The sequence below is a fragment of the Aquabacterium sp. genome (assembly GCF_016195855.1).
Classification (GTDB): Bacteria; Pseudomonadota; Gammaproteobacteria; order Burkholderiales; family Burkholderiaceae_C; genus Aquabacterium.
In genome coordinates, this window is sequence record NZ_JACPYU010000026.1 from 1 (window position 1) to 55,542 (window position 55,542).

At 64.1% G+C, this 55,542-nt stretch carries 55 protein-coding genes and 1 pseudogene (1 of these 56 only partly in view); 37 read left to right on the plus strand and 19 right to left on the minus strand.

Annotation, left to right across the window (positions count from 1 at the left end; genetic code table 11):
• Together tuf and rpsJ are read left to right on the plus strand one after the other, a co-directional pair.
• A pseudogene (gene tuf, locus HY019_RS20370) lies at window positions 1-183 on the plus strand (elongation factor Tu); the annotation flags it as partial.
• A 78-nt stretch (window positions 184-261) separates the two neighbouring features.
• Window positions 262-573, plus strand: a complete 312-nt coding sequence (gene rpsJ / locus HY019_RS20375; RefSeq protein WP_035037922.1) for a 30S ribosomal protein S10 — start codon at window positions 262-264, stop codon at window positions 571-573.
• A 132-nt stretch (window positions 574-705) separates the two neighbouring features.
• On the opposite strand, the gene HY019_RS20380 is transcribed toward rpsJ, so the two are convergent.
• A complete protein-coding gene (locus HY019_RS20380) occupies window positions 706-2,544 on the minus strand; it encodes a hypothetical protein (protein ID WP_290695715.1) in 1,839 nt (612 codons plus the stop codon).
• 202 nt (window positions 2,545-2,746) lie between these two features.
• On the opposite strand from HY019_RS20380, the gene HY019_RS20385 reads away from it, so the two are divergent.
• Window positions 2,747-3,424, plus strand: coding sequence for a response regulator transcription factor (locus HY019_RS20385; protein ID WP_290695716.1), 678 nt, complete (start codon window positions 2,747-2,749; stop codon window positions 3,422-3,424).
• On the opposite strand, the gene HY019_RS20390 is transcribed toward HY019_RS20385, so the two are convergent.
• Window positions 3,425-5,815 (minus strand): hybrid sensor histidine kinase/response regulator, encoded by a 2,391-nt coding sequence (locus tag HY019_RS20390; protein WP_290695717.1) that lies wholly within the window; start codon window positions 5,813-5,815, stop codon window positions 3,425-3,427.
• A 280-nt stretch (window positions 5,816-6,095) separates the two neighbouring features.
• On the opposite strand from HY019_RS20390, the gene rplC reads away from it, so the two are divergent.
• From rplC to HY019_RS20445, 11 genes are all read left to right on the plus strand, one after another.
• Window positions 6,096-6,770: a 50S ribosomal protein L3 gene (gene rplC / locus HY019_RS20395; protein ID WP_290695718.1), complete on the plus strand. Its 675-nt coding sequence runs from the start codon at window positions 6,096-6,098 to the stop codon at window positions 6,768-6,770.
• Window positions 6,770-7,393, plus strand: a complete 624-nt coding sequence (gene rplD, locus HY019_RS20400) for a 50S ribosomal protein L4 (RefSeq protein ID WP_035037926.1) — start codon at window positions 6,770-6,772, stop codon at window positions 7,391-7,393. Before rplC ends, rplD begins: the two co-directional genes overlap by 1 nt.
• The gene (gene rplW, locus HY019_RS20405) at window positions 7,390-7,707 is read left to right on the plus strand and encodes a 50S ribosomal protein L23 (RefSeq protein WP_290695720.1); all 318 of its coding nucleotides are present in this window, start codon (window positions 7,390-7,392) and stop codon (window positions 7,705-7,707) included. Before rplD ends, rplW begins: the two co-directional genes overlap by 4 nt.
• Window positions 7,708-7,709: 2 nt before the next feature.
• The gene (rplB, locus tag HY019_RS20410; RefSeq protein ID WP_290695721.1) at window positions 7,710-8,534 is read left to right on the plus strand and encodes a 50S ribosomal protein L2; all 825 of its coding nucleotides are present in this window, start codon (window positions 7,710-7,712) and stop codon (window positions 8,532-8,534) included.
• Window positions 8,535-8,547: 13 nt separating this feature from the next.
• Window positions 8,548-8,823 (plus strand): 30S ribosomal protein S19, encoded by a 276-nt coding sequence (gene rpsS / locus HY019_RS20415; RefSeq protein ID WP_035037932.1) that lies wholly within the window; start codon window positions 8,548-8,550, stop codon window positions 8,821-8,823.
• A gap of 12 nt (window positions 8,824-8,835) precedes the next feature.
• Window positions 8,836-9,165: a 50S ribosomal protein L22 gene (gene rplV / locus HY019_RS20420; protein ID WP_035037934.1), complete on the plus strand. Its 330-nt coding sequence runs from the start codon at window positions 8,836-8,838 to the stop codon at window positions 9,163-9,165.
• 13 nt (window positions 9,166-9,178) lie between these two features.
• Window positions 9,179-10,051, plus strand: coding sequence for a 30S ribosomal protein S3 (rpsC, locus tag HY019_RS20425; RefSeq protein WP_290695722.1), 873 nt, complete (start codon window positions 9,179-9,181; stop codon window positions 10,049-10,051).
• 2 nt (window positions 10,052-10,053) lie between these two features.
• The gene (rplP, locus tag HY019_RS20430) at window positions 10,054-10,470 is read left to right on the plus strand and encodes a 50S ribosomal protein L16 (protein WP_035037937.1); all 417 of its coding nucleotides are present in this window, start codon (window positions 10,054-10,056) and stop codon (window positions 10,468-10,470) included.
• Between the two features lie 21 nt (window positions 10,471-10,491).
• Window positions 10,492-10,692: a 50S ribosomal protein L29 gene (gene rpmC / locus HY019_RS20435; RefSeq protein WP_290695723.1), complete on the plus strand. Its 201-nt coding sequence runs from the start codon at window positions 10,492-10,494 to the stop codon at window positions 10,690-10,692.
• Entirely contained in the window at window positions 10,689-10,958 is a 270-nt protein-coding gene (rpsQ, locus tag HY019_RS20440; RefSeq protein ID WP_290695724.1) for a 30S ribosomal protein S17, read from the plus strand. Before rpmC ends, rpsQ begins: the two co-directional genes overlap by 4 nt.
• A gap of 142 nt (window positions 10,959-11,100) precedes the next feature.
• Window positions 11,101-11,616 (plus strand): peroxiredoxin, encoded by a 516-nt coding sequence (locus HY019_RS20445; protein ID WP_290695725.1) that lies wholly within the window; start codon window positions 11,101-11,103, stop codon window positions 11,614-11,616.
• Between the two features lie 86 nt (window positions 11,617-11,702).
• Here HY019_RS20445 and HY019_RS20450 read toward each other — a convergent pair whose 3' ends face one another.
• Window positions 11,703-12,203, minus strand: a complete 501-nt coding sequence (locus HY019_RS20450; RefSeq protein WP_290695726.1) for an Mpo1-like protein — start codon at window positions 12,201-12,203, stop codon at window positions 11,703-11,705.
• Between the two features lie 343 nt (window positions 12,204-12,546).
• Here HY019_RS20450 and HY019_RS20455 point away from each other — a divergent pair, with 343 nt between their 5' ends.
• From HY019_RS20455 to HY019_RS20465, 3 genes are all read left to right on the plus strand, one after another.
• A complete protein-coding gene (locus HY019_RS20455; protein WP_290695727.1) occupies window positions 12,547-13,665 on the plus strand; it encodes a 3-deoxy-7-phosphoheptulonate synthase in 1,119 nt (372 codons plus the stop codon).
• 99 nt (window positions 13,666-13,764) lie between these two features.
• Entirely contained in the window at window positions 13,765-14,436 is a 672-nt protein-coding gene (locus tag HY019_RS20460) for a response regulator transcription factor (RefSeq protein WP_290695728.1), read from the plus strand.
• Between the two features lie 2 nt (window positions 14,437-14,438).
• Window positions 14,439-16,265 (plus strand): hybrid sensor histidine kinase/response regulator, encoded by a 1,827-nt coding sequence (locus tag HY019_RS20465; protein ID WP_290695729.1) that lies wholly within the window; start codon window positions 14,439-14,441, stop codon window positions 16,263-16,265.
• Here HY019_RS20465 and HY019_RS20470 read toward each other — a convergent pair.
• Together HY019_RS20470 and corA are read right to left on the minus strand one after the other, a co-directional pair.
• On the minus strand, window positions 16,204-17,385 hold the full coding sequence (locus HY019_RS20470) for an MFS transporter (protein WP_290695730.1): 1,182 nt from the start codon (window positions 17,383-17,385) through the stop codon (window positions 16,204-16,206). The two genes, HY019_RS20465 and HY019_RS20470, sit on opposite strands and share 62 nt — an antisense overlap.
• On the minus strand, window positions 17,373-18,335 hold the full coding sequence (gene corA / locus HY019_RS20475) for a magnesium/cobalt transporter CorA (protein WP_290695731.1): 963 nt from the start codon (window positions 18,333-18,335) through the stop codon (window positions 17,373-17,375). The genes HY019_RS20470 and corA overlap by 13 nt, the downstream gene beginning before the upstream one ends.
• Before the next feature lie 336 nt (window positions 18,336-18,671).
• Here corA and HY019_RS20480 point away from each other — a divergent pair, with 336 nt between their 5' ends.
• Window positions 18,672-19,610 (plus strand): LysR family transcriptional regulator, encoded by a 939-nt coding sequence (locus HY019_RS20480; protein WP_290695732.1) that lies wholly within the window; start codon window positions 18,672-18,674, stop codon window positions 19,608-19,610.
• Here the strand turns inward: HY019_RS20480 and HY019_RS20485 are convergent.
• Window positions 19,582-20,676 carry an acyltransferase gene (locus HY019_RS20485; RefSeq protein ID WP_290695733.1) on the minus strand — a complete coding sequence of 365 codons (1,095 nt, stop codon included), beginning with the start codon at window positions 20,674-20,676 and terminating at the stop codon, window positions 19,582-19,584. The genes HY019_RS20480 and HY019_RS20485 overlap by 29 nt on opposite strands.
• A gap of 280 nt (window positions 20,677-20,956) precedes the next feature.
• Between HY019_RS20485 and HY019_RS20490 the strand changes: the two genes are divergently transcribed.
• The 5 genes from HY019_RS20490 to HY019_RS20510 all read left to right on the plus strand — a co-directional run bounded on the left by HY019_RS20490 (window position 20,957) and on the right by HY019_RS20510 (window position 25,852).
• Window positions 20,957-22,189, plus strand: a complete 1,233-nt coding sequence (locus HY019_RS20490; protein ID WP_290695734.1) for an acyl-CoA dehydrogenase family protein — start codon at window positions 20,957-20,959, stop codon at window positions 22,187-22,189.
• A 12-nt stretch (window positions 22,190-22,201) separates the two neighbouring features.
• Window positions 22,202-23,296 (plus strand): phosphotransferase family protein, encoded by a 1,095-nt coding sequence (locus HY019_RS20495; protein ID WP_290695735.1) that lies wholly within the window; start codon window positions 22,202-22,204, stop codon window positions 23,294-23,296.
• Between the two features lie 48 nt (window positions 23,297-23,344).
• On the plus strand, window positions 23,345-24,037 hold the full coding sequence (locus tag HY019_RS20500) for a histidine phosphatase family protein (RefSeq protein ID WP_290695736.1): 693 nt from the start codon (window positions 23,345-23,347) through the stop codon (window positions 24,035-24,037).
• 63 nt (window positions 24,038-24,100) lie between these two features.
• Window positions 24,101-25,048 carry an alpha/beta hydrolase gene (locus HY019_RS20505; RefSeq protein ID WP_290695738.1) on the plus strand — a complete coding sequence of 316 codons (948 nt, stop codon included), beginning with the start codon at window positions 24,101-24,103 and terminating at the stop codon, window positions 25,046-25,048.
• Window positions 25,049-25,096: 48 nt separating this feature from the next.
• Window positions 25,097-25,852: an SDR family oxidoreductase gene (locus HY019_RS20510; RefSeq protein ID WP_290695740.1), complete on the plus strand. Its 756-nt coding sequence runs from the start codon at window positions 25,097-25,099 to the stop codon at window positions 25,850-25,852.
• A 13-nt stretch (window positions 25,853-25,865) separates the two neighbouring features.
• Here HY019_RS20510 and HY019_RS20515 read toward each other — a convergent pair whose 3' ends face one another.
• Window positions 25,866-26,231 (minus strand): response regulator, encoded by a 366-nt coding sequence (locus tag HY019_RS20515; protein WP_290695742.1) that lies wholly within the window; start codon window positions 26,229-26,231, stop codon window positions 25,866-25,868.
• A 188-nt stretch (window positions 26,232-26,419) separates the two neighbouring features.
• On the opposite strand from HY019_RS20515, the gene HY019_RS20520 reads away from it, so the two are divergent.
• Window positions 26,420-28,834 (plus strand): CHASE domain-containing protein, encoded by a 2,415-nt coding sequence (locus tag HY019_RS20520; RefSeq protein WP_290695744.1) that lies wholly within the window; start codon window positions 26,420-26,422, stop codon window positions 28,832-28,834.
• A gap of 13 nt (window positions 28,835-28,847) precedes the next feature.
• On the opposite strand, the gene HY019_RS20525 is transcribed toward HY019_RS20520, so the two are convergent.
• From HY019_RS20525 to HY019_RS20535, 3 genes are all read right to left on the minus strand, one after another.
• Window positions 28,848-30,926 (minus strand): NADPH-dependent 2,4-dienoyl-CoA reductase, encoded by a 2,079-nt coding sequence (locus tag HY019_RS20525; protein WP_290695745.1) that lies wholly within the window; start codon window positions 30,924-30,926, stop codon window positions 28,848-28,850.
• An 80-nt stretch (window positions 30,927-31,006) separates the two neighbouring features.
• A complete protein-coding gene (locus HY019_RS20530) occupies window positions 31,007-32,962 on the minus strand; it encodes a DUF4105 domain-containing protein (RefSeq protein WP_290695747.1) in 1,956 nt (651 codons plus the stop codon).
• 119 nt (window positions 32,963-33,081) lie between these two features.
• The gene (locus tag HY019_RS20535) at window positions 33,082-33,555 is read right to left on the minus strand and encodes a DUF3015 family protein (protein WP_290695749.1); all 474 of its coding nucleotides are present in this window, start codon (window positions 33,553-33,555) and stop codon (window positions 33,082-33,084) included.
• A gap of 296 nt (window positions 33,556-33,851) precedes the next feature.
• Between HY019_RS20535 and HY019_RS20540 the strand changes: the two genes are divergently transcribed.
• Window positions 33,852-34,400, plus strand: a complete 549-nt coding sequence (locus tag HY019_RS20540; RefSeq protein WP_290695751.1) for an outer membrane beta-barrel protein — start codon at window positions 33,852-33,854, stop codon at window positions 34,398-34,400.
• A gap of 31 nt (window positions 34,401-34,431) precedes the next feature.
• On the opposite strand, the gene HY019_RS20545 is transcribed toward HY019_RS20540, so the two are convergent.
• Window positions 34,432-36,237 carry a DUF4105 domain-containing protein gene (locus tag HY019_RS20545; protein ID WP_290695753.1) on the minus strand — a complete coding sequence of 602 codons (1,806 nt, stop codon included), beginning with the start codon at window positions 36,235-36,237 and terminating at the stop codon, window positions 34,432-34,434.
• Between the two features lie 77 nt (window positions 36,238-36,314).
• Complete coding sequence (locus tag HY019_RS20550; protein WP_290695755.1) at window positions 36,315-36,680, minus strand: hypothetical protein; 366 nt, start codon at window positions 36,678-36,680, stop codon at window positions 36,315-36,317.
• A gap of 418 nt (window positions 36,681-37,098) precedes the next feature.
• Here HY019_RS20550 and HY019_RS20555 point away from each other — a divergent pair, with 418 nt between their 5' ends.
• A complete protein-coding gene (locus tag HY019_RS20555) occupies window positions 37,099-37,644 on the plus strand; it encodes an outer membrane beta-barrel protein (protein WP_290695757.1) in 546 nt (181 codons plus the stop codon).
• Between the two features lie 45 nt (window positions 37,645-37,689).
• Here the strand turns inward: HY019_RS20555 and HY019_RS20560 are convergent, their stop codons facing one another.
• The 4 genes from HY019_RS20560 to HY019_RS20575 form a co-directional block, all read right to left on the minus strand.
• Window positions 37,690-38,364, minus strand: coding sequence for a DUF799 domain-containing protein (locus HY019_RS20560; protein WP_290695759.1), 675 nt, complete (start codon window positions 38,362-38,364; stop codon window positions 37,690-37,692).
• Between the two features lie 3 nt (window positions 38,365-38,367).
• Window positions 38,368-38,694, minus strand: coding sequence for a DUF4810 domain-containing protein (locus HY019_RS20565; protein WP_290695760.1), 327 nt, complete (start codon window positions 38,692-38,694; stop codon window positions 38,368-38,370).
• Between the two features lie 78 nt (window positions 38,695-38,772).
• The gene (locus HY019_RS20570) at window positions 38,773-39,399 is read right to left on the minus strand and encodes a CsgG/HfaB family protein (protein ID WP_290695781.1); all 627 of its coding nucleotides are present in this window, start codon (window positions 39,397-39,399) and stop codon (window positions 38,773-38,775) included.
• 200 nt (window positions 39,400-39,599) lie between these two features.
• Entirely contained in the window at window positions 39,600-41,786 is a 2,187-nt protein-coding gene (locus HY019_RS20575) for a malate synthase G (RefSeq protein WP_290695762.1), read from the minus strand.
• Between the two features lie 291 nt (window positions 41,787-42,077).
• Between HY019_RS20575 and HY019_RS20580 the strand changes: the two genes are divergently transcribed.
• The 3 genes from HY019_RS20580 to HY019_RS20590 all read left to right on the plus strand — a co-directional run bounded on the left by HY019_RS20580 (window position 42,078) and on the right by HY019_RS20590 (window position 44,366).
• A complete protein-coding gene (locus tag HY019_RS20580) occupies window positions 42,078-43,001 on the plus strand; it encodes a LysR family transcriptional regulator (protein ID WP_290695763.1) in 924 nt (307 codons plus the stop codon).
• Between the two features lie 95 nt (window positions 43,002-43,096).
• On the plus strand, window positions 43,097-43,783 hold the full coding sequence (locus HY019_RS20585; RefSeq protein WP_290695764.1) for a helix-hairpin-helix domain-containing protein: 687 nt from the start codon (window positions 43,097-43,099) through the stop codon (window positions 43,781-43,783).
• Between the two features lie 127 nt (window positions 43,784-43,910).
• Window positions 43,911-44,366, plus strand: a complete 456-nt coding sequence (locus tag HY019_RS20590; protein ID WP_290695765.1) for a DUF2214 family protein — start codon at window positions 43,911-43,913, stop codon at window positions 44,364-44,366.
• Window positions 44,367-44,443: 77 nt separating this feature from the next.
• Here the strand turns inward: HY019_RS20590 and HY019_RS20595 are convergent, their stop codons facing one another.
• The gene (locus HY019_RS20595) at window positions 44,444-44,710 is read right to left on the minus strand and encodes a hypothetical protein (protein WP_290695766.1); all 267 of its coding nucleotides are present in this window, start codon (window positions 44,708-44,710) and stop codon (window positions 44,444-44,446) included.
• Window positions 44,711-44,817: 107 nt separating this feature from the next.
• Window positions 44,818-46,155: a serine/threonine-protein kinase gene (locus tag HY019_RS20600; protein WP_290695768.1), complete on the minus strand. Its 1,338-nt coding sequence runs from the start codon at window positions 46,153-46,155 to the stop codon at window positions 44,818-44,820.
• Window positions 46,156-46,333: 178 nt separating this feature from the next.
• On the opposite strand from HY019_RS20600, the gene argS reads away from it, so the two are divergent.
• The 8 genes from argS (at window position 46,334) to HY019_RS20640 (ending at window position 54,918) form a co-directional block, all read left to right on the plus strand.
• On the plus strand, window positions 46,334-48,025 hold the full coding sequence (argS, locus tag HY019_RS20605; protein WP_290695770.1) for an arginine--tRNA ligase: 1,692 nt from the start codon (window positions 46,334-46,336) through the stop codon (window positions 48,023-48,025).
• Between the two features lie 46 nt (window positions 48,026-48,071).
• Window positions 48,072-48,764 (plus strand): SPOR domain-containing protein, encoded by a 693-nt coding sequence (locus tag HY019_RS20610; RefSeq protein ID WP_290695772.1) that lies wholly within the window; start codon window positions 48,072-48,074, stop codon window positions 48,762-48,764.
• A 30-nt stretch (window positions 48,765-48,794) separates the two neighbouring features.
• On the plus strand, window positions 48,795-49,457 hold the full coding sequence (locus tag HY019_RS20615; RefSeq protein ID WP_290695774.1) for a thiol:disulfide interchange protein DsbA/DsbL: 663 nt from the start codon (window positions 48,795-48,797) through the stop codon (window positions 49,455-49,457).
• Window positions 49,458-49,583: 126 nt separating this feature from the next.
• Complete coding sequence (gene lptA, locus HY019_RS20620; RefSeq protein WP_290695775.1) at window positions 49,584-50,228, plus strand: lipopolysaccharide transport periplasmic protein LptA; 645 nt, start codon at window positions 49,584-49,586, stop codon at window positions 50,226-50,228.
• Between the two features lie 3 nt (window positions 50,229-50,231).
• On the plus strand, window positions 50,232-51,005 hold the full coding sequence (lptB, locus tag HY019_RS20625; RefSeq protein WP_290695776.1) for an LPS export ABC transporter ATP-binding protein: 774 nt from the start codon (window positions 50,232-50,234) through the stop codon (window positions 51,003-51,005).
• A 26-nt stretch (window positions 51,006-51,031) separates the two neighbouring features.
• Window positions 51,032-52,567 (plus strand): RNA polymerase factor sigma-54, encoded by a 1,536-nt coding sequence (locus HY019_RS20630; protein WP_290695777.1) that lies wholly within the window; start codon window positions 51,032-51,034, stop codon window positions 52,565-52,567.
• An 84-nt stretch (window positions 52,568-52,651) separates the two neighbouring features.
• Window positions 52,652-53,362 carry a DUF599 domain-containing protein gene (locus HY019_RS20635; RefSeq protein WP_290695778.1) on the plus strand — a complete coding sequence of 237 codons (711 nt, stop codon included), beginning with the start codon at window positions 52,652-52,654 and terminating at the stop codon, window positions 53,360-53,362.
• 29 nt (window positions 53,363-53,391) lie between these two features.
• Entirely contained in the window at window positions 53,392-54,918 is a 1,527-nt protein-coding gene (locus tag HY019_RS20640) for a THUMP domain-containing protein (RefSeq protein WP_290695779.1), read from the plus strand.
• Between the two features lie 166 nt (window positions 54,919-55,084).
• Here HY019_RS20640 and HY019_RS20645 read toward each other — a convergent pair whose 3' ends face one another.
• Window positions 55,085-55,542, minus strand: partial view of a 16S rRNA (uracil(1498)-N(3))-methyltransferase gene (locus tag HY019_RS20645; protein WP_363302800.1) — the 3' portion only. It continues 337 nt past the right edge of the window; 458 of the gene's 795 nt are visible here — the last part of the coding sequence; the start codon falls outside the window, past its right edge — the gene reads right to left on this strand; the stop codon is at window positions 55,085-55,087.

Consider the following 55,542-nt stretch of genomic DNA (forward strand, 5'->3'; position numbering starts at 1 on the left):
ACAACTGACGTGACCGGTTCCATCGAGCTGCCCGCCGACAAGGAAATGGTCATGCCTGGTGACAACGTGTCGATCACCGTCAAGCTGATCGCCCCGATCGCCATGGAAGAAGGTCTGCGTTTCGCTATCCGCGAAGGTGGCCGTACTGTTGGCGCCGGTGTGGTTGCCAAGATCCTCGACTGATTCGCATGACACCTGCCCGTCTGCGGCCCTCGGGTCCTGACGGGCGTCTCATCGCTCTTTAATTAAAGGAAGTGTGTCATGGCACAACAGAAGATCCGCATTCGCCTGAAGGCGTTTGACTACAAGCTGATCGACCAATCGTCGGCTGAAATCGTTGAAACCGCCAAGCGTACCGGCGCCATCGTCAAGGGTCCCGTGCCCCTGCCGACCCGCCTGCAACGTTTCGACATCCTGCGCTCGCCTCACGTCAACAAGACGTCGCGTGACCAGTTCGAAATCCGCACCCACCAGCGTCTGATGGACATCGTGGACCCAACCGACAAGACGGTTGACGCCCTGATGAAGCTCGACCTGCCGGCTGGCGTGGACGTCGAAATCAAGCTGCAGTGATCCCTTGCTGCGCGGCGTGTGTCGCCTGACACCGCCCGCGGACGCCGGTTCTGCTGGCGTTGAGGAATCAAAAAAAGACCGCCCTGTGGCGGTCTTTTTCATGGGCGTGCCACTTGGCGTGGCAGGTCGCGATCAGGACGCGGGTTGGGTCACCGAGACCACGATCTTCGCTGGCTTGGTGCCGTCCTGATAAGGTTGCAACACGACGGTGACCCCGCTGCTGCCTGTCTTCAAGAAGTAACCCTTGCGAACGACGGTGGTGCCGCCACCGTTGACGGGCGCGCTCGCCACATAGTCCCGGAAGGTGAAGCCGTTGAAGTTGGCGGGCGTGTTGATGGACAAGGTTTCCGGGTGCGTCGCGGAGGTGCCTGTTGTGCCTGTCAGTCGCGTGAAGCTGCTGGTGTTCGGGTCGACGGCGGTGATCGTGTGGCTCACGGCGTCGATGGCGGCAGGCACCAGGCTGCTTGTCCAGTTGAAGGAGATATTCCAGTTTGACGACACGCTGCTCAGGGCGGGCAGGCTGAGCGTGCGGACCTTGGTGGCGTACCCCAGGCTGCCATCACCCGAGCCGCCCGGGGTGCCGATGTTCGCGCTGATGGCAAAGTAATCCCCCTTGCCTGTCTTGTAGACAAAGAAGCGGTCCTGCCAGGGGCCGCCATCCGTCGTGTCGTTGGCGGAATGGTTGGTGAAGGTGCCATCGCTGCTCAAGGTGATCGGGCGCTGGAGGGATCGGGCGACGTCGTCCAGGTTGGTGCAGGTTGGCGAGGTGGTGGTGTCGAACCAGCAACCCTGCGTGAACTGCTCGTACCCGGTCCCGGTGATCGTCATCGTGCCGTATCCGTAGATCCAGCCCGTGTCACCTGAGCCGGTGTCGGCCGTGTCGCCGGCGATGATGTTCCAGTTGCCAGTCAGCTCATCCAGGGTGTGCGATTGAACCGGCACCGCCACGAAGGCCTCGTTGGCCGAGGAGTGACCCGCCACGATGCCGGCAGGCGACACCACGATGTCGTCGCCCGAGCTGGACGTGAATCGGCAGGTGCCGTTGCTGGTCAAGGTGCGGCTCGTGTCGGCCAGCGTCGATGTGTCCGCACTCGTGAAGAAGGTGATGGCGGCGTTGCCCGCTTCGATGCTGACGCGGAACTTCTGCACGGCAGCGCCACCGGTGCGGTTGGAGAACACGGCCCAGTAGTCGGCCGCGCGCAGCGCGTCGCAACCCCCGGCAGCCGGCTTGAGCAGCAACTCAGGAGCCAGGGCGCTGACGCCGCTGTCGGCGCTGGACGAGGTCGTGTTGGTGGACGCCGCCGAGCTGCTGGCGACCGTGCTGGTGAGGGTGCTCAATTGGCTGCCGGCGCTGGTCAGCGTGCTGGCCAGTGCGTCAAGCGCCTGGTCATAAGCGTTGCCACCGCTGCCGTTCACAGCGGCTTGCAGGGTGCCGCCCACCAGGTCGCTTGGCAAGCCGCTGGTGTCAATGCCGGCATGGGTGAGGATGTTGACCACTTCCGTGCGGGCGGTGCTCAGCTTGGTGTCCGTGATGGTGCTGCTCAGCGTGCTGACGTCGACGCTGCTCATGTAGGTCGTCGGGTCGGCGCCTGTCAGCTGGGCCACCATCAATTCCGTCAATGGCGTGATGTTGGCGGTGGCGCTGCTGCCAGTGCCGGTGACCACGGAGTGCAGCGTGGTGCCGCCGCTGCTGGCTTCCAGCATGCAGGGCAGGCTACCGCCACTGACGGTGACCGTGTAGCTGCCGTCTGTGTTGCTGGTGGCCGAGCCCGTGCCGGCCGCGCATTTGACCGTGACGGTGGCGCCAGACAGGGCTGCGCCGGTCGCGGCAACCCCGGACACGGTCAGGTTGCTGCTGCCGCTGCTGCTTGTCGAGCTGGATCCGCCGCCGCCCCCACATGCGGAGATGGCCAATGTGACCATGAGTGCCGAAGTGATGGCGCTGTAGCGAAGCAAGGGGGCGTGTTTCATGTTGGGCTGCCTGGGTCTTGAAAAATGGTGATAACCCAGTTTCGGCAGGCGTTGGCGCCGCTGCATCGGCCAAATGGTGGAGCGGGCGGCAGGCGCAGCGTATCGGGCATGCGAATGTGTGCGGTTTTGTGCAAAAACCAGACAGGCTCACGCAGGCCTTGCGGCATCATCGACTTCTGCATCAGCAAGCTTTACCGAAACGATGCCCCATACCGCCTGTCTGCTTGTTGACGATCACGTGATGTTGCGCGATGGCCTGGCGCTGCTGATCGCTCAGCGCCACCCGCAACTCAGCTTGCAGGTTGCTGGCACCCTGAGAGAGGCCATCGACATCCTTCATGGCGCGCCGTCCCTGCAACTGGTCTTGCTGGACCTGAGCTTGCCGGACAGTGAGGGCGTGATCACCCTGGTTCGTTTGCGCGAGGCGGTGCCTGGTGCGCGCACCATCGTCTTGTCTGCCGATGAGCGCCGGGAAACCGTGATGGCGGCGCTGGATGCGGGGGCGGCCGGTTATATCCCCAAGACGGCCGAGTGGACGGTGATGCAACGTGCGCTGGACGCCGTGCTCGACGGTGCGGTGTTTGTGCCCGATGAGATCTTGCGCGGGTCGTATCCGGTCGACCGGGAGCGGGGCTCGCCTTCTGGTGACCAGGACCTGGGCTTGTCGCTGCGCCAGATGGAGGTCTTGCGTTTGCTGGTGGAAGGCAAGTCCAACAAGTTGATCGGCAAGGAGCTTGATCTGGCGCCCTCGACGGTCAAGACCCACTTGAACAGCATCTTCAATCGCCTGGCCGTCAACACACGGACGCAGGCCGTGGTGGAGGCCGCTCGGCTGGGTTTGCACTTGAGCGCGCGACGCCGCGCGGGCGACGCCACCTGATCAGTGCGTGCTGCCTTCGGGCTGGCGTGCAGGCAGCAACGCAGCCACGGCGCTTGACAGGGTCTCGCCGTCAAAGGGCTTGTGCAACACCGGGATGCCGGATCGGGCCAGCGTGCTGACGTCCTGCGGCGCGGTATCGCCGGTGATGATCAGGGCGGGCACACGGCGCGGCGCCCAGTGCCGACGCCAGGCGGCGACGATGTCGATGCCGCTGCCATCTCCCAGCCGCTGGTCGGTGATGAGCAGATCGGGTGGGTGAGCGGTGCGCGGCATTTTCAGGGCCTGAAGGGCGCTGTGCGCGTCGTCGTGGCGGGACACCTGGGCGCCCCACGTTGTCAGGCTGAGCGCCAGCGCATCGCCGACGTCCGGGTCATCCTCGACCAGCACCACCTTCAGGTCTTGCCAGATGGTCGTGGGGGTCGCCGGCGTGCGCTCGCCTTCCGTGACCGGGGTGGCGCTTTCCACCACAGTGGAGAAGCAACTGCCTTGCCCTTCGACGGAGCGCAGCGTGATGGGCGTGTGGAGCAGCGCGGCGGCATGGCGCACCAGTGCGAGCCCAAGGCCCATGCCCTGGGACGCCCGCCTGCCGGGGTTGTCCAGTTGCACAAAGTCTTCAAAGATCATGTCTTGTTGTGATGCCGGGACGCCCTGGCCCGTATCCCAGACGGCCAGCTTCAGGTGATGGGGGCCGTGGCGACGTGCGCCGATCAGCACGCCACCGTGGTGGGTGTAGCGCACGGCGTTGCTGATCAGGTTGCGCAGGATCTGCTCCAGCAAGACAGGGTCCGACCACACGGCCAGGCCGGGCGCCATGCGGCAGCGCAGTTGCAGGCCTTTGCTGGCCGCCGCCGCGCGCTCGTGCGCCAGCACGCGCTCCACCAGGCTGTTGAGCGGGACGACCTGCCAGTGGACCTGCACGGCCCCCGCTTCAAATCGGGACAGGTTCAGCAGGCCCTTGAGCAGGGCATCCAGGGCCTTGATGGCCTCCGTCAGCCGGTCCAGCAAAGGGAGGCTGCCGCTGTCCTTGAGTTGCTCGCGAAGCAGCCCTGCCAGCAGGCTGATCGTCACCACGGGTTGGCGCAGATCGTGGCTGGCCGAAGCCAGGAACCGGGTGTGTGCCGTGTTGGCCGCTTGCAGGGCCTGCGTGCGCTCGTCCACGCGCTGCTCCAGCTCGACGCTGTGCCGCTCGCCGGCCTCCAGCGTGCTGGCAAAGCGGTCCAGCAGGGCGTTGGCCACAATCAGCAGGGTCAGCGGCGAGGCATATGGCAGCCAGAAGGTGTCCTGCACCGAGGTCACGCCGCGTATCAGCAGGTAGTCATGGGCTGCCGCCAGGAACGCGATCAGCAAGCCGATCGGCAGGCCGATCTGCGCCATGTTGCTGCGATGCGCGCGCGTGAAGACCAGCCACAGTGCCGGCAAGGACATCGCCAGCAGCACGGGGTAGCTGAGATAACGCCATGGCATCAACGCCCCGTAGGCAGCGGCGCCGAGCCCGGTGCCCAGCAAAAACAAGCTGCCGCCACTCAGCAGCCGGTGGTACCAGCGCCAGTTGGTGGCGGACCAGGCCAGCGCGAACTGACCCAGCAAGGTGGCGCTGAGAACCTGAACGGCATAAAAAGCGAAGTCGCTGAACGCGCCGGGGCTGACCGTGCCCACCACGTAATAGCCCATATTGCGCAGTGACACGATGGTCCACAGTGCGCCGAACAGGCCCAAGGCCTTGTCGTGACGCCGGCGCCACCAGAGCATGACCATGAACAGGGACAAGCCGGCGGCGGCCATGTTCAAGGCCTGGGGTAGGCGGACATTGAGCAGCAACTTGGTCTCGAAGCTGGCACGCAGGTCATCGGCGGGGCCGCTCCAGACCGCCGACAGCCCGGCGCGAACGGCGTATTGCACCTCGATGTCGATCCGGTTGTGCCCTGGTTTGAGCAGGGCCGCCGGCAGGTTCACGAAGCTGGGCGTGGGAAAGGGCTTGTGCCCTGGCCCGCCGGCGTTCATGGTGTCTTCCACCGTGGCGCCGTTGACGGCGATCACATGGTGGGAAGACAGCCGGTCTATGCGCAGGGCCCAGGGTTGGGTGGCGGGGCCGTCCAGCATCAAGTCGAGGGCGTAGCGCCCTGCGCCGCTGCGCACTTGCAGGTCCTGCGCCCAGGTGTGGGGCAGGAGGACGGCGTGAGGGCCGGGCGGCACCAGGGCCCTGGCCTGCCTGGACCCGGGTGAGGGCGTGTCGTCGTTACGCTGGAGGGTAAAGGTCGCCTGCGTGAGTCGCCGGGCGGCGACGTCCGATTCCAGCCCGGCGTGGGCGTTGATCGCCAGCCAAACCAGCAGGCCACCCAGAATGGTCAGGGCCCAAGCCAGTGGTTTTTGCCATGAACGCGCTTGCTGCATCCGATCAGTGTCCCTCAGGCCGCGCCAGCGGGCATCGGGTGAAAGGGGGAGGTTTCAGGTGGCAGTTGCGTATTAATGCGGCATTTGGTATGATCGCAGGCTTTCCCGTAATGGGTGGATTGCGCGTTGCCTAAATTTTAAGCAACAAGCGGCTGCCCCAGCAGGAATTCGAAGGCGCCTTTCATGTCTGTACGAGTGAGTGGCGCCGAAAGAGTCGGCCCGGCCAATCGATGTCGGGCTTGTGTAAAAGGCCTCCAATTGTGAGGCTGGAGAAAAAACCATGAGTCTTAGCAATCGCCTCGGATTGCTGGGCCGCAAGGTGGGCATGATGCGCATCTACACAGACGACGGCGATGCCGTGCCTGTGACTGTGCTCGACGTGTCCAACAACCGCGTGTCCCAGGTCAAAACCGTTGAGACTGACGGCTACACCGCTGTGCAAGTGGTGTTCGGCTCGCGCAAAGCATCGCGCGTGACCAAGCCTGAAGCTGGCCATATGGCCAAAGCTGGTGTGGAAGCTGGTGAAATCACCCGCGAATTCCGCGTCGCTCCTGAAGTCGCCGCCGATCTGAAGGCCGGTGCCACCATTGCCCCCGCCACCCTGTTCCAGGCTGGCCAGCTGGTTGACGTGCAAGGCACCTCGATCGGTAAGGGCTTCACGGGCACCATCAAGCGCCACAACTTCGGTTCGCAACGTGCTTCGCACGGTAACTCGCGTTCGCACAACGTTCCTGGCTCCATCTCGATGGCGCAGGATCCTGGCCGCGTGTTCCCTGGCAAGCGCATGTCTGGTCACGCAGGTGACGAGACCGTGACCACGCAAAACCTCGACGTCGTGCGCGTTGACGAAGCCCGTCAACTGCTGCTGGTCAAGGGTGCGGTGCCTGGCGCCAAGGGTGGCTTCGTCACCGTGCGTCCTGCAGTCAAGGTCAAGATCAAGAAAGGGGCCAACTGATGGCACAGCTGGAACTCCTGAATGAACAGGGTCAAGCTGCCTCCAAGGTTGAGGCTTCTGACACCGTGTTCGGCCGTGAGTACAACGAAGCCCTGATTCATCAGGTCGTCGTCGCTTACCAGGCCAATGCCCGTCAAGGTACCCGCGCCCAGAAGGACCGCGAGACCGTCAAGCACACCACCAAGAAGCCCTGGCGCCAAAAAGGCACCGGTCGCGCTCGTGCTGGTATGTCGTCCTCGCCTCTGTGGCGTGGCGGTGGTCGGATCTTCCCGAACAGCCCTGACGAAAACTTCACCCACAAGGTCAACAAGAAGATGTACCGCGCCGGTATGGCCGCCATCTTCTCGCAGCTGGCCCGCGAAGGCCGTCTGGCTGTGGTGGACTCGATCACGGTCGAAGCCCCCAAGACCAAGCTGCTGGCTGCCAAGCTGAAGGCCATGAACCTGGACCACGTCCTGGTCATCGCTGACACCGTGGACGAGAACCTGTTCCTGGCCGCTCGCAACCTGCCCAACGTGCTGGTGGTTGAGCCCCGTTACGCCGATCCCCTGTCCCTGGTCCATTACAAGAAGGTTCTGGTCACCAAGGGCGCGATCGACAAGCTGCAGGAGATGTTCGCATGAGCACTCTCACCAAATTCGATGAAAGCCGCCTGCTGAAGGTGCTGGTCGCTCCGATCATTTCGGAAAAGGCCACCGCCGCTGCTGAAGAGCGCGGCCAAGTGCTGTTCAAGGTGCTGCGCGACGCCACCAAGCCCGAGATCAAGGCCGCTGTTGAGCTGCTGTTCAAGGTCGAAGTGAAGTCGGTGCAAGTCCTGAACCAGAAGGGCAAGACCAAGCGTTTCGGTGGCCGTACTGGTCGTCGTGACCACGCCAAGAAGGCCTTCGTGGCCCTCAAGGAAGGTCAAGAGCTGAACTTCTCCGGGGAGGCTGCGTAATCATGGCTGTCGTTAAAGTCAAACCAACCTCGCCTGGCCGCCGTGGCGTGGTCAAGGTGGTGCACAAGCACCTGCACAAGGGCAAGCCGGAAGCGTCGCTGCTGGAACCCCAGAAGCAGAACTCTGGCCGTAACAACAACGGTCACATCACGGTTCGCCACAAGGGCGGTGGTCACAAGCACCACTACCGCGTGGTCGATTTCATCCGTGACAAGGATGGCATCCCCGCCAAGGTGGAAAACATCCAGTACGACCCGAACCGCACGGCTCACATCGCTCTGGTGGTGTATGCCGATGGTGAGCGTCGCTACATCATTGCTCCCCGTGGCCTGGCTGCAGGCGCCACCGTGATCAGCGGCTCTGAAGCCCCGATCAAGGCCGGCAACACGCTGCCCATCCGCAACATCCCCGTGGGTTCGACCATCCACAACATCGAACTGAAGCCTGGCAAGGGCGGTCAGATCGCTCGTTCGGCTGGTACGTCCGCTGTTCTGATGGCTCGCGAAGGCACTTACGCTCAGGTCCGCCTGCGCTCCGGTGAAGTTCGCAAGATCCACATCGAATGCCGCGCCACCCTGGGTGAAGTGAGCAACGAAGAGCACAGCCTGCGTCAATACGGTAAGGCCGGTGCCATCCGCTGGAAGGGTATCCGCCCGACCGTTCGTGGCGTGGCCATGAACCCGGTGGACCACCCGCACGGTGGTGGCGAAGGCCGTACTGGCGAAGGTCAAGTCCCTGTGTCCCCATGGAACACACTGACGAAGGGCTATCGCACCCGCAACAACAAGCGCACGCAGACCTTCATTGTGTCGCGTCGCAAAAAGTAAGAGGTAGGCTGATATGGCTCGTTCTCTTAAAAAGGGTCCTTTCATTGACCACCACTTGGCCGCCAAGGTCGAGAAGGCTGTGGCAACCAAGGACAAAAAGCCCATCAAGACCTGGTCGCGTCGTTCGACCATCCTGCCTGAGTTCATTGGCCTGACGATTGCTGTGCACAACGGCAAGCAGCACGTGCCCGTGTACATCCAGGATCAGATGGTTGGCCACAAGCTCGGCGAGTTCGCCCTGACCCGTACGTTCAAGGGTCATCCAGGCGACAAGAAAGCCAAGAAATAAGGAGCAGCGACGATGGAAACCAAAGCAATCGTTCGCGGTGTTCGCCTCTCTTGTGACAAGGGTCGTCTGGTTGCAGACATGATCCGTGGCAAGAAGGTCGACCAAGCCCTGAACATCCTGGAATTCACCCAGAAGAAGGCCGCTGGCATCATCAAGAAGGCTCTGGAGTCGGCAATCGCCAACGCCGAGCACAACGACGGTGCTGACATCGATGAACTGAAGGTCAAGACCATTTATGTGGAGCAAGGCACCACGTTGAAGCGTTTCACCGCCCGAGCCAAGGGCCGTGGTAACCGCATCAGCAAGCCGACTTGCCACATCTATGTGACCGTGGGCAACTAAGCAGAGGCTGACTATGGGACAAAAAATCCACCCAACCGGCTTCCGCCTGGCCGTCACCCGCAATTGGGCATCGCGTTGGTACGCTACCAACCGTCAATTTGCCTCGATGCTGGCTGAAGACCTGGAAGTCCGTGAATTCCTGAAGAAGAAGCTCAAGAACGCGGCCGTGTCGCGCATCTTGATCGAGCGTCCCGCCAAGAGCGCACGCATCACCATTTTCTCGGCTCGTCCGGGCGTGGTGATCGGCAAGAAGGGCGAAGACATCGAAAACCTGAAGCTCGAACTGGCCAAGCGCCTGAACGTGCCGGTCTCGGTGAACATCGAAGAAGTGCGCAAGCCTGAAGTCGATGCTCAACTGATCGCCGACTCGATCACGCAGCAGCTGGAAAAGCGCATCATGTTCCGCCGCGCCATGAAGCGCGCGATGCAGAACGCCATGCGTCTGGGCGCTCAGGGCATCAAGATCATGTCGTCCGGTCGTCTGAACGGCATCGAAATCGCCCGTACCGAGTGGTACCGTGAAGGCCGCGTGCCTCTCCACACCCTGCGTGCGGACATCGACTATGGCTTCTCCGAAGCTCACACCACCTACGGTGTGATCGGCGTGAAGGTCTGGGTCTACCGTGGTGACCGTCTGGCCAATGGCGAAGCCCCTGTGCTCAAGGGCGACGACAGCCAAGACGACCGCCGCAACCGCCGTGGTCCTCGTAACGACCGTCCTGGTGGCGATCGTCGCCCTGGTGGCCGTGGCGGCCCTGGCCGTGGCGCCCCGCGTGCTGATGGCGCGCCGGCTGATGGCAGCGACAAGCCTGCCGTGGCCGTTGGTGCTGGTGAGGCCAAGCGTGTTCGCAAGGCTGCACCTGCTGCCGAGGCGAAAGGAGAATAAACATGTTGCAACCTAATCGTCGCAAGTTCCGCAAGGAGCACAAGGGCCGTAACACGGGTGTCGCCACCCGCGGTGCTGATGTGTCCTTTGGTGATTTCGGCCTGAAGGCGACCGAGCGCGGCCGTATCACGGCTCGCCAGATCGAAGCCGCACGTCGTGCGATTTCGCGTCACATCAAGCGTGGCGGTCGGATCTTCATCCGCATCTTCCCGGACAAGCCCATTTCGAACAAGCCCGCCGAAGTCCGTATGGGTAACGGTAAGGGTAACGTTGAGTACTACGTGGCTGAAATCCAGCCCGGCAAGGTGCTCTACGAAATCCAAGGCGTGCCCGAAGAACTCGCTCGCGAGGCGTTCACGCTGGCCGCTGCCAAGCTGCCACTGAGCACCACGTTCGTTGGCCGCCAGTTCGGCATCTAATCTAGGCGTAAGGAGAAAGTTATGGCGAAAGCCTCTGAACTGCGCGCCAAGGATGTGGCCGCACTGGAAACCGAAATCAAGGACTTGCTGAAGTCGCACTTCAACCTGCGTATGCAGCGTGCTACCCAGCAGCTCAATGACCACTCGGCTCTGAAGAAGACTCGTCGCGAAATCGCTCGCGCCAAGACGATTCTGAGCGAGAAGAAAGGAGCCGCCCAATGACGGGAGCTCAAACCAAAGTGACCCGTACCCTCGTGGGTAAGGTTGTCAGCGACGCTCGCGCCAAGACCGTGACCGTGCTGGTCGAGCGTCGTGTCAAGCACGAGCTCTACGGCAAGATCGTGGCCAAGTCGCGCAAGTACCATGCTCATGACGAGAACAACGAGTTCAAGTTGGGTGACGTGGTCGAGATCACCGAAAGCCGTCCGCTGTCCAAGACCAAGAACTGGGTTGTGTCCCGTCTGGTCGAGAAGGCCCAAGGCGTCTGATCTGTCTTTGCTGACAATCTAGGCGGTTCGCATCGCCACAAGGCCACCGGGGAGTAATCCTGGGTGGCTGCAAGCAAAACCGGCTTGCCAGTCATACTGGCGGCCGGTTTTTTCATTTGTGTTTTGATTTCAGGAGACGAACATGATCAAGGTTGGTGACAAGCTGCCCGCGGGCACGCTGTTCGAGTACATCGAGGTGGAAGGCGAAGGCTGCAGCCTGGGGCCCAATGCCTTTGACATCACCAAGTCCACGGCGGGCAAGACCATTGCCCTGTTCGGTTTGCCTGGCGCTTTCACGCCCACTTGCTCGGCTCAGCATGCGCCTGGCTATATCGCGCAGGCGGACGCATTCAAGGCGGCCGGTGTGGACGAGATCTGGTGTGTGTCGGTGAACGACGCCTTCGTGATGGGCGCCTGGGGCCGTGACCTCAAGGCCGCCGGCAAGATCCGCATGATGGCCGATGGCAGTGCCGACTTTGCCAAGGCCACCGGCCTGACGCTGGACCTGACGGCCAAAGGCATGGGCCTGCGCTCCGCCCGTTTCAGCATGCTGGTCAAGGACGGCGTGGTGCAGGCCTTGAACGTGGAAGAGGGTGGCGGCTACAAGGTGAGCGACGCCGAGACCCTGCTGGCTCAGGCCCGCAAGCTGAAGGCCTGATCAGGCGCCGAAGCAGCCGGTGATGCCAACAGGGAGACGGTGCCCCGGTGGCATCGTCTTTTTTGTTTTGGAGGGGCGGCGGTGGCTCAGCGTGGCGCGCCAGCCCGCGCGTTGACCTCGGCCTCGACATCCTTGCGCAAGCCCAGCAGGAAGCCGGCTTCGGCGGCGATGAACAAGGGCCCGATCAGCAGACCGATGAGGTCATCGACAAAGGCGGGCTTGCGGCCTTCGAAGTAGTGGCCCACGAACTGGATGACCCAACCCAGCAGGAACAGGCCCACGCCCATGCCCAGCCAGGCACCGGTGGTCCAGGCAGCCATGGCCTGTGCGCCCGCCAGGCAGGCCCAGAGGTAGGCACCCAGCACCACGCCGTAGCGCACGTCGAGCTTGAGGTAGTAGAGCGTGATCAGGACCGAGATCACGGCGCCCGGTGTCAGCCAGGGCAACTCGGCCGAGAGCGTGGGCCGCGACAGCAGGATGCAGATGGACGCCACGATCATCGGGATGCCGATGAAGTGGGTGACGATGTTGCGCCGGTCGCGGTGGTAGGTCGCGTACTGGGTGAGCTGGTCCGTGAGGGTCTTCATGTCAACGCAGGGTGTCTGAACTGATCCGCATGCTAGCGGGACGTGCGCGGGCAAGGTGTCACATACCGGACGATTGACGGGCGATTGATGCGCGATTGCGTGTAAACCAGGCGATCGGGCCGATCGATGCAGATCAAGCCATGCCGCAAGCAACCGTGCTACATTAACAATCATGAATCGCGCTCGCTTTTACTTTTGGTACTTTTACTTCTCGCCCGTAACCGGCGCAGGAGTGGCCAACGCATAAGCGAACCACACCAAATCCTGAAAACCGCCGGTCTACCCCGGCGGTTTTTTTTCGACTCCGACTTTCGTCCGCCACATCGCCCCAAGAGGAAGCACCATGAACGCCAAATCCAGTGCCGCTGAAGGCTGGGTACCCCCCGCCGACAAGACATCGCAGACCGACGATCAACGCATCAAGAACGTCACGCCGCTGCCGCCGCCCGAGCACTTGATCCGCTTCTTCCCGATCCGTGGCACGCCAGTAGAGACCCTGGTGGCGCACACGCGCAAGGCGATCAGCAAGATCGTGCATGGCAAGGACGACCGCATGCTGGTCATCATCGGCCCCTGCTCGATCCATGACCCGGCCGCTGCCGTTGAATACGCGAGCAAGTTGCGTGTGCTGCGCGAGCAGTACGCCGACACGCTGGAAGTGGTCATGCGCGTGTACTTCGAAAAGCCCCGCACGACCGTGGGCTGGAAGGGCCTGATCAACGACCCGTACATGGATGAGAGCTTCAAGATCGACGAAGGCCTGCGCATGGCCCGTCATCTGCTGCTGGAGATCAACCGCCTGGGCGTGCCCGCTGCCAGCGAGTTCCTGGACGTGGTGTCGCCTCAGTACATCGGTGACCTGATCAGCTGGGGTGCCATTGGGGCCCGCACCACTGAAAGCCAGGTTCACCGTGAACTGGCCTCCGGCCTGAGCGCGCCGATCGGCTTCAAGAACGGCACGGACGGCAACATCAAGATCGCCACGGACGCCATCCAGGCTGCCGCGCGCCCGCACCATTTTCTGTCGGTGCACAAGAATGGCCAGGTGGCCATCGTCGAGACAGCCGGCAACCCCGACTGCCACGTGATCCTGCGCGGTGGCAAGGCTCCGAACTACGACGCGGACAGCGTGGCTGCGGCCTGCATGGATCTGGAGGCAGCCAAGCTGCATCCTTCGCTGATGGTGGACTTCTCGCACGCCAACAGCTCCAAGCAGCACGAGCGCCAGGTGGTGGTGGCCAAGGACATCGCCGGGCAGGTGTCGGGTGGCTCGAACAAGGTCTTCGGCGTGATGGTGGAAAGCCACCTGTGCGCGGGCGCCCAGAAGTTCACGCCAGGCAAGGATGACCCCGCCAAGCTGGTCTACGGCCAGAGCATCACGGACGCGTGCATCGGCTGGGATGACTCGGCCGAGGTGCTGAAGATCCTGTCGGATGCGGTGAAGGCGCGTCGCGCGCGCTGATATCACCCTTAAGAGGGGAATGAGGGCCGATCCTGAGTGATCGGCCTTTTTTATGGGCGCCGAAGCGCGATACTGCCAGAGCCTGCCTGCCCTGAATCCATGAGCGCCCTGCATCCCCATTTCCTGCTGGTTGATGACCACGCCCTGTTCCGCACGGGGCTGGGCTTGATGTTGTCGGAGCACTGGCCCCAGGCCCGGGTGACGCAGGCCGTGACCCTGACGCAGGCGCTCGAGATCCTGGGGCGCGAAACACCGGATCTGATCCTGCTGGACGTGCACCTGCCCGATGGCCACGGCCTGGCGGACTTGCCTGCTTTGCGGGCGAAGGCGCGGGCCTGTCCGGTGCTGATGATGTCGGCCGAAGTCAATGGCCAACAGATCCTGCAGGCGCGGGCTGCCGGGGCCACAGGCTTTTTGCCCAAGGTGGCATCGGCCGCCGAGGTGGTTGCCGCCGTGCGTTCGGCCTTGGCGGGGCAGCCTACCTACGCGGCCGTGCCCTACGTGGTGCTGACCCAGGCCAGCGCGCCGCAGACCCAGATGGCACCCGCGGTGATGCAGGTGGCCGAAGCCGAGCCACACTTGTCTGCACGCCAGTTGCTGATCCTGGGCTACCTGGGGCGGGGCACGCCCAACAAGGCCATCGCCCGCCAGATGGGCATGAACGAGAACGAGGTGCGCGCCGAAGTGTCCTGGCTCACGGAATGGCTGGGTGCCAGCAGCCGCGAACAGGCCCACGCGGTGGCCGTGGCCAGAGGCCTGTTGCAGCCATGAGCGTGCGAACGCTCCTGACGCGGGCCTGGCGCTTCGACAGCCCGCGCGTGCTGTCTGCGCAGATGACGCTGCTGGATCGCAACCTGCCTTACGCTTTCGTGATCTCGGCGTTCGTGGCTTTGCTGACGGCGTGGATTGGCAGCCGCACGGTGCATGTGGCCGGCACGTGGACCTGGGCCGGTGCCACCACGGCGATGACCTTGCTGTGCCTGTCGGTGCGGCATGCCTTGCCACTGCCCACGGACGTGGCGCGCGTGGCGGTGTATGCCCACGTCGTGCGCCTGATGGCGGGAATGCAGGGCCTGTGCTGGGGGGCGATGGGCGTGCTGTGGCTGGACAAGGCCAACCCCATGTCGATTGCCATCGTGCTGGGCATCACGGCGGGCATGAACTCGGGCGGGCTGGCGGTGTTCGCGCCGTCCTGGCCTGTGGCCATCACCTACTGGGTGGCCAATATCGCGCCGGTCATGACCGTGTTGCTGCGCTCCAGCGACGAGTTCAGCTTCATGATGGGCCTGGCCGTGTCGCTCTACCTGCTGGCCATGACGGTGTTCTCCTACTTCGCGGCGCGCGGGGCCTTACGGGCCATCGAGCTGGGCTTTGAAAACGAGGGGCTGGTCAGGCGCTTGCGCGATCAGACGCAGCGTGCGCTGGAGGCGCGGCAGGTGGCCGAAGTGGCCCTGGCCGAAGCCGAGGATGCCAACCGGGCCAAGACGGTGTTCCTGGCGTCAGCCAGTCATGACCTGCGCCAACCCTTGCATGCCATGGGCCTGTTCCTCAATGCCCTGGCGCGTGCAGACCTCAATGAGCGGCAGCAGGCGTTGCTGCAGCAGGCCCTGGCATCGGCACAGGCCACAGGCGAAATGCTCAACACCTTGATGGACTTTTCCAAGGTGGATGCGGGCGTGGTCAAGCCGCAGATGCAGCCCTTTGCCCTGCAGCCGATGTTCCGCAAGCTGGAGCGGGAGATGGCGCCGCTGGCCGAGGACAAGGGCCTGGCCTTTCGCATGCGGGACACCTCGGTGATCCTGCACGCCGATCCGGCGCTGGTGGAGATGATCCTGCGCAATCTGGTGCTCAACGCCATCCGTTACACCGAGCGCGGGGCCTTGCTGCTGGCGTGCCGGCGCCGCGGGGCGAGAGCCTGGCTGGAGGTCTGGGATACGGGCGTCGGCATCCCGGCAGATCAGCACGAGGCGATCTTTCGGGAGTTCCATCAACTGGGTAATCCGGAGCGGGACCGCCGCAAGGGCCTGGGCCTGGGCCTGGCCATCGTGCAAGGGCTGGCCAGGGCCATGAGCGTGGACATCACGCTGCGTTCCGAGCCTGGTCGGGGCTCGGTGTTTCGCCTGGCCTTGCCGGTCAGCAAGTCGCCCTGGCAGCCCTCTGCGGATGTGGCGGCCACGGACGAGCCTGATCTCAGTGGCTTGCGGGTGCTGTTGATCGACGACGACGAGACGGTGCGCTCGGCCATGTGCGATCTGCTGGCCACCTGGGGGTGCTGGTGCGAAGCCGCGGCCTCCGATGAGGATGCGCTGCGCATTCTGGAGCGCTTCGAGCCCGATGTGGTCCTGGCGGATTACCGCCTGCGCAGCCACCGCACCGGGCTGCAGGCTGTCCAGGCTGTGCGCGAGCGCATGGGGCGCGTGGTGCCCTCGGCCATCATCACGGGGGACACGGCGCCCGAGCGCCTGCGCGAGGCGCATGCCAGCGGCCTGCCCTTGCTGCACAAACCCGTGCCGGCCGATAGCCTGCAGTCGGTGTTGTTCAGCCTGTGGCGCGAGGCGGCGCCTCCGGCGTCGGCCGCGTTTGCATCAACAGCAGGCTGAGTGCCAGCACGGCCAGCCAACTGCCCTGGCCGCCCACGCCGAAGTGGTCGAAAACCCAGCCACTGACCAGGGGCCCCAAGGCGCCACCGGCCGTGTAGCCGGCGATCATGGCCGAGGTGCCCGCCAGGGCCGATGTGTCGGCGAAGTCATGGGCCACGCGGATCATGCTGAGCGTGTAGAGCGCACCACCGATGCCGCCCCAGGCCGCAGCGCAGACCCAGATCAGCGTGGGCCAGGTCGAGGCCTGCACAAAAGCGACCGCGCTCAACACCAGCACGCCGGCCCCCAGCGCAAACAGGCGCCGGGCGGGCAGGTGGTCGGCCAGCCAACCGGTGGGGTATTGAAAGATGAAGCTGCCCATGCCCAACGCACCTGCAATCGAGGTGGCCGCGGCCAGGTTCATGCCGATCTGTGAGCCATAGGCCGTGGTGATGGAGCCCAGGCCCACCTCGAACACGCCGCCCACCACGGCCGCCCAGGCCAGGCCGGGCCGAAAGCGCCAGGCGCTCAGGAGGCTCATGGGCTCGTGGTCATCGTGCATGGCCTTGAGGTGGGTGACGGCGGGTGTCAGCGTGATCAGCAGGCCCAGGGCCAGGCCCCCGGCAGCGATGGCGTTGGCCTCCATCGGCCCGATGCGCAACAGGCCAGGCAGCATGGGCCCCAGGGCCATGCCTGCACCGAGCAAGGCCTGGTACAGGCCGGTCAGGCGGCCGCGGTGGCTGGGCGGCACGTTGTGCGCAATCAGGGCCTCGGTGGCGTTCCAGGCGGCGGCGGCGCCCATGCCGGCCATGAGCCCCAGGCCGCACCAGATGCGGTAGTCGTCGGTGAGCAGGTAGCCCAGGCAGGAGACGAGCTCCAGCAGCAGGCCGGCACGGTAGGCCTGGCCCACGCCCACGCGGGCAAACAGTTGCGGCACCAGCGGTACCAGCGCGGCCACGCTGATGAAGGGCAGCATGGCGAACAGGCCGATGGCGGTGCTGCTGGCCCCGGCGGTCTGCAGGCGCACGGCCAGGACCGGGTTGAGCAGGCTGTAGCTCAGCACCACCAGGGTGGTGCCCAGCATCACGCGCAGCAGGCCGGGTGGCAGCTTCGATGCAGCGGCGGTGTTCAGGTCAACCACCCTCGCTTGTAGAAGTACCACATGGGCACGATCGCGCTGGCCACCATCAGGGCCACGGTGTAGGGGTAGCTCCAGTCGCCCAGCCAGAGCAATTCGGGGAACTTGAGGTTCATGCCGTACACGCTGGCCACCAGCGTAGGTGGCAGCAAGGCCACCGAGGCCACCGAGAAGATCTTGATGATCTTGTTCTGGTTGATGTTGATGAAACCGACCGTGGCGTCCATCAGGAAGTTGATCTTGTCGAACAGGAAGGCCGTGTGGCTGTCCAGTGAATCGATGTCACGCAGGATCTGTCGGGCTTCTTCGAACTGATCGGCGTTGAGCATGCGGGCGCGCATCATGAAGCTCACGGCGCGGCGCGTGTCCATGACGTTGCGGCGGATGCGGCCGTTCAAGTCTTCCTGGCGGGCAATGGCGGCCAGGGCATCGGCGGCGGCGGCGTCGTTCACGGCGTTTTGCAGCACCTTCTTGCTGACCTTTTCGAGGTCATCGTAGATGCCTTCCAGGGTGTCGGCGGAGTACTCGGCGTCGGCATCGTACAGCTTGAGCAGCACGTCCTTGGCATCTTCGATCAGGGCCGGGATGCGGCGCGCGCGCATGCGCAGCAGGCGGAACACCGGCAGGTCTTCCTTGTGGACCGAAAACAGCACGTTCTCGTGCAGGATGAAGGCCACGCGCACGTTGCGCGGGGTCTCGTCGTCGTCGATCAGGAAGTCGGAGCGGATGTGGACGGCGCCGTCTTCTTCGTAGAAGCGGGCGGACTCTTCAAGGTCGTCGTCGATGATGTCGGCAGGGATGACCAGGCCGAACTTGACGGCGATCCAGCCTTTTTCTTCCGGGGTCGGGGCTTCCAGGTCGACCCAGACCGGACGGGCCGGTGTGAGCTCGTCAAGGCTGTCGATTTCTTCCTGAAACAGCCGGCCATTGGCCAGCGTGAACACGTTGAGCATGCGGTCTCCAGCACGTGGGCTCCGGGCGCAAAGGCCTGCGGGTGAACGTACAGGTTGAGGGGAAGGGGTGAGTGGTGTGGCCGCCCCCTCCCGCTGTGGGCCCTTGCCGTCTGGCAGCTTGGGCCTCACCTGGCTTGCGTGCCCCTTACAGCAGGGCCGGGTCCAGGTGGCTGGAGTGGGCGGTCACCGAGGGTGACTGTCCAAGGTGATCGCTCCAAGGTCGCCGCATTGGCGGCAAGGCTTCCATTATCGCCTGCTCTGGCTGGCTGGGTGAGCACGATTGCACCAAAAAAGTCCCGTGTTTGAGGGCGTGTGGTGCCGGTGTATGGTGACGGCATGGTCTTGCCCGTATCCCGACTCGATCTCAACCTGTTTCGCGTGATGGACGCCGTGTATGCACATGGCGGCATCTCGGGGGCGGCGCGCCATCTGCACCTGAGCCAGCCTGCCGTGAGCCATGCCTTGGCCCGCTTGCGGCGCCTGTGGGGTGACCCGCTGTTCGTGCGGCAGGGCAACCGCATGGTGCCCACGGAGTTGACGCGCCGGGTGATCGGTGAGGTGCAGGCGCATCTGCGCGGGCTGCAGACCTTGATGGGACAGGCCGAGACCTTTGATCCGGCCACGCTGGACATGACCTTGCGCCTGGGCATGCGCGATGTGCTGGAGGCCATCACCCTGCCACCCTTGATGGCGCGCCTGGGTGAGGTGGCGCCGCGCGCCAGGCTGGCCAGCGTGCGGGTGGCGCACGATGCCCTGGAGCAGGTGCTGACGCAAGGAGACGTTGACCTCGTGATCGATCGTCAACGGCGTGTGGCCGGGCACATCCAGGGCGTGCACCTGGCTGATGAGACCCTGGCCGTGATCATGCGTCAGGGGCATCCATTGGCGGGGCGCACGCTGGACCTGGCCGCTTATCTGAGGCACCAGCACGTGATGGTGACCTTGCTGCCCGATCAACCCGATCCGCTGCAGGCGGTGTGGGCCGCGCTGGGACAGGGACAGCGCGACGTGATCCTGCGTTGCCAGCACTATTTCGCGGCGGCCAATGTGGTGGCGCACAGCGACACCTTGCTGACCCTGCCGCGCACCTACGCGATGGAGTTGGCGCGGGCTTTGCCCTTGCTGATTTGCGAGTTGCCGGTGGCCGTGCCGCCGCTGGGGATCTGGATGTACTGGCACGCTGACCGCGAGGCGGACCCCGTGCATGCCTGGCTCCGAGAGAGCCTCAAGCAGGGCGTGTATGCGTCTATGGGGCTGCTGCGCCATCCAGCCTGACGACGGACGAGCGTTCTGCAGACAGCAGCTTGCGCATCAGGCGCTGGCGGATGACCTTGTCCAGCCTGGCGAGCATCAGGGCACTGACTGTGGCCGTGATGCACACGATGGCCAGCTGGATGGCCGGGGAGAAACGGCCAATGTGGAAAACACGCAGCTCTGTCTGAAGGATGGGGACGTGCGTGATGTAGAGAGGATAGGACACTTCCCCCAGGGTGGCACAGACCTTCCTGCCGAACTCGGCGAGTCTGACGGCGGCGTTGCTGGTGATGGCCAGGGGTGTCAGCAGCAGGATGTCGACCAGCAGCAACGCAGGGTTGTTGGTGAAGAAAAGTGCAAATACGGCCGTGCTCAGCGCCAGTGACAGCAGCACCAGGTGTTTGCTGAACCGGGCGTGATGCTTGTAGATCAGGGTGCCCAGAAAGAACTCGGCCGTGACGCGGGGCAGGCCATAAATGAAGCTGTGTGAGGTCCACCCGGGATGCACGTAACCTGAGTGAAATCGGGCAAGCAGGAAGATCGCCAAGGCGGCCAGGACAACGGGCATGCGTATGGTCTTGAACCGGGCGACCCAGGCAAAAAAGACCACATTGATCAGCAACTCGAAGAACAAGGACCACGCAGGGGGATCGAGGGGGAACACGTTGTCGCCCCCGACGTGGGGCAAGCCCATCCAGGCTGTATAGCGGCCATAGGGGATCATGAAGACGCCCAGTACGGACGACTGGACGATGCCGCCAGCCGACAAGTGGTCACTGTCGTTGTTGAGCAGGCCCGCGAAAGCGGCCGCCACCCCCAGCGTCAAGCCGATGAAGTACAGGGGCAGCAACCGCACCAGGCGCACTTTGAGGAAGTGGGCGAGGGTCATGCCGCGGTTAATTTTGGCCGCGTAGCTGTGCATGATGACAAAGCCAGACAGCAGAAAGAACAGGTCCACGGCGGCCCAGGCGCCAGGCAGGTAGTTCAAGCCGTTTTCCAGGCTGACGTGGTAGACCATGACCAGCAATGCTGCGACGCCGCGTATGCCGTCCAGCATGTCAAATCGTTGATCGTTGTGGGTCTTCATGGCAAAAACGTGTGAGCCGCATGAGCACCGCCCCGAACCAGATCTTGATCGAGTGAGCGGAGTCGGTCAGGGCGATGCAGCCGAGTAAAGCACAGCCGGCGGGGCTGGCGTACAGGGGCCACTTCAATCTCATTCATGTGAGTGGTGTGCGGTGAAGATGCGCTCACCAGATATGCAGCGGGTGCATGACTTGCGATGAAAATTCATCATTTGATGCACAGCCTGAAGCGGCGTAGCATCCCTGACGTTGACCGAATGACCCACCCATCAGGAGACGACCATGGACTTCCAACCCAGTGAACGTGCCGCCAAAACCGCAGCCCGTGTGCGCGCTTTCATCAAGGACCACATCGAACCTGTCGAGCAGGAACACTGGGAAGGCATCCTGGGCCAGCGCCACGGTGGTGACTGGACGCAGTGGAAGATCCCACCCCGTGTGGAAGCGCTGAAAGCCAAGGCCAAGGCCGAGGGCCTGTGGAACCTCTTCCTGCCCGACCCTGAACTGGGTGCCGGCCTGAGCGTGCTGGAGTACGCCTTCAGCGCCGAAGAAACCGGCCGCTCGATGATGGCGCCCGAGATCTTCAACTGCAATGCCCCGGACACCGGCAACATGGAGGTGATCTGGAAGTACGGCAGCGACGAGCAGAAGCAGCAATGGTTGACGCCGCTGCTGGCCGGTGAGATGCGCTCGGTGTTTTTCATGACCGAGCCGGATGTGGCCTCGTCGGACGCGACCAACATGGCCGCCACGGCCGTGATCGAAGGTGACGAGATTGTGCTGAATGGCAAGAAGTGGTGGTCGTCTGGCGTGGGTGACCCGCGTTGCAAGATCGGCATCTTCATGGCGCTCACGCCCAACCCCGATCTGGGGCGCCACAACCAGCACTCGATGGTGCTGGTGCCCATGGACACCCCGGGCGTCGAGATCAAGCGCATGCTGCCCGTGTTCGGCGAGTACGACGAGCCGCACGGCCACGGCGAGGTGCACTTCAACAATGTGCGCGTGCCGGTGAGCAACTTCATTGCCGGGCCGGGCAAGGGCTTCGAGATCGCACAAGGGCGCCTGGGCCCCGGCCGCATCCACCACTGCATGCGCTGCATCGGTGCGGCTGAGAAGTCGCTGGAACTGGCGATCAAGCGCGGCATCGAGCGCACGGCTTTCAGGAAGCAGCTGATCAACCTGGGTGGCAACCGCGAACGCATTGCCGAAGCCCGCGTGGCCATCGACCAGGCTCGCCTGCTGACGCTGCAAGCCGCGTGGAAGATCGACACCGTGGGCGTGATGGGCGCGCTGACCGATGTGTCGGCCATCAAGGTGGTGGCCCCGAGCATGCTGCAGAACGTGGTGGATTTCGCCATCCAGATGCACGGCGGCATGGGCGTGTCGCACGACGTGCCTTTGAGCGCCTTCTTCAACCAGGCGCGCAGCCTGCGTCTGGCAGACGGCCCCGATGAGGTCCACAAGGGCATGATCGCCCGCCTGGAGCTCATGAAATACGGCGTGATGAAGTAAGCGAGCCCGACATTGAGCGACAACACGAACAACAAAGGCATCGAGGACCAGGGCGGGCGCGTCCGTGCTGGTGAAGAGCTCAATGTGGCGGGTGTGGACGCGTGGCTGAAAGGCCATGTGCCCACGCTGCATGGGCTGCCGGAGATCACGCAGTTCTCGGGCGGGGCGTCCAACTGGACCTATCGCCTGAAGTACCCCAATGGGGACTTCATCCTGCGCCGCCCGCCCGCTGGCACCAAGGCCAAGGGCGCCCACGACATGGGCCGGGAGTACCGCGTGCAAAAGGCGCTCAAGCCGGTGTACCCGGTGGTGCCCACCATGATCGGCCTGTGCGAGGACGAAGCCGTCACGGGCAGCGAGTTCTACGTGATGGAGCGCATTGCCGGCATCATCCCGCGCAAGAACATGCCGCGTGGGCTGAGCCTGGATGCGACAACCACACGCCAGCTCTGCACCAACGTGTTGGACAAGCTGGTCGAGTTGCACCAGGTCGATGTCAAGGCCACCGGCCTGGACAGCCTGGGCAAGGGCCATGGCTACTGCCAGCGCCAGATCGAAGGCTGGAGCGCACGCTACACCAAGGCCAAGACTTGGAACGTGCCCTCCTACCAGTACGTGATGGCCTGGCTGAAAGAGCGCACACCGCAGGACGTGGCCAACGTCGTCATCCACAACGACTGGCGCTTCGACAACGTGATCCTGGCCGAGAACGACCCGACCAAGGTGATCGGTGTGCTGGACTGGGAGATGGCCACGCTGGGCGACCCGTTGATGGACCTGGGCAATGCCCTGGCCTACTGGATCCAGGCAGACGACAACAAACTGATGATGGCCACGCGGCGCCAGCCCACGCACCTGCCGGGCATGTTGCGCCGCGAAGAAGTGGTGGACTACTACCTCGACAAGTCCGGCTACAAGGTGGACAGGGCCGGTGCATGGGCCTTCTATGAGGTCTATGGCCTGTTCCGCCTGGCCGTGATCGCGCAGCAGATCTACTACCGCTACCACCACAAGCAGACGCGCAACCCGGCCTTCAAGAACTTCTGGATCCTCGTCAATTACCTGGACTGGCGCTGCAAGGGCCTGATCAAGCAGGCCAGGCGTTGATGCCACGCCATCGGGCACGTACCTGAACGATCACGAAAGACACACACCATGGGTGCCATCTACCTTCTGCGACACGGCCAGGCCTCGTTTGGCTCGAACAACTACGACCAGCTCTCGCCGGTGGGCCACCAGCAGGCCAAGGTGCTGGGCTCGGCCCTGAAGGCACGCGGCGTCAAGCCCGATGTGCTGATCAGCGGCACGATGCAGCGCCATCAGGAGACGGCAGCCGGGGCGGTGGGCGAGCTGGGCATTGAGCTGCCTTTGCAACACCATGCGGGTGTCAACGAGTTCGACCACGAAAACGTGATCGAGGTGGCCGAGCCACGCTATGTCGACAAGCTGGTGATGATGAGCGACATGGCCGCCTCGGGTGACCCGCGCCGCAGCTTCCAGAAGTTCTTCCAGGACGCGGTGGCGCGCTGGGTGGGTGGCAACCACGATGACGAGTACAACGAGCCCTGGTCCGTGTTCAAGCTGCGCGTGGTCTCGGCACTCGAAGACCTGGTCAAGGCCACGCCGCCCAAGGGCAACACGCTGGTGTTCACCTCGGGCGGCACGATCAGCGTGATCTGTGCGCACCTGCTGGGGCTGAACGACGCGCAGGCCTTCACCATCAACTGGACGCTGGCCAATGTGGGCATCACCAAGATCCAGGCCGGGCGCGATGGCCTGCACCTGATCTCGGTGAACGAACACGCGCACGTCGAGGGCGCTCAGCCGCCACTGCTCACCTACCGCTGACGCATACTTCGGGGCTTGGGTCGGCACGCGGAACGCCGGCCCGCATCAACAAGGACAGCAAGGATGAAAGCCCTCAAGATCGCAGGTGGTGTGCTCGCATTGGTGGTGGCGCTGGCGGGTGTCGGTGTCGTGTCGGCCTGGGCGCCGGACCGCCCGGTGGAAACGCTCAAGGCCCGCTGGGCCCCGGCACCATCGCAGTTCGTGGCGCTGCAGGGCATGCAGGTGCACCTGCGCGATGAAGGCCCGCGTGACGACCCGCAACCCATCGTGCTGCTGCATGGCACCTCGGCCAGCTTGCACACCTGGGAGGGCTGGGTAGCGGCGCTCAAGGGGCAGCACCGCGTCATCACCGTGGACTTGCCGGGCTTTGGCCTGACCGGCCCCACACCGGATGGCGACTACCACCTGCCGCGCTATGCAGACTTCGTGGTCGGCGTGCTCGATCACCTGCAGCTCAAGCAGGTGGTGCTGGCGGGCAACTCGCTGGGCGGCGAGATCGCCTGGATGACGGCGGTCGGCCACCCTGATCGCGTGAGCAAACTGGTGCTGGTGGACGCCGGCGGCTACCCCTTCAAGACCGAGGGCATGCCCATTGGCTTCAAGATTGCGCGCATCCCCGCACTCAAGCCGCTCATGACCCGCTTGCTGCCACGCGGCATGATCGAGTCCAGCGTGCGCAGCGTGTATGGCGACCCGTCCAAGGTGACGCCCGAGCTGATCGACCGTTACTACGAGCTGACGCTGCGCGAGGGCAACCGCGAGTCCCTGACGGCGCGTTTCAGCCAGAGCCCGCTGGGCGCCTATGCCGACCAGATCAAGCAGATCAAGCAACCCACGCTGATCATCTGGGGCGGGCAGGACCACCTCATCACCCCTGACAACGCGGACCGCTTCCAGCAAGACATCGCAGGCAGCCGCCTGGTGGTGTTCGACAAGCTGGGCCACGTCCCGCAGGAAGAAGACCCCACCGCCACCATCGGTGCGGTCAAGTCCTTCCTGGCCCAGCGCTGAAGCGCCAGGCGCGCACCTGATACCTGATCACCACCCCGACACAAGACCATGGCCCAACGCAGACAGAACATCCTCATCACCGGTGCCAGCTCAGGCTTGGGCGAAGGCATGGCGCGCGAGTTCGCCGCCATGGGCCGCAACCTGGCGCTGTGCGCGCGCCGGGTGGACAGGCTGGTCGAGCTCAAGGCCGAGCTGGAAGCGAAACACCCCGGCGTGAAGGTGCTGGTGCGCCCGCTGGATGTGAACCAGCACGAGCAGGTCTTCGAGGTGTTCCGCGCCTTCAAGCAGGAGTTCGGGCAGATCGACCGGGTCATCGTCAATGCGGGCCTGGGCAAGGGCCAGCCCATTGGCAAGGGTCGCTTCGATGCCAACTTGCAGACCGCGCAAACCAACTTCATCGCGGCGCTGGCGCAGTGCGAAGCGGCGGTCGAGATCTTCCGTGCGCAAAACAGCGGGCACCTGGTGAGCATTTCGTCGATGAGCGCGATGCGCGGCCTGCCACGCAACCTCACGACCTATGCGGCCACCAAGGCCGGGCTGGCAGCGTTGACCGAAGGCATCCGTGCGGACCTGCTGCGCACGCCGATCAAGGTCACCACCATCTACCCGGGCTACATCGAGACCGAGTTGAGCAGCAAGTCGGCCAAGACGCCGTTGATGGTGGACACGGCCTCGGGTTGCCGCGCCCTGGTGGCGGCCATCGAGCGCGAGCCGGCCAAGGCCTGCGTGCCCAGCTGGCCCTGGACGCTGGTGGGCTGGTACATGCGCAACGCGCCGCTGGCGTGGATCGCCAAGATGTCCTGAGGTGAACGGCTTGTCAGCCCAGCTGGCGCGTGACCACGTCCAGCAACTGGCGGGGGCTGAACGGTTTGGTCAGGTAGCCATCGGCGCCTGACTGCTTGCCTTGCTGCTTGTCGTGATCCTGCCCCTTGGCACTGAGGATGACGACCTTCATGCGCTTGAGCGCCGGGTCACCCTTGATGTGGCTGCACACGGCAAAACCATCCAGCGAGCCGGGCATCATCACGTCAAGCAGGACCAGATCGGGTTTGAGCTGGCGTGCCATCTGCAGGCCGAGGTCGCCGTTTTCGGCTTCGTGGATGTCGAAATCTTCGATTTCCAGGGTCATCCGGATCAGCTCGCGGATGTCCGCCTGGTCTTCAACGATCAACACGCGCTTCATCTGGTCTCTCTCCAATCCTGAAGTGAGGAGTATTGTCCTTAAGCTGTGTCCTGAAAAGCCGAAGATGACGCACAAAGTGAAACTGTTTCGACCTGACATGAGACGACTCAGCCATTTCCCGCTGATGTGCCCGCCCGTGCCCGCCCTGCGTGTGGCGTGGGTTTTGGCCTGACTGGAGGGCCGGGCGCATGGTTCAGCGGGCATGGCGCAATGTACTGGGCTCGGCCAGGTTGGTGGCCGAGTTGCTGGTGATCGTGGCGGTGTGCGAAGTCGTCGTGATGTTGTTGCTGCCCTCGCTTGCTCCGGGTTTGAGCGCCTGGCAGGACGCTTTTCTGGACGCGCTGGTGTTGTCAGTGATGGCCGCGCCCCTGGTGACCTGGCGGGCGCACCGCATGGCACGCCGCGTATCGGGCCCGTCCGTGGCCGCCGACGCGTCTTCGGCTGCCTACGTCCGGCACTTGCCGCTGCTGGTGTTTGTGCTGGGCACCGGTTTGAGCGTGTGGCTGGCCTGGGGGCTGTACGGGCAGGCGCAGCACGCGGCCCGTGCACGCTTCGAACAGGTGGCTGACAGCTTGCGGGACACGGTGCAGGCCCGTTTTGACCGTGCCGCCGACGTGCTGCACGATATCCGCAGTGCCTCGGTGCTGGCCGGGCATGTCTTGAGCCATCAGGAGTTGCGCACCTGGGTCGCCACACGCAACCTGCGCCGGGAGTTCCCGGGACTGGTTGCGCTGAGCCTGGTCAGGCCGGTGCCGCGCTCGGAGCAGCCCGCGTACGAGGCGCGGATGCGGGCCCAGGGCGTGCCGGCCTTCGAGGTCCGCACGTCGGGGCAGTCCCCCATGCTGTACGTGGTGGATGCGATCGAGCCGCTGGCACCCAATCACCTGGCCATGGGTTTTGACGTGGGCTCTGAGCCTGCCCGCAAGGAGGCCTTGCAGCGGGCGATCGACACCGGTGAGGCCGCCTTGAGCGCGCAGGTCCACCTGGTGCAACTGGGGCGGCCACAGGCGGCTTTTCTGTACGTACTGCCCCTCTACAAACCGGGCCTGCCTCTGGAGACCGTGGCGCAGCGCCGCGCGGCACTGGACGCGCTCGTGTCCGCGCCCATCCTGGCTGACGATCTGCTCGATGGCCTGGACCTGTCCTTGACCACCCAGGCACAGTACGCCTTGTATGACGTCAGCGGAGGGCAAACGCCTGTTCTGCTGGCTCAGTCCGACGCCAGCAACCCGGGTGAGCAGGCGAGCGCTCAGCCTCAGTTCGCCTCGAACCATGCGATCACGGTGGGTGGGCGAACGCTGGCCCTGCGCATCCGCTCCACCCCTGCATTCGATGTGGACAACGGCTACGTCATGGCCGTGTGGCTGGTGTTGTTGGGCGTGTTGCTCAGCGCCATGGCCGCGGTGTCGGTCTGGCTCATGAACACGGGGCGCGCGCGGGCCCGGCAGATGGCGCAGGCCATGACGGCCGACTTGCAGGCGGCGCAGGCCCAGTTGCGGGCACACAGCCAGCAGATGTCGGCGATCTTTTCCTTGTCACCCGACGCGTTTGTCTCGTTCGACATGGCGGGGCGCGTCAGCTACATCAGCCCGGCCTGGACCCGGCTCACGGGCTTGTCATCCCAGGCCCTGCTGGGGCTCAGCGAAGACAGCTTCAGCACGCGCCTGTTCGAATGCGCCGCAAGGGGACAGGCCATCCAGGGCCTCGACGCACTCAAACAGGCGACGCCCGCCGAAGGTGTGGCGGGCGATGTTGCGGAGGCCACTCGCGTGGTGGTCGAGATGAAGCCGCCTGCCAGACGGATGCTGGAGATGCGCCTGATCCTCAGCGAGGGTGGGGCTGTTTCGCAGGTGCTGCACGTGCGCGACGTGACCATCGAGACCGAAGTGGACCAGATGAAGAGCGCCTTCTTGTCCGTGGCTGCCCACGAGTTGCGCACACCGATGGCCAGCATCTATGGCTTCACGGAGTTGCTGCTCACGCGGGACCTTGCTCCAGACAAGCAAAAGGACCTGCTGGGCCGCATCTACCGTCAAAGCGAAGCCATGAAGGCCATCATCGATGAGCTGCTGGATCTGGCGCGCATCGAGGCCCGACAGGGTAAGGACTTCAGCTTCAATGCCTGCAACCTGACGGCGCTGCTGGACGAGGTCATCCGTGATTTCAAGCTGCCGCCTGATCGCACGGCCCCCTTGATCGCCTGGCCTGATCAAGCCATTCTGGTCTGGGTGGACCGACAGAAGATGCAGCGGGCCGCGCTCAACGTGCTGTCCAATGCCTACAAGTATTCACCGCAGGGTGGTGATGTCCGTGTGCGCATCCTGACGCAAGACCGGCAAGGCCGGCCGCATGTCGGGATCGAGATCCAGGACCAGGGCATCGGCCTGGCGCCAGATCAACTCGCGCGGGTGGGGGAGCGCTTCTACCGTGCAGACAAATCCGGCAGCATCCCCGGCACCGGCCTGGGCGTGGCCATCGTCAAGGAGATCATGGAACTGATGGGCGGCCACGTGGCGCTGCACAGCGAACAGGGGCTGGGCAGCACCTTCACCTTGTGGCTGCCCCGGATGGACGAGCAGGTGGTACTGGACGACCGGCGGTGAGCTGGCGCGGGTATCACAAGCGCGCGGCCAGCCGGGCCGCTTGATCGATGGCCTTCTTGGCATCCAGCTCGCCGGCCTCAAAGGCCCCGCCGATCACGTGGACCGGGCGGCCCGTGGCCTGCAGCTCATCGGCCAGGGCGCGCAAAGGCACCTGGCCAGCACACAGCACCACGTTGTCGCAGGCGATCCAGGTCGGGTCCTTGCGCTCCTCGCCGTAGCTGATCAACAGGCCCTCATCGCCGATGCGCTCGTAGTTCACGCCGCCCACCATCTCGACGTTTTTCATCTTCAGCGTGGTGCGGTGGATCCAGCCCGTGGTCTTGCCCAGGCCGGCGCCCAGCTTGCCCTTCTTGCGCTGCAGCAGCACGACCTCGCGTGCAGGTGGTGTCACCTGAGGCTGGCCGGTGCTGAGCCCACCGGGCGACAGGGCGGGGTCGGTCACGCCCCACTCGGCCTGCCAGGCGGCCAGGTCCAGTGTGGTCGAGTGTCCATCGTGCACCAGGTACTCGGCCACATCAAAGCCGATGCCGCCCGCGCCGATCACGGCCACCTTCTTGCCCACGGGCTTGTGGTGGCGCAGCACATCGATGTAGCTCAGCACCTTGGGGTGGTCCTGGCCGGGGATCTTCGGGTCACGCGGGTTCACGCCCGTGGCCACGATCACCTCGTCATGGCCTTGCAACTGCGCCGCATCTACCCTGGTCTGCAGATGCAGCTTGACGCCCGTGAGCTCAACGCGCTTGCGGAAGTAACGCAGCATCTCGTTGAACTCTTCCTTGCCGGGCACCTGGCGGGCCATGTTGAGCTGGCCACCGATGTCGTCGGCCGCATCGAAGAGGTCGACCGCAAAGCCGCGCTCGGCCAGCAAGGTGGCGGCGGTCAGGCCTGCGGGGCCCGCACCCACCACGGCCACCTTGCGCCCGGCGCTGGTGGGCTTGAACACCAGCTCGGTCTCGTGGCAGGCGCGCGGGTTGACCAGGCAGGACGTCAGCTTGTTGCGGAAGATGTGGTCCAGGCAGGCCTGGTTGCAGGCGATGCAGGTGTTGATCTCGTCGGCACGGCCTTGAGCGGCCTTCTTCACGAAGTAGGGGTCGGCCAGCAGCGGGCGCGCCATCGAGATCATGTCGGCGCAGCCATCGGCCAGCACGGCCTCGGCCACCTCGGGCGTGTTGATGCGGTTGGAGGTGACCAGCGGGATGTCGATGCCTGCTGCTGCCAGCTCGGCCTTCATCTTCTGCGTGACCCAGGTGAAGGCGCGGCGCGGCACGCTGGTGGCGATCGTGGGCACACGCGCTTCATGCCAGCCGATGCCAGTGTTGATGATGCTGGCGCCGCCTTGTGCAATGGCCTTGCCCAGCGCGACCACCTCGTCCCACGTGGAGCCATCGGGCACCAGGTCGATCATCGAGAGGCGGTAGATGATGATGAAGTCGCGGCCCACGGCCTCGCGCGTGCGCTCGACGATCTCGATGGGCAGGCGCATGCGGTGGCTGTAATCGCCGCCCCATTGGTCGGTGCGCTTGTTGGTGTGGCGGGCCAGGAACTGGTTGATGAAGTAGCCCTCCGAGCCCATGATCTCCACGCCGTCATAACCTGCTTCACGCGCTTTGACCGCGCAGTTGACGAAGGCCCGGATCTGCCGCTCCACGCCCCGTGCCGACAGCGCAAAGGGCTTGAACATCGAGATGGGCGACTGGATGCGCGAAGGCGCCACCGCCAGCGGGTGATAGGCATAACGCCCTGTGTGCAGGATCTGCAAGGCGATCTTGCCGCCGGCTTCATGCACCGAGCGCGTCACCACCTGATGGCGGCGTGCGGCACCCGAGGTGGCCAGCGTGCCGGCAAAGGGCTTGGCCCAGCCCGCGATATTGGGCGCAAAGCCGCCGGTCACGATCAGGCCCACATCACCTTCAGCCCGCTCCCGAAAGTAAGCGGCCAGCTTGCTCAGGTCTCGCCCGTCCTCCAGCCCGGTGTGCATCGAGCCCATGAGCACGCGGTTCTTGAGCGTGGTGAAGCCCAGATCGAGGGGCGACAGCAGGTGCGGGTAAGCCGTGTTGGTGGCTGTATGGGCGGGCGTGCTGGGGTACGACATGGCGGCGCTGGCTCAAAGGTGACGGTTGACGCGCGATCCTGCCACAAGAGGGGGCGTATCTCGCGACAGCTCACGACAACTCACAGGTAGCGCTGCACACCCAGCAGGCAGGACTGGTTGACGCGCACCTCGCGCCGCTTGGTGGTCTCGCACTGGGCGTGCAGGTTCCATTGCTTGTCGAGGCTGTAGCGCGTGCGCACCAGCAGGCCAGTCTCAAAGGGCTGTTTGCCCAGATAGGCGCGGGCAAAGACTTCCGTCTGCACGCGCCATTGCGCCGTGAGGTCTCCCAGCAAGCCCAGGGCGATACCGCTGCCCACGGCCCAGGGGCGGCTTGGCAGGTTGCGGTCCCAGCGCGCCTGGTTGTCCATGAAGGCATAACCCAGCCAATGCTGATCAGGCGTGAACTCGGTGGCCATGCCGGGGCCGCCGCGCAGGTTGATGCCCAGCGGGCGGGTGCCATCGGCGCGGGTTGCCAGGCTGCGCTCCAACCCGATGTGCACGCGCCAGGACTTGCTGGCCATGATGGGTTCACGCGCACTGATCGAGCTGATGTCCACCGGCGTGAGCGACTCCAGTTGCAGGTGCCCGTTGGCCGCCTTGGTGAAGGCCACATTGAAGAACTGGATGGCTGCGCCGCGCTGGTAGCCGTCTTCCGGGTCCATCAGGTCGTGATAAGCCGGGCGGGCTTGCAGCATCACCAGGCCCTGGCCTTGGCGCTGCCCCACCATCACGTCCACGCGCGCCGTGTCATGGCCTTGCGTGGGGTCCTTGATCGGGGTGGGCACCGTCACCGGCGTACCGGCAGGCAGGCTGGCGCGGGCAGCGAGCAGGGTCATGCGCTGCTTTTGCGTGGCGGCCTCGGTGCTGTCCTTGCGGGTGGCTTCATACGAGACCAGGCGCTCGGCTGTCTCCAGGATCAGCGCGCGTTGTTCGGGAGAAGCTTCATGCTGAGCCAGCGCCTGCGGTGGCAGCGTTTCCTCACTGAGTTGCTGCGCCAGCCGGGCGCGCTGCGGTCCCAGCATGTTGGCGCGGTAGCGCAACTCCGTGCTGTTGGAGGGGCGGTACTGGATGCGCGTGAGCAGGCCCGGCGTCTGCGTCACGGCCCGCACCGTGTCCAGCGGAATGGCCCACCAGGTGAACTGTTTGGTCAGCTGCAACTCGGGCCGGGCCGCATCCAGCAGCGACAGCAGGTGGTACGAGCAGTTCTCGTCGAAGAAGTAGTAGTCAAAGCGCGTGGGGCCTAGCTCCCAGGCGTGCGCCAGCAGCCGCTCGATCTCGGCGGGCGTCAGGTTCAGCTCGTATTCCCAGATGTCGCGGTTTTCCAGGTCGTTGTAGTCGCGGATACGCAGGTAGTAGGGCTCGTTGGTGAACTGGCCGTCGTACAGGCCCGTCAGGCCTTTGAAGGCAAAGGCGATCCCGTCGTTTTCATTGCCGTTGGCGGCGTAGCTCACGGCATACGACAGCATGGGTGACGCTACTTGCCCTGGCTCAGGTTGGGCGTCCAGCCGGATGAAGGTGTGGCCATACATGGAGGCCGGGCTGTTGATGTAGGCCGAGGGGAAGATCAACGTGGCCCGGTCGGCCTTGATGCCCTGCCGCCATTGCCTGTAGCGCGGGCAATCGGGTGTGGGCAATTGGGCCGCGTCGAAGTGCAACTGCGCATTGAGCCACTGGTAGCGCGCGATGAAGCGGCAGGCGGCTGGCTGATCCAGGGCATGGTGTGCGCTGGGGTCGAAGAAGGCCGCCAGCGTGGCGTCCAGCTCGTGTTCGGGGTTGTGCGCGCCATCGGCGGCCAGAAAGAAGTCCGGGTCGTCGGCCAGGCTGCGGTCCACGCGGGTGAGCGGTTGCACGCTGTAGTGCAACAAGGTGCGCCACATGGCGCTTCGTGCCAGGCCCTGCTGGTGGGCCGCCTGTTGCAGGCTTTGCAGATAAGTGGGCCTTGTCGCCGCATCGGCATCCGCAGCCGCGTGGGCCAGGCTGCCGCCCAAGGTGCTCGCCAGCGCGACCACGCACATCAACCAGAATCGAATACGCACCGTGTTGTCCTACCTGGGGCTGACCTGAATGAGACATGCCCAGCGCGTGGCTGGGCATGAAACGGCCACGCGATGGCGGCCTTTGACGAAGCAGGGCTCCATGCCGGAGCCCCGATGCATCAGATGACGGCGGCGTAGCCAGCCAGTTGCTCGTTGGCAGCCAGGACCGACTTCAGGTTGGCGGCAACCTTGTCGTTGGCGAACACGGTGGCGAAATTGCTCTTGATGGTGGTGGCGAACAGGGCGCGGTCAGCGGCCTTCACACCCATCAGCTCGGCCAGCACGTCCAGGCTTTCGCCTTGGCCTGCAGCGGCGTCACGGGCCAGGGCCACGCGGTTGCCGTCGATGTACATGGCGGTCTTCCAGCTGGAGGAGACCACGCCGTCTTGCGTACAGCCCGAGGTACCGAAGGTGATGCCGAAGGTCTGGTTGCCCGAGGTGCCGTTGGTGGTGGCGGCCAGCACTTGGGGCGCGATGCCCGACTTGCCTTCAAACACCTTCGAACCCCAGCCGCAGCTGCCGACGTTGTTCTGGGCGGCCATGGACGATGCGGCTGCCAAAGTCACCAAAGCGGCGACGACGATCTTCTTCATAGTTAACTCCTAGCTTGTAACACTTTGTGATTGGACGGCCCCATGCCTTCCAAAAACCATTCTAGGCGCGATATGAAATCCAGACACCAACCCCAGGAAGAGGGGTGAGCGGGTATGCCCGGCTGGTGTAGCTGTGTGCTTGTTGATCGCGTTTTGATCCTTTGGAAACAATCACCCACAGTCCTTACCTGATTGGTGGGCGAAGCATCCCTGCTTCAGGGGGGCCTCAGCCCCCATGCCCCAGGCAAGATTCGCGCTTCATTTTCCGCAGCTCGTTGATCGGGTCAAACAACATCATGAAGCAAATCGTTCTGGGCGCGCTCGCGCTGGCTCTGTCGGCCTCGGCCTTCGCTGAAAACTACATTGGTGCCACCATCGGCGGCAGCCACATCGACATCGACTGCAGCTTCGGCACGCAGTGTGACGATGGCGATACCGGCTTCAAGCTGTACGGCGGCTTCGACCTGTCGCACCAGGCCGCGCTGCCTGGCCTGGCGCTGGAAGTGGCCTACATCGACTTCGGCACGGCCCGTGTCACCGCGCCCTTCGTCACGGTCCAGTCCATCGATGTGTCCGCGCTGACTTTCGGTGTGGCCATCCACCCCAAGTTCACGCCGGCCCTCAGCGGTGTTGCGCGCCTGGGCGTGGCCTATGTGGACGCCAAGTCGGCCGGCCTGTTTGCCAGCTCGTCTTCCAACCTGAAGCTGTACGGTGGCCTGGGCCTGGAGTATTCGCTCAACAAGCAGTTCAAGCTCGTGGGCGGTGCCGACTTCACCAACTACGACACCGGCCGCCAGACTGGTTCGGCGCACCTGCTGAGCATTGGCGCGCAGTACGGCTTCTAAGCCACCAGCGCTTGCGCATGGCGCAGCACGCTCAGAAGAGGTGCTTGAGCGACACGGTGAGCTTGTTGGCAGATTGCCCCAGTCGCCGTGTCCTTTGGGCTTCCAGCATGAGCGTGTTTTGCGCGTCCAGGTATTTGGATTGCGTCAGGCTCCACTCAAGCGCCTGACCAGATTCACCCAGCGGCCGCGAGGTCTGGCTGATCGTGATGATGGACTTCATGTTGTAGACCTCCCTGATCAGCACACCGGCCGTGGGTTTGGCATACACATAGCCGCGGTGGCGGTAGCCCCAGCCGCCGCCCAAGAGCACGAAGGCATCAATGTCGCTGCTGGGCCGCCAGGTGGCGCCCAGCGCCCCTTCCATCAGGAAGGCCGTCCGCTCTTGCAAGGCGGTGTCTGGCTGCAACTCGAAGCCGATCTTCAAGCGGCCTGACAGCCCGCCCGTGAGCGGATCGCGCGGCAGCATCGATTGCGTCGCGTAGATCGCCAGGTGGTCCAGTGAGACGCGCCCGCTGCGGCTGTCGATCAACAAGGCTGCGTCGAACAGGCGCAACTCGTTTTCGCTGTTGTACTGGGTGTTGTCGTCGGCCAGGGTGTGAGAGACGGGCAGCAGGCCCAGCTTCAACAGATCCCGGCCTGCGCGGTGCTGCCAGCCCGAGCTGACCTGTTTGTCACGCGGGGCTTGCGCCGGGTTCTTGCTCTGATCGGCCTGCAACTCCAGGCCCGGGTAACGCACCTGTTCGATGTCCTTGACCTGCCGGTCAAAGCTTTGCCAGCTGTCGAGCGTGATCTCGTGCTGTTCGTACAGATAGGTGTTGTAGCTGCGGGCCAGCTCCATGGCCATGTAGCCTTGTGTCGAGCCGGGCTCGGTCAAGGTCGCGAGCGCCTCGATCTGGCGCTTCTGTACGGCTGATTGCACGGCCGAGCGCAACGTGTCTGGCAAGGGCTCTTGCAAGCTGCGCACGACCCATCTTGAGGGCGTCTTCACCGACAGGTCGGCAATCAGGTTCACCTCCTGCGCCTTCCTGACGACGAACTTCGGTGTGGTCCACCAATCGGCTTCATCGAGCATGTCGGGCGCGGCCACGGCCAGCACGTGTTTGACCAGGGTGGCGCAGTTGTAGCTCTGGAAGAAGTAGGTGATGTCGGCGTGACGCAGCTCTTGCAGGTGATAGCGCAGCAGCGTGCGGTCCTGCGGGCTCAGGCGCAGGGTGTATTCCCACAAGGTCCTTTGTTCTTCGACGACATAGGTGCTGATGTCGTCCTGATAAGGCGTCAGGGCGAAGTAGCCCTTCTTGCCCGTGACCATGCTGTCGTAGAACAACTTGGGCAGGTTGGCGGTGCCGGCATCCGTGAAAAAGGAGATGGCGTGCTCTACCTTGCGGCCATCGGCGGTCTTGCCGCTGGTTTTGAGGAAGAGGTGGCCCATCATGCTGGAGGGCTGGCTCAGGTTTTCTGACGCAAAGACCAGTGAGAGCGTGTCAGCTGGGGCGCGTGCCATCAACTCCTGGAGCTCGGTACAGTGGTCGATCGACAGGGCGGGCAGGCCTGCTTCGGCTTGCAACCAGGCATGACGAGCGGGGAAGCGGCAGACAGCTTCGGCCGATTGCGGGCCATACAGATAGGCGACGGTCTGCAGCAACTCCTCGCGTGGCGAGAAGTGGTCCAGCGACAGGATAAACTGCTTGTCCTTGATGCGAGGCACACCCTCGCTGACATGCAGCAAGGCCGACCATTTGCTGGATTGATCGAGCCTATGCCGCAGGGCCTGAGCCTGCAGCGAGGTGATGTCGAACGTGGCGTTTGTCGCAGCGGTGGCCGAGCCTGGCCAGGCCATGCCGGCCACCAGGGCGCAGCAAAGCATCAGACAAAAAAAAGCGGCCGTGAAGCCGCTTTCAATTTGCTTGTGAAGCATTACTGACCGCAGGAGATCACCACGTTGTCAGAGTACTTCCACATTTTTTCGGTGGCGTAGTCGGTGGTCGAACCGAAAGCGCCGCCGCTCAGGATGTTGATGAAGAACTTCGGATCAACCGAGTTGTCCACCACGGTTTGCTTGGCGCAACCAGGGGTCTCAACGGTCACGACCTTGGCGGCCTTGGCGCGCTGAACGCTCACCACGCCAGGACCCGTGAAGGGGGTGCCGTCAACGGAGCCCTGGATGGGCTTGCCATTGGACGACGACACATTGATCTGCTGGGTCTTCTCGTTCAGGATCGAAGCGCAACCGGTCATCAGAACGACCGAACCCATCATGGCGGCAATAGCCAACTTCTTCATAAAAACTCCAAACTAGTTTGCAATTGAATCAACAACGCTCATATCCCGGCGCATCGCGATGCGCCGTTGAATGGATTGGTTCAAGGGGTGCGCTTGTCGAACGCAAGCAGGCAACAGTTGCAAGGTGAATTGCAACAAATCGTGCGACCTTATTGGTCGTCAAATCATCCGCCTCCCTACTCCACGGACTTTGATCGTCGGGGGCATTCTATGTGTGCCGACGTGACAGCTTCATGGGGAAATACACGACACCCCTTGTTACTGTTGTAGCTTGCTGACTGATTTCAGACATCTTTAAGTTGCGTCAATGTGCACGTCCGGATTCCACCCCTGCAAATGAAGGGGGTTGGGTGCGTGAGGTGGTGGTCAAATGCCGGCGTTTGCAGCCGCCGTGCTGCCGTTTTGAATCGAGGAATCCATGTTCAAGAAAATGATGTTGGCCGGTGTGATGGCCACTGCAGCCTCCGGTGCGATGGCGCAGCTGTATATGGGCGCAGGCCTGGGTTACGCCGTGGTGTCCGACTACTGCAAGGATGCGGGTAGCTCGTGTGAAGACAACAGCCTGGGCTTGAAGCTCTATGGCGGCTTTGTCCTCAACCCGAGCGTCGCGGTCGAAGCCGGCTACCTGGACTTTGGCAAGGCCACCGATGACTTCGGTTTGGCCCACTCTGACCTGGAGGCCAGCGCCGTGGTCGTGAACGCCGCGTTCCGCGCGCCCTTGAGCCGCGAACTGGGCGCCGTGGCCCGCCTGGGCTTGGCCAGCGTGACGGTTGACGAGCATTTCAATTGGCGCTCCAACCTCTCCAAAACGACATCGCAGTTGTACCTCGGCCTGGGCCTTGAGTACGCGTTGCAGAAGAACCTGAAGGCCACCTTCTCCTACGACTTGACGCGTGGCGAAGACGCTGGCGGCGGCGGTGGCAACCTGCATCTGTTCAGCGCTGGTCTGCAGTACAGCTTCTGATCAGGATCCTGGTAAAAAAAGCACCTCTCAAGGTGCTTTTTTGTTTCAGTTCTGACCATCCAGTCCGTATTTGGGCGACCTTGGCCCATACAGCAATCCGTTGACGTGTCCGGCAGAGAGCAGCCGAGAGCTGGTTATGCCAGCAACGGGGTGCGCCGCATCTGTTGTGCTGTTGATGATCTGCTTGACGATGGCTGCTACAAGCAGGCCGCCCAAGCCTCCCGAGTTGTTGTTGCTGTTCTCCGCATTGGATGCGCTTGCAGAGCCCGTCCACAGTGTTGAACCTGTCTGAAGGTCAATCAGATTGGCCTCTGCGGCGACGATCGCAGCGCTGTTGAGCACGGTATAGGTCGTGCCATATCGCTTGATCTTGATGTAGAGCGCCGCATCAGCGCCAAAGATCTCCTTCAGTTTCGCAGGCGCGACAGCGTGCATTTCCGGTGGGTTGCTGAGGCCGTTTTGCTTGAATGTCTCGGCCACAAGGGTCACAGGCATCACGTAGTAACCAGACTCGGCCAGTGGGAAGGTCACCTGAGACAGCATGCTGAAGGACGCATTCACGTCGGGCGATTCATTGACAGGTGGCAGCACGAGCAGCGATCTCGGCTTGGCTTGACGAAAGGCCGTGTAGTCAACGGATTGCAGGGGACGATGGGCGCACCCCGTCGCAAACAAAACTGCAGACAGGGCCAGGCCCAGCATGATTCGGTGTTGGCGCATGGATCACCCCTTTTGTTTTTTCATGTTGTTGAGCAGGAAGTCCATGTACTGCGTGGACTCCGGAAACAAGGCTTTTTCTTTGTTCCATGCCTGGGCGGCTTGGTCGCTCTTGCCCGTGGTCAGGTACAACAGACCCAGGTGGCCGTAGTAGCCAGGCGGGGGCGCCATGCCCTTGCCTGACATGCGTTGGAGGTCTTCCTCCAGACCGAGGATCTGCTGTTCAGGACCTGCGCCCTGGCCTTTGAAGTGTTCATAGACCTTGTCTTGGTAGCCGCCCCATCCGTACATGTGCTGGGGGGTTGCACAGGCGGTGAGCATCAGGGCGAGCACGCAAGTGGCAAGGCGGGATATCCAATCTGATTTCATGGGATGCATGGGCGTATCGCGATGGAGAGGGGTCAACGTGTTTTATTGCTGCGTGGGCTTCCAGGCGCCCGAGTCGATGGCTTCAGCCAGCTTGTTTACGGCTTCGCGAACGGCCAGATCCAGGACCTTGCCATTCAACGTGGAGTCGTAGCTGGCCGTGCCACCGAAGCCAATGACCTCACGGTTGGACAGACTGTACTCACCCGCACCCTGCGTTGAATAGACCACCTCCGAAGTGGCAATGTTGACGATATTGAGGTTCACCTTGGCATAAGCGATTTGTGTCTTGCCACGGCCCAGCAGGCCAAACAACTGGTGATCGCCGACTTCCTTGCGGCCGAACTCCGTGACGTCACCTGTCACGACAAAATCAGCACCCTTGATCTTTTGCGTGGCGCCCTTGTAGCCCGCTTCCTGCTTGAGTTCCTGCATGTTGTCGCGGTCCAGCACATTGAAGCGATTGGTCTGCTGCAGGTGGGTGATCAGGATGGTTTTGGCCTGGCTGCCCAGTCGGTCCACGCTGTCTGAAAAGACGCCGCGCATGTAGCTGGAGCGGTTGTCGAACTTGCCGACGGAAATCGGCGAGCGCGGGCCGCTGTACGAGTTTGAGGCCACGGTGACTTGCTGAATGGGCAGGGCCTGCGAGGACTCCGTGGCGCAGCCGCTCATCAGGGTGGCGGTCAGCGCTGTGATCGTGATCAGCAATGTGTGGGTGTTGAAAAGACGCAAGAGATTCTCCCTGGTATCAAGGCTTAAGCCCAAGTTACAAAAATGAACAGGCACTATAACAATGACAAACGGCACCCCGCAGGGTGCCGTTGTCCGGGTGCGCATCAAGCGCTCAGCGGCTCGCGCGGCGTGCTGTCGGATCAGCCCTGAGCCTTGGCCTTCTGGCGCCATGCATGCAGCAGCGGCTCGGTGTAGCCAGAGGGCTGTTCCTTGCCCTTGAACACCAGGTCCAGCGCGGCCTGGAAGGCGCAACCGTTGGGGTTGGCCACCAGCGACTTGTACAGATTGTCGCCGGCGTTCTGCTTGTCCACCACGGCGGCCATGCGCTGGAAGGTCTCGCGCACTTGCGCTTCGCTCACCACGCCATGGTGCAGCCAGTTGGCCACGTGCTGGCTGGAGATGCGCAGCGTGGCGCGGTCTTCCATCAGGCCGATGTCATGGATGTCGGGCACCTTGGAGCAGCCCACGCCCTGGTCGATCCAGCGCACCACATAACCCAGGATGCCCTGGATGTTGTTGTCCAGCTCTTGCTGCTTGTCTGCATCAGACCAGTTGGCCGACTCGACCACGGGGATGGTCAGCAGGTTGGTCATCAGGGCTTGCGCGTCTTCGTTCGACTTCTCGATCTCCAGCTGCACCGCTGCCACGTTCACCTGGTGGTAGTGGGTGGCGTGCAAGGTGGCGGCCGTGGGCGAAGGCGTCCAGGCGGTGTTGGCGCCAGCCTTGGGGTGGCCGATCTTCTGCTTGAGCATCTCGGCCATCAGGTCGGGCATGGCCCACATGCCCTTGCCGATCTGGGCGCGACCACGCAGGCCGCATTGCAGGCCGATCAGCACGTTGCGGCGCTCGTAAGCGGCAATCCAGGCGCTGTTCTTGATGTCGCCCTTGCGCATCATCGGGCCGGCCAGCATGGCGGTGTGCATTTCGTCGCCGGTGCGGTCCAGGAAGCCGGTGTTGATGAAGGCCACACGGCTTTGCGCGGCAGCGATACAGGCCTTCAGGTTGGCGCTGGTGCGGCGCTCTTCGTCCATGATGCCCAGCTTGACGGTGCTGTCAGCCAGACCCAGCAGTTGCTCGACGCGGCCGAACAGCTCGTTGGCGAAGGCCACTTCAGCGGGGCCGTGCATCTTGGGCTTGACGATGTAGACCGAGCCGGCGCGCGAGTTCACGATGCCATTGGCACCATGGCGCTGCAGGTCGTGCAGGGCGATGGTGGTGGTCACCACGGCGTCCATGATGCCTTCGGGGATCTCTTTGCCTTCGGCGCCCCACAGGATGGCCGGGTTGGTCATCAGGTGGCCCACGTTACGCACGAACATCAGCGAGCGGCCGTGCAGCTTGACTTCGCCACCATTGGCGCCCGTGTAGACGCGGTCGGCGTTCAGCGTGCGGGTGAAGGTCTTGCCACCCTTTTGCACTTCTTCAGACAGCGTGCCCAGCTGGATGCCCAGCCAGTTGCTGTAGCCCAGCACCTTGTCTTCGGCGTCCACGGCGGCCACGGAGTCTTCCAGGTCCAGGATGGTGGACAGGGCGGCTTCCAGCACCACGTCGGACACGCCAGCGGCGTCGGTCTTGCCGATCGGGGTGGCGGGGTTGATCTGGATGTCGATGTGCAGGCCGTTGTTGACCAGCAGCACGCTCTTGGGTGCAGCCGCGTCACCCTGGAAGCCCACGAACTGGGCAGGGTTCTGCAGGCCGGTGGTCTTGCCGCCAGCCAGGCCAACAACCAGCTTGCCGCCTTCCACGCGGTAGCCGGTCGAATCCTTGTGCGATGCGCCTTCCAGTGGCGCCGACTGGTCCAGGAAGTTGCGGGCGAAGGCAATGACCTTGGCGCCGCGCACGGGGTTGTAGCCGGTGCCCTTGTCAGCGCCATCGGTCTCGGGGATGGCGTCGGTGCCATACAGCGCGTCGTACAGGCTGCCCCAACGTGCGTTGGCGGCGTTCAGCGCGTAGCGTGCGTTCAGGATGGGCACCACCAGCTGGGGGCCGGCTTGCGTGGCCAGCTCGGCGTCCACGTTCGATGTGGTCACCTTGGTGTCGGCAGGCACGGGCACCAGGTAGCCGATCTTTTCCAGGTGGGCGCGGTAGGCGGCCATGTCCTTGATCGGGCCGGGGTTGGCCTTGTGCCAGGCGTCCATGTCCAGCTGGATGCGGTCGCGCTCGGCCAGCAGGGTGGCGTTCTTGGGGGCCAGGTCGGACACGATCTTGTCGAAGCCCGCCCAGAACTTGGCGCTGTCAACGCCGGTGCCCGGCAGCACCTTGTCTTCAATGAAACGGTAGAGCTCGGTGGCGACTTGCAGGCCGTGGACGGTGGTGCGTGCGGTCATGGTGAACCTCGTCAAGGAAAGGGGTGGTCAGTAGAAGGGAAACAGGCATCAAACGCCAGCATGTAGCGGGCCTGTTTTCAGTGCGAGCAGTTTATTCGATACTTCGCTAAACATTACCAGCGCAAAAATCCATTGATTGATGACTTTTTTGCACTAATTGAGCCCTAAGGCGTGGCGGAACGGACAAACAGGGTTGCCCCCGGATTGTCTTGCCCGCATGAGGTGATCAACATGCTCCGTTCAGAAGAAGTGGCCAGCCTGGGGTCGCGCACAGGCAGCGGGTGAGGAACCATGGATCGACTCAAGCAGATCGAATCCTTTGTGGCCGTGTCCACGAAGGGCAGCCTGACCGCTGCGGCGACCGCCGAGGGCGTGGCGCCCGCTGTGATCGGGCGCCGCATCGACGCCCTGGAAGAGCGCCTGGGCGTCAAGCTGCTGGTGCGCACCACGCGGCGCATCAGCCTCACGCACGAAGGCAGTGCCTTTCTGGAAGACGCGCAAAGGCTGCTGGTGGACCTGGCCAATGCCGAGGCCAGCGTCAGCGCCGGGGGGCTGCAGGCCAGCGGGCACCTGCGGATCACGGCGCCGGCCGGTTTCGGGCGCCGCCACGTGGCGCCCCTGGTGCCGCGCTTCGTGGGCTTGCACCCCGAGGTGTCCTTGTCCCTGAACCTGTCGGACCGCCTGGTCGACCTGGTCAACGAAGGCTTTGACTGCGCCGTGCGGGTGGGCGACCTGCCGGACTCCAGCCTGGTCAGCGTGCGCCTGGCTGACAACCGCCGCCTGTGCGTGGCCAGCCCCGCCTACCTGCAGCGACGCGGCCGGCCCACGCGCCCCGAAGACATCACCCGCCACGACTGCCTCACCCTCAGCTCCGAAGCCAGTCAGACGCGCGGCTGGGCCTTCATGGCGGACGGGCAACTGACCTACGTGCGGCCACCCACCCGGCTGGATTGCTCGGACGGCCAGGTGCTGCATGCCTGGTGCCTGGAGGGCCTGGGCCTGGCCTGGCGCTCCTGGTGGGAGGTCGAGGCCGATGTGCGCGCCGGCCGCCTGGTCAGCGTGCTGGACGAGCACGCGGCGCCCCCCAATGGCATCTATGCGGTGTTCGCCCAACGCAAACACCTGCCGTTGCGCTTGAGGCTGTGGATTGATTTCGTCAAAGAGGCCTATGGCGACCCGGCTTACTGGTCGCGCGACACACCGGACACGGTCTGAGGGGCATGAGCCTGGCTGCGCCTGTCAACGACGCGGTCTCCCAAGCGTTAAGAAGCGGTCAGTCTTTGACGCGTTCACCAACTGGAGATTTCCACATGTTCAAGAAACTGTTGGCCCTGATGCTGGCCTTGTTGACTTCCCTGGCTTTCGCGGTTGATGTCAATAACGCGGACGCGACCCAGCTTGATGGCGTCAAGGGCATCGGCCCGGCCTTGTCCACCAAAATTGTCGAGGCCCGCAAAGCGGGGCCGTTCAAGGACTGGGGTGACCTGGTCAACCGTGTCTCTGGCATCGGCGAAACCAATGCCGCCAAGTTGTCCGCATCAGGGCTGACCGTCAATGGCGCAACCTTCAAGGGCATGCCCGCGGCCGTGGCAGCACCCAAGGTCGAGAAGGCGGTGAAGGCCCCCATGCCCGCCCCGGTGACGGCGCCTGCGCCGACAACCGCACCGACCACCAAGCCGGCAGCCGCGCCGGCACCCACCGCCGCACCCGCACCGGTGAAGGCCCCAGCCGTGACGCCGCCTGCCGCCCCCGCCAAGGTGGATGCCGCAGCCGACAAGGCAGCCAAGAAGGCGGCAGACAAGGAAGCCAAGGCCGCAGCCAAGGCTGAAAAGGCCGCTGCCAAGAAGGCTGCTGCTGAAGAAAAGGCCAGCGCTGCCGCCGCCAAGAAGGCTGAGGCCGCTTCTGCTGTCGATGCCGGCAAGGACACGAAGAAGAGCAAGAAGAAGGACAAGGCCACCAAGGACGACGCCGCAAAGAGCGACGCGGCCAAGAAGTGATGCCCCCGAAGTGACGCCCTAGAAGTAAGCCACACTGTCAGCCTTCAGCTGATGTGGATTCAACGCCCTTCAACGCCCTTCAACGCCCGGCTGGTCCGGGCGTTCGTGTTTGTGAAAGCCTCTTGCCATGTTGATCGAGTCCTTGCTGGCCTACGCCCACTTTGTCGCCATCCTCAGTGTGGTTGTGTTCCTCACGAGCGAAGCGGCCCTGTGTCGGTCCGAATGGCTCAACGCCGCCGTGGTGCGCCGCCTGGCGCGGCTGGATGTGATCTACCTGGCGGCGGCCATCGCCGTCTTGCTGACCGGGTTGGCGCGCACCTGGTGGGGTGTCAAGGGCATGGGCTGGTACTGGCACCAGCCGCTGCTGCACATCAAGCTGACGCTGTTTGTGCTCATCGGCCTGATTTCCATCAAGCCCACCCTGGCCTTCATGCGCTGGCGCAAGCAACTCGACGCCACGGGCGCCTTGCCCAATGAGGCAGAGGTGCGCGGCGTGCGGCGCCTCGTCATGATCGAGGCTCACCTGCTGGTGCTGGTTCCCCTGGCGGCGACCCTGCTGGCGCGCGGCGTCTGGGCGCGTTGATCAGGCTGCATCGGTCCACGAATGCAAACAGGCCCCGAAGGGCCTGTTGATGCTCAAGCGCTGAAACGCTGATCCGCTTACTTGGCGGCGCCAGCTTCCTTTTCGCACTTCTTCATGAAGCTGCTCTTGGCGGCGCCGGCCAGTGCCTTGCCATTCTTGTCGACGGCCTTGGTGGCGCAAGCAGCCCCACCTTCTTCCTTTTCGCACTTCTTCATGAAGCTGCTTTTGGCAGCGCCGGCCAGTGCCTTGCCGTTCTTGTCGACGGCCTTGGCTTCGCAGGCGGGGCCGGCATGGGCCAGGGTGGACAGGAGGGCCAGGGAGACGGAAGCAATCAGAGCGCGCATGTCAGAACTCCAGTTGGGTATGAGGTTGTGAGCCGGGCCGACCTCGGCCTCGCCTTTGCTCTCAACGCATCATAGTCAGATTTGGATGACGCGCGTGCGACGCGAAATCACATGATCCGCCGCGGGTGCGCCAGCGCTTCGTGCGCGGCATGCAGGCGCCGCACCAGCACGCGGATGAAGGCCTCGTCGAACAGGTGCCGGCAGGCGGGGCTCAATTGCTGCATGGCTTCGGGCGTGAAGGAGATCGTCGTGGTCGGCTCCGTCACCACCACATCGGTGCTGTGGCGACGCAACTCCGGGCTGGGCGCCAGATAGGCCATCTCACCCACGGACGTGCCTGCACCCAGCAGGGCCACGCGCTTGGCATTGCGGTACACCTCGACACTGCCTTGCGCAATGATGTGGAAGGTGCGCCCCTCTTCACCCCGGCGGTACAGCGCATGCCCGAAGGAAAAGCGCTGCCACTTGGCGCGGTGCACCACTTCCCACAACTCCACATCGCCAAACAGCGAGAAGAAGTCCAGCGAGCGCAGCAGGTTGAAGCGCTCGGAGTCCAGCACGCCCTGCATGTGGCCGCGCGGCACCTTGTGCTCGGTGATCAGGCCCGACAGCGCTTGTGCAAAGGCATCCCAGTTGGGGTAGCGGTCCTTGGGGTCCTTGGCCAGTGCCGTCAAGATGACCTTGTCGACCGATTCATTCACGCCCGCACGCATGCCCGCCAGCGGTGGGGCGTCCTGGTTGTAGATGAGGTTCATCAGCGCCGCTTGCGAGGGCGCATCAAACGGGGGCTTGCCCGCCACCAGGTGGTAGAGCACGGCGCCCAGGCCATAGATGTCGGCGCGGCAATCGGGCACCTGGCCGTCCAGTTGCTCAGGCGACATGTAGGCCAGCGAGCCCACCTGGTGCACCTGTGTCGAATCGGCAGCCAGGTTCAGCACGCTGCCAAAGTCGGTGATCTTCACATCGGTGACCATGCCCTGCGAGTTCGTGATGGCCAGGATATTGGCGGGCTTCACGTCACGGTGGATCAGGCCCTGGCGGTACACATAACCCAGCGCCATCGCGCACTTGAAGCCGATTTCAACGATCAGCTCCAGGGGCAGCAACTGGTCCGCACGGCAATAGCTGCGCAGCGTCGTGCCCGGCACATACTCCATCACCACATAAGGCGAGGTCGGGTCCGGTACGGCGTCGTAGATCTGGATGACATTGGGGTGCTGCAGGCGCCCGACCAGGGCGGCCTCGGCGGCAAAGAAGCGGGCATACACCGGCCCGTCCACCGCATCGCCCAGGGCGGATGAGCGCACCCGCTTGATCGCGACATCGCGGTCATGGAAATCGTCGCGGCACAGGAAGACCTCGCTTGTGGCGCCTTCGCCCAGTCGCTTGAGGATCCGGTACTTGCCGATCAGCCCGGTTTCGAGGTCGATGTCGATGTCACCCATGGTGGCCCAGTGTGTTGTGCGCCCCAGGATCGCAAAATGATCCTTTGGCAGCCAATGACGCCATCCTCCCACTGTGCGCGCTTTGCCGCCGGCTGAAAAGGCCCCGTCAAAGTGTGCATTTCTTGGCGCTTTACACAGATCAGGGGCAAAAGCGGCCCGCCCTCGTAGAATCCCCGCCATGATCCAAGCCAAGCGTGACCTTCTTTCTGCCCTGGGTGTGGCCCTGCGCCAAGTGGCGCCCGACGCCGACGCGTCGCTGACGCCCGTTTTCGAGGCCCCCAAGCAGGCCGCCCACGGTGACCTCGCCGTGACCGCTGCCATGCAGCTGGCCAAGCCCCTCAAAAAGAACCCCCGCGAGCTGGCCACCGCCCTGGTCGCCGCCCTGCAGGCGCAGCCCGCCGTGCAGCAGTGGGTGTCGGCCGTCGAGATCGCCGGGCCGGGCTTCATCAACCTGCGCCTCAAGCCCGAGGCCAAGCAGGCCATCGTGACCGATGTGCTGGCTGATGGCGCCAAGTTCGGCTGGCAGCCCCTGTCTGACAAGAAGGTGCTGGTCGAGTTCGTTTCGGCCAACCCCACGGGCCCGCTGCACGTCGGCCACGGCCGCCAGGGCGCCCTGGGCGATGCCCTGTGCAACCTGTTCGAAACGCAGGGCCAGGCCGTCACCCGCGAGTTCTATTACAACGACGCCGGCGTTCAGATCAGCACCCTGGCCTGGTCCACGCACGCGCGCATCAAGGGCCTCAAGCCCGGTGACGAGCACTGGCCCGAGTCCGCCTACAACGGCGACTACATCCAGGACATCGCCAACGACTTCCTGGCCAAGAAGACGGTCAAGGCCGACGACCGCGAGTTCACCGCCTCCGGTGACCCCGAAGACATCGACGGCATCCGCCAGTTCGCCGTGGCCTACCTGCGGCACGAGCAGGATCTGGACCTCAAAGCCTTCGGCGTGCGCTTTGACAACTACTACCTCGAATCCAGCCTGTACACCTCGGGCCGGGTGGATGCCGCCGTGCAGAAGCTGAAAGACGCCGGCAAGACCTTCGAAGAAGGCGGCGCGCTGTGGCTGCGCTCGACCGACTACGGTGACGACAAGGACCGCGTGATGCGCAAGTCCGACGGCGGCTACACCTACTTCGTGCCCGATGTGGCCTATCACATCGCCAAGTGGGAGCGTGGCTTCCAGCAGTGCGTCAACATCCAGGGCTCCGACCACCATGGCACCATCGCCCGCGTGCGAGCCGGCCTGCAGGCCGCGGGCGTCGGCATCCCCCAGGGCTGGCCCGACTACGTGCTGCACAAGATGGTCACCGTGATGAAGAACGGCGAGGAGGTCAAGATCTCCAAGCGCGCCGGCTCTTATGTCACCCTGCGTGATCTGATCGAGTGGACCAGCAAGGACGCCGTGCGCTTCTTCCTGATCAGCCGCAAGGCCGACACCGAGTTCACCTTCGACGTGGACCTGGCCCTCAAGCAAAACGACGAGAACCCCGTGTTCTACGTCCAGTACGCCCATGCCCGCATCCACTCGGTGCGTGCCCAGTACGTCGACAAGAGCGGTGGTGATCTGGCCTCCTTGGCCAAGGCCAACCTGGGGCTGTTGTCCGCTGAAACGGAACTGGCCTTGATGACCAAGCTGGCCGAATTCCCTGGCATGCTGACCGCCGCTGCGCAAGGCCTGGCTCCGCACGACGTGGCCTTCTACCTGCGTGACCTGGCCAGTGCCTTCCACAGCTACTACGCCGCGGAACGTTTCCTCGTGGATGATGTCGAACTCAGCCGTGCCCGCGTGGCGCTGTTGACGGCCACCGCGCAGGTGCTGCGCAACGGCCTGGCGCTGTTGGGCGTGAGCGCGCCTGAAAAGATGTAATCGACCCCCCGGTCACCAAGAGTCACCCCAAGAGGACACCCTCAACATGAAATCCCAACGCGGAGGCTTCTTCCTCGGCATGATCGTCGGCCTGTTGATCGGGCTGGCGCTCGCTTTAGGCGTGGCGCTCTACATCACCAAGGTGCCGCTGCCCTTCATCGACAAGGTGCCCCAGCGCACCGCCGAGCAAGACGCCGCCGAGGCCCAGAAGAACAAGAACTGGGACCCCAACAGCCCGCTGTACGGCAAGAACCCCGCCAAGCCGCATGCGGTGCAGGTCGAAGAGGCCCCGGCTTCGTCGGCCGAGGGGGCATCCGGCGCCGCGCCTGCTGGCCAGGAGGTTCCGGTGGCGCCTGCGCCGGCGCTGGCACCATCCGCTTCCGCGGCATCGGCCGCCAGCGCGCCCAAGCCCGCCAAGGCAGCCAGCGCATCCGCTTCCAGTGTGCGCAACCCGGCGGCCATCCTGTCGGGCGAGGCCGTGTCCACCACTTCGGCCCCTGACTCGTTGAGTTACCAAGTGCAGGCCGGCGCCTATGGCAGCCAGGTCGAAGCCGAGCAACAACGCGCCAAGCTGGCCATGATGGGTCTTGAGCCCCGCATCCAGGAGCGCGAAGTCAACGGCCGCACGATGTACCGTGTCCGTATCGGGCCTTTTGCCCAGCGAGAACAAGCCGATGAGGTTCGTGTCAAGCTGCAGGCCGCTGGCATCGATTCGGCCCTGGTCCGAATTCAGAAATAAAAGCCTAGGGCTTACCGAAAGGACGTTTTCATGAACCGCCGTGAGTTTTCTATCCAGACCCTGGGTGCCGTGGGTCTGGGCATGAGCGCCAACCTGCTGCCCAATCTGGCACTGGCGCAAGGTGGCGAGCCGGTTGAGGGCACCCACTACGTCAAGCTGTCCCAGGCTGCGCCCACTTCCGCGCCCGTCGGCAAGATCGAGGTCGTCGAGTTCTTCTGGTATGGCTGCCCGCACTGCAACCACTTCGAGCCCTACCTGGCTGCCTGGGCCGCCAAGCTGCCCGCCGACGTGGTCTTTCGCCGCGTGCCCGTGGCCTTCCGCGAGACACCATTCGGCATCCACCAGCGCCTGTTCTACGCGCTCGAAGCCATGGGCCTGTTGCCTGCCCTGCACGCCAAGGTCTTCCATGCCATCCATGAAGAAGGTCTCAAGCTGGACAAGCCCGAGCTGATCGGTGACTTCATCGCCAAGCAAGGTGTGGACAAGGCCAAGTTCCTGGGCGTGATGGAGTCGTTTGGCGTGCAGACCAAGTGCCGCCAGGCCCGCACCCTGGCCGATGCCTACAAGATCGATGGCGTGCCCACCGTGGGCATCGCCGGCCAGTACTACACCTCGGTGGGCCTCAATGGCACGCCCGAGAAGGCCCTGGCCACGACCGACGCCCTGATCAACAAGGTGCGCAGGGCCCGTTAAGCGCCGCCTTGGGAGGGGCGTGTGGGCCCCTTGTTCCCGTGTGTGTATATCCGACCGTGGTGCGCCGGTTTCGCCAAATTGACCACCACGGCGCAGCGCTTCATGGCTACAATGAATGCAAAATTCATGCCGAAGATGCTGCTGACTTTCCCTAACTTTTCTCGCCTGACCTTGGCTTGCGGCTTGCTCGCCGCCATGTGGGTCGCGCCCGCCTGGGCCGAGAAATCCGATCGCTCGCAACCGCTCAATTTCGCGGCCGACTCTGCCCGGGTGGATGACGCACAGCGCCTGAACATCCTCAGCGGCAACGTCGAGATCACCAAGGGCACCATGACGGTGCACGCTGACCGCGTGGAGGTCCGCCAGAACACCGATGGCACACAAACGGCCACCGCGCTGGGCGGCCCAGGTGGCCGGGCCTATTTCAAGCAAAAGCGCGAAGGCGTGGACGAGGCCATCGAGGGCGAAGCCGAAAAGGTCGTCTACGAAGGCAAGGATGACACCGTGCACTTCACGGGGCGCGCCGTCATGCGCCGCCTCAAGGGCGTCACGCTGACCGACGAAGTCACCGGCCAGGCCATCATCTACGACAACAAGACCTCGGTCTTCCAGGTCGTGGGCAATGCGGGCAACACCACGACCACCAAGGGCCGTGTGCGCGGCGTGATCACGCCACGTGGCGGTGAGCCCACCCCGGCACCTGCCCCCAAGGACAAGGACGTCAACCTCACGCCGGCCTCCGGCCTGTCGAAACCGGAAGGCGCGCGCTGAACCATGTCCGTGTCGCCTTCCCCCGTCTCCGCTGAAACCAGTCAACTGCGCGCCGAGGGCCTCAAGAAGCGCTACGGCGCCCGCACCGTGGTGCACGACGTCCATGTGGCCGTCAAGGCCGGTGAAGTGGTCGGTTTGCTGGGCCCCAACGGTGCCGGCAAAACCACCAGCTTCTACATGATCGTGGGCTTGGTGCGCGCCGATGCCGGCCAGATCGACATCGATGGTCAGCGCGTCGAGCGCTTGCCCATTCACCAGCGCTCCCGCCTGGGCTTGAGCTACCTGCCGCAAGAGGCCTCGATCTTTCGCCAGCTCAATGTCGAGGACAACATCCGTGCCGTGCTGGAGCTGCAGGTCGATGAGCACGGCAAGCGCCTGAGCAAGCCCGTCATCGACGAGCGCCTCAACACCTTGCTGCACGACCTGAGCATCGAGAAGCTGCGCACCAGCCCCTCCCTGGCCCTGTCGGGTGGTGAGCGCCGCCGCGTCGAGATCGCCCGCGCCCTGGCCACACAGCCGCGCTTCATCCTGCTGGATGAGCCCTTCGCTGGTGTGGACCCGATCGCCGTGATCGAGATCCAGCGCATCATCAGCTTCCTCAAGGCGCGCGGCATCGGTGTGCTGATCACCGACCACAACGTGCGCGAAACCTTAGGGATTTGCGACCGGGCCTACATCATCAGCGAGGGGCGTGTGCTGGCTGAAGGCCGCCCGGCTGACATCATCAACAACGCCGAGGTCCGCAAGGTCTACCTGGGCGAGCACTTCCGCATGTGAGCGGGGTAACCAGGTAGTCAGCAGCCATGAAGCCATCCTTGCAGTTCCGGCTGTCCCAACACCTTGCGCTGACCCCGCAACTGCAGCAGTCCATCCGCCTGCTGCAACTGTCCACACTGGAGCTGCACCAGGAAGTCGAGCAGATGCTCGAACAGAACCCCTTCCTGGAGCCTGAAGAAGAGTTCTCGCCGCTGGAAACCGCGGCCACCGCCGAGTTCGAGCGCCAGCGCAACGAGCGTGTCAGCACCGAAGACAGCGGCGCCGATCGCGAAGGCGGCATCGGCGAGGCCGAAACCCCCGCGCTGGACACCGCCGATCTGGGCACCACTGAGCGTGACGACTGGGAAAACGGCACCGAGCGCGATGACTTCGACGGCATCCGCGAAACCCCCTCGCGTCAGAACGACGACGATGACTACGACCCGCTCGAACGCAACGCCGTCTCCATCTCGCTGCAGGAGCACCTGCGCCAGCAACTGGGTGGCACACGCCTGAGCGCCCGGGACATGGCCGCCGTGGACATCCTCATCGAGTCGCTCAATGAAGATGGTTACCTGGCCGACCCGCTCGAGGACATCGCCCTCAGCCTGCTGCCCGAAGACGCCGATGAAGACACGCGCGAAGAGGTGCTCTCCACCTTGCGCTGTGCCCTGGGCTGGTTGCAGAACCTGGAGCCCGTCGGCGTGGGGGCCGCCAACCTGTCAGAGTGCCTGGTCCTGCAATTGCGCACCCTGCCGGTCAGCGAAACCCGTCAGGTCGCCATCCTGATCTGCCAGCATCACCTGGAGTTGCTGGCCCGCCGTGACACCAAAAAGCTGATGGCCGCGACCGGCGCTGACGAAGCCATGATCAAGGCCGCGCAAGGCCTCATCGTCTCGCTGGAGCCCAAACCCGGTCGCGCCTTCACGCGCGCCGAAGCCAACATCATCGTGCCCGACGTCATCGTGCAGAAGTCGGGCCGGGGCTGGAAGGTGGTGCTCAACCCCGACGTCATGCCCAAGCTGCGCATCAACGACCTGTATGCGCAGGCCTTGCGCTCCACGCGCTCGCCGCGCGGCACGGCGGCCACCGAAAGCCACACGGCCCTGAGCTCGCGCCTGCAAGAGGCCCGCTGGTTCGTCAAGAACATCCAGCAGCGTTTCGACACCATCCTGCGCGTCTCCAATGCCATCGTCGAGCGGCAGAAGAACTTCTTCACCCATGGTGAAATCGCCATGAAGCCGCTGGTGCTGCGCGAGATCGCCGATGAACTCGGCCTGCACGAGTCCACCATCTCGCGCGTGACCACGGCCAAGTACATGAACACCCCCTTCGGGACTTTCGAGCTCAAGTACTTCTTCGGCTCGTCGCTCAATACCGAGGCGGGTGGCAACGCATCGAGCACCGCCGTGCGCGCGCTCATCAAGCAACTGGTGTCCGCAGAAAACCCCAAAAAGCCCTTGTCGGACAGCCAGCTGTCCAACATGCTGGAAGAGCAGGGCATCCAGGTCGCCCGCCGCACTGTGGCCAAATACCGCGAAGCCCTCAAGATCGCGCCGGCCAACCTGCGCAAGGCGCTCTGAGCCCTCACGCCGACCCTGCGCGCTTGACACAGAACGTGGGCATCGATTCAGATCGGTGCCCGCCACCGCTTCACATCACACGACATGTTTGCTTCGCTCACGCACCTCATCAGCCTCCTGCCCTGGCAGGACTGGGGCGCGCTTGCCCTGTTCTGTTTCGGCTGGATCGGCTATGCACTGTTCGCCAGCCGTCGCGCCAAGGTTGAAAGCACCCTGCTGGCCAGCACCAACCACTACCGGCGCCTGTGGATGGCCCAGGTCACCCACCGTGACCAGCGCATCGTGGACGCCGCCGTGGCGCAGAACCTCGCCAGCAGCCCCAGCTTCTGGGCCTCGACCACCATCCTGGTCCTGGGCGGCTTGCTGGCCGTGCTCGGCACCAACGAGCGCGCCAACGAACTCGTCAAGGACCTGCCCTTTGCCGCGCGCACCTCCATGCTGGTCTTCGACATCAAGATCATCGTGCTCCTGGCCGTGTTCGTGTACGCCTTCTTCCGCTTCACTTGGTCCATGCGCGTCTACTCCTTTGGCGCGATCCTGGTGGGCGCTGCGCCCAATACCGATGTATTCGAGCGCGGCGAGGCCGACCGCGAAGAGTTCGCCAACCGCGCGGGCAAACTCATGGGCATGGCCGCCGAAAGCTTCGCCGATGGCCTGCGCGCCTACTACATGTCTTTTGCCGTCATCGGCTGGTTCGTGTCCCCTGTGGCCTTTGCCATGGGCACCCTGGCTGTCCTGTGGGTCCTCTATCGGCGAGAATTCCGCTCCGATGTGCTGGCCATCCTGCGTGCCTGAGCGCATCACCAACCGATTCCTGCCCCACCATGCCCATCAAGCCTCCTCGCCGCCCCGTCGTGTCCTCGGCCACCGGCCGCCCCTCGGGATCCCGCGAGTCGGGTGATCCGCGCTCGGCGCGATCTGGTCGCCCTGCAGGGCCGTCCGGCCCCGCTGGCCAGTCAGCAGATCGCCCCCGCGCCACGGCCCCGGTGCTCGCGGCTGACCGCCCTGCCGCGCTCTACCTGTCGTGTGCCGCAGGCGTCGAGCCCCTGCTGGCCGCCGAGGTTGGTCGCATCGTCGACAACCGCGCGCTGGTCAACGAATCCCGCGGTGGTATCGAAGTGCTGCCTTCGCCGCAACTGCGCACCCCGCAAGAGCGCCTGGCAGCCTTGGCCGACTTCGCCATGCGCCTCAACCTGGAAAGCCGCCTTGCGCAGCGCGTACTTTGGCGCGTCGCCTCGCGCGTCTACCGCCACGAGGACGACATCTACCACCTGGGTCGCACCGTCAACTGGTCGGAGTGGATCACGCCGCGCAACACCATCCGCGTCGACGTCACCTCGCGCCGCAGCCACCTGCAAAGCCTCAACTTCGCCGCCCTGCGCGTCAAGGACGCCGTCTGTGACGACATGCGCGACCGCTTCGGCGAGCGCCCCGACGTCGACACCCGCTTCCCTGATCTGAGCCTGGTCCTCTACATGGACGACATGGAGGCCGTGCTTTACGTCGACACCTCCGGCGAGGCCTTGTTCAAGCGCGGTTGGCGCGAAGACACTGGCGAGGCGCCCCTGAAAGAAACCCTGGCCGCCGCCATGCTGGCCGCCGCCGACTGGCAGGGCCGCCCCGAAGACGGCGCCTTGCTTGATCCCTGCTGTGGCGCCGGCACCATCCCCATCGAGGCGGCCCAGATCGCCTGCGGCATCGCCCCGGGCCTGCAGCGCCGCTTCGCTTTCGAAAAGCTGCTGCCATTCCGTCCGCATCTGGCTGCCTGGCAGGCCATCAAGCAAGCCGCTCGTGATCGCCAGCATCCACCGCGTGTGGCCATCTATGCCGGCGACGTGGCCTTCCGCATGACCGACTTCGCCACCCGCAACGCCGAGCGTGCCGGCGTGCGCCAGTACATCGAATTCAAAACGGCGGACGCCCTGCAGCGCCCCGTCCCCTGCGAGCGCGGTGTGCTCATGTTCAACCCGCCCTACGGCGAGCGCATCGACACCAAAGGCTCCGCGCGCAACGCCTACCGCGCTCGTTCCGAATCCGAGGATGGTGAGCCCTACGAGCCCCAGGTCCGCGCCGGCCGCGAGCAGTTCCAGGACGAAGAGGCTGCGACCTTCTTCCAGCGCTTGTCATCGCACTGGAAGAAGCAATACACCGGCTGGACAGCCTGGATCCTCAGCCCTGACATGAAGCTGCCCGGCGCCATGCGCCTGAAAGAAAGCCGCCGCGTCGTGATGTTCAACGGCCCGATTGAATGCCGCTTGTTCCGATTCGATCTGGTGGCCGGTGGCAACCGCCGCGCGCCCGCTGCCGGGGCGGATGCACCCACCTCGCCTGCGCCATCCGACGAAAGCTGAGTGCCGTGTCGGGCGCTTGACGCGCCCCTCATTCCAATTGCGGGTGCCGGGTGCGCTGCCGCGTCGCTCACGCCTTGTTCAGGGTGCACCCAGGCGCAGGTGCGACTGGAGCCCCATTTCGCCTTGCCCATGGCCGCCAGTCGTGCTTCACGGGCGTGTCTCGCAGTCAGGCTTCGCTACCGGCCTCGTAACCGGTCTCATATAGCGAGGCCATCACACTGAGTGCCGCCAGCGGTGCCGTGTCTGCGCGCAGCACCCTGGCGCCCAGCGTGATGGCCGTCCAGCCCGCATCCAGCGCCGCCTGTTCCTCCGTGGCCGACAAGCCACCCTCCGGGCCGCTCAAAAACACAAAGCCACCTTCAACCTTGGCTTGCCCCTCGCTCACCGCTTGAGCCTCCGCGCCAAGCCACTGCCGCAAGCTCACCGCGTCCCGCAAGCTGAGCACACCCTTGCGCGCCTCAGCGTCCCCAGTAGCGACCCGCAACCAGTTCTGAAGCGTCTGCACCCCGCGAACCTCGGGCACCACCGCGCGCCCTGACTGCTCGCACGCCGAGATGGCCACGGCCTGCCAGTGCGCCACCTTCTTGGCCGCGCGCTCCCCGTCCAGGCGCAGCACCGAGCGCT

Excerpts from the sequence above, each read along its gene's own strand:
- rpsJ (WP_035037922.1), top strand. The coding sequence starts at position 262 with ATGGCACAACAGAAGATCCGCATTCGCCTGAAGGCGTTTGACTACAAG.
- HY019_RS20380 (WP_290695715.1), bottom strand. The coding sequence starts at position 2,544 with ATGAAACACGCCCCCTTGCTTCGCTACAGCGCCATCACTTCGGCACTC.
- HY019_RS20385 (WP_290695716.1), top strand. The coding sequence starts at position 2,747 with ATGCCCCATACCGCCTGTCTGCTTGTTGACGATCACGTGATGTTGCGC.
- HY019_RS20390 (WP_290695717.1), bottom strand. The coding sequence starts at position 5,815 with ATGCAGCAAGCGCGTTCATGGCAAAAACCACTGGCTTGGGCCCTGACC.
- rplC (WP_290695718.1), top strand. The coding sequence starts at position 6,096 with ATGAGTCTTAGCAATCGCCTCGGATTGCTGGGCCGCAAGGTGGGCATG.
- rplD (WP_035037926.1), top strand. The coding sequence starts at position 6,770 with ATGGCACAGCTGGAACTCCTGAATGAACAGGGTCAAGCTGCCTCCAAG.
- rplW (WP_290695720.1), top strand. The coding sequence starts at position 7,390 with ATGAGCACTCTCACCAAATTCGATGAAAGCCGCCTGCTGAAGGTGCTG.
- rplB (WP_290695721.1), top strand. The coding sequence starts at position 7,710 with ATGGCTGTCGTTAAAGTCAAACCAACCTCGCCTGGCCGCCGTGGCGTG.
- rpsS (WP_035037932.1), top strand. The coding sequence starts at position 8,548 with ATGGCTCGTTCTCTTAAAAAGGGTCCTTTCATTGACCACCACTTGGCC.
- rplV (WP_035037934.1), top strand. The coding sequence starts at position 8,836 with ATGGAAACCAAAGCAATCGTTCGCGGTGTTCGCCTCTCTTGTGACAAG.
- rpsC (WP_290695722.1), top strand. The coding sequence starts at position 9,179 with ATGGGACAAAAAATCCACCCAACCGGCTTCCGCCTGGCCGTCACCCGC.
- rplP (WP_035037937.1), top strand. The coding sequence starts at position 10,054 with ATGTTGCAACCTAATCGTCGCAAGTTCCGCAAGGAGCACAAGGGCCGT.
- rpmC (WP_290695723.1), top strand. The coding sequence starts at position 10,492 with ATGGCGAAAGCCTCTGAACTGCGCGCCAAGGATGTGGCCGCACTGGAA.
- rpsQ (WP_290695724.1), top strand. The coding sequence starts at position 10,689 with ATGACGGGAGCTCAAACCAAAGTGACCCGTACCCTCGTGGGTAAGGTT.
- HY019_RS20445 (WP_290695725.1), top strand. The coding sequence starts at position 11,101 with ATGATCAAGGTTGGTGACAAGCTGCCCGCGGGCACGCTGTTCGAGTAC.
- HY019_RS20450 (WP_290695726.1), bottom strand. The coding sequence starts at position 12,203 with ATGAAGACCCTCACGGACCAGCTCACCCAGTACGCGACCTACCACCGC.
- HY019_RS20455 (WP_290695727.1), top strand. The coding sequence starts at position 12,547 with ATGAACGCCAAATCCAGTGCCGCTGAAGGCTGGGTACCCCCCGCCGAC.
- HY019_RS20460 (WP_290695728.1), top strand. The coding sequence starts at position 13,765 with ATGAGCGCCCTGCATCCCCATTTCCTGCTGGTTGATGACCACGCCCTG.
- corA (WP_290695731.1), bottom strand. The coding sequence starts at position 18,335 with ATGCTCAACGTGTTCACGCTGGCCAATGGCCGGCTGTTTCAGGAAGAA.
- HY019_RS20480 (WP_290695732.1), top strand. The coding sequence starts at position 18,672 with ATGGTCTTGCCCGTATCCCGACTCGATCTCAACCTGTTTCGCGTGATG.
- HY019_RS20485 (WP_290695733.1), bottom strand. The coding sequence starts at position 20,676 with ATGAAGACCCACAACGATCAACGATTTGACATGCTGGACGGCATACGC.
- HY019_RS20490 (WP_290695734.1), top strand. The coding sequence starts at position 20,957 with ATGGACTTCCAACCCAGTGAACGTGCCGCCAAAACCGCAGCCCGTGTG.
- HY019_RS20500 (WP_290695736.1), top strand. The coding sequence starts at position 23,345 with ATGGGTGCCATCTACCTTCTGCGACACGGCCAGGCCTCGTTTGGCTCG.
- HY019_RS20505 (WP_290695738.1), top strand. The coding sequence starts at position 24,101 with ATGAAAGCCCTCAAGATCGCAGGTGGTGTGCTCGCATTGGTGGTGGCG.
- HY019_RS20510 (WP_290695740.1), top strand. The coding sequence starts at position 25,097 with ATGGCCCAACGCAGACAGAACATCCTCATCACCGGTGCCAGCTCAGGC.
- HY019_RS20515 (WP_290695742.1), bottom strand. The coding sequence starts at position 26,231 with ATGAAGCGCGTGTTGATCGTTGAAGACCAGGCGGACATCCGCGAGCTG.
- HY019_RS20520 (WP_290695744.1), top strand. The coding sequence starts at position 26,420 with ATGGTTCAGCGGGCATGGCGCAATGTACTGGGCTCGGCCAGGTTGGTG.
- HY019_RS20525 (WP_290695745.1), bottom strand. The coding sequence starts at position 30,926 with ATGTCGTACCCCAGCACGCCCGCCCATACAGCCACCAACACGGCTTAC.
- HY019_RS20535 (WP_290695749.1), bottom strand. The coding sequence starts at position 33,555 with ATGAAGAAGATCGTCGTCGCCGCTTTGGTGACTTTGGCAGCCGCATCG.
- HY019_RS20540 (WP_290695751.1), top strand. The coding sequence starts at position 33,852 with ATGAAGCAAATCGTTCTGGGCGCGCTCGCGCTGGCTCTGTCGGCCTCG.
- HY019_RS20545 (WP_290695753.1), bottom strand. The coding sequence starts at position 36,237 with ATGGCCTGGCCAGGCTCGGCCACCGCTGCGACAAACGCCACGTTCGAC.
- HY019_RS20550 (WP_290695755.1), bottom strand. The coding sequence starts at position 36,680 with ATGAAGAAGTTGGCTATTGCCGCCATGATGGGTTCGGTCGTTCTGATG.
- HY019_RS20555 (WP_290695757.1), top strand. The coding sequence starts at position 37,099 with ATGTTCAAGAAAATGATGTTGGCCGGTGTGATGGCCACTGCAGCCTCC.
- HY019_RS20560 (WP_290695759.1), bottom strand. The coding sequence starts at position 38,364 with ATGCGCCAACACCGAATCATGCTGGGCCTGGCCCTGTCTGCAGTTTTG.
- HY019_RS20570 (WP_290695781.1), bottom strand. The coding sequence starts at position 39,399 with ATGAGCGGCTGCGCCACGGAGTCCTCGCAGGCCCTGCCCATTCAGCAA.
- HY019_RS20575 (WP_290695762.1), bottom strand. The coding sequence starts at position 41,786 with ATGACCGCACGCACCACCGTCCACGGCCTGCAAGTCGCCACCGAGCTC.
- HY019_RS20580 (WP_290695763.1), top strand. The coding sequence starts at position 42,078 with ATGGATCGACTCAAGCAGATCGAATCCTTTGTGGCCGTGTCCACGAAG.
- HY019_RS20585 (WP_290695764.1), top strand. The coding sequence starts at position 43,097 with ATGTTCAAGAAACTGTTGGCCCTGATGCTGGCCTTGTTGACTTCCCTG.
- HY019_RS20590 (WP_290695765.1), top strand. The coding sequence starts at position 43,911 with ATGTTGATCGAGTCCTTGCTGGCCTACGCCCACTTTGTCGCCATCCTC.
- HY019_RS20595 (WP_290695766.1), bottom strand. The coding sequence starts at position 44,710 with ATGCGCGCTCTGATTGCTTCCGTCTCCCTGGCCCTCCTGTCCACCCTG.
- HY019_RS20600 (WP_290695768.1), bottom strand. The coding sequence starts at position 46,155 with ATGGGTGACATCGACATCGACCTCGAAACCGGGCTGATCGGCAAGTAC.
- argS (WP_290695770.1), top strand. The coding sequence starts at position 46,334 with ATGATCCAAGCCAAGCGTGACCTTCTTTCTGCCCTGGGTGTGGCCCTG.
- HY019_RS20610 (WP_290695772.1), top strand. The coding sequence starts at position 48,072 with ATGAAATCCCAACGCGGAGGCTTCTTCCTCGGCATGATCGTCGGCCTG.
- HY019_RS20615 (WP_290695774.1), top strand. The coding sequence starts at position 48,795 with ATGAACCGCCGTGAGTTTTCTATCCAGACCCTGGGTGCCGTGGGTCTG.
- lptA (WP_290695775.1), top strand. The coding sequence starts at position 49,584 with ATGCCGAAGATGCTGCTGACTTTCCCTAACTTTTCTCGCCTGACCTTG.
- lptB (WP_290695776.1), top strand. The coding sequence starts at position 50,232 with ATGTCCGTGTCGCCTTCCCCCGTCTCCGCTGAAACCAGTCAACTGCGC.
- HY019_RS20630 (WP_290695777.1), top strand. The coding sequence starts at position 51,032 with ATGAAGCCATCCTTGCAGTTCCGGCTGTCCCAACACCTTGCGCTGACC.
- HY019_RS20635 (WP_290695778.1), top strand. The coding sequence starts at position 52,652 with ATGTTTGCTTCGCTCACGCACCTCATCAGCCTCCTGCCCTGGCAGGAC.
- HY019_RS20640 (WP_290695779.1), top strand. The coding sequence starts at position 53,392 with ATGCCCATCAAGCCTCCTCGCCGCCCCGTCGTGTCCTCGGCCACCGGC.